The following is a 57,671-nucleotide window of genomic DNA, read 5'->3' on the forward strand; positions in this document are numbered from 1 at the left end:
TTCTTTAAATTTTTAAATCCCGGCTAAACCGATGATAACAGATTTCTTTCTTCCAGATTAGTCTTTCCGAAACCGGAAAACTTATTACTTATACAAATTCATTTTTTCTGTTAGTAGCCTTTAATTAATCGCTCTATCCTGAACGTTCCCGACATTGCATCCCCAACTATGATAATTGTAATATTATAAAAAACCATTTTCTGAATTCAGCATTACTTGATCGTACCAATTGTCCTGAATTACTTTTTGTCTCTGTAAACGCGTATAGTGCAGGGAGGTTTCATTATTTTATCGTTGACGATCCGGGCTTTTTTACAATGTATGATTTTAAATTTGTCAAAAACAAAATATCTGAAAAAGGATAAAAATGAAGGATAGACAACTACCCAATTTTTCAGTATTGATATTTTAATTGTTTTCTAAATAATGGATTTGCGTATACAAGGCAGAATCAATAAAATAATCCAAATTGTATTTCGATAAAGATCCTTTGATAGGATTATTTGTGGGTGGTATCTTGAATTTAATCATATTAGTATTTTTAAGTGTGAGTATTATCAAATTTATAGTACGATTTTGTAAATATACGCAGTGGCTCAAAAAAATGTTTACAGGGACTAATTATTTATAAATATTTATTATTTGTATGACTATTTGCATTAAAAATGTAATAAAATTAATAAATTATATACTTTACTAGAATCTTTATAGAAGAAATTGAAATAAATTTCTACAAAACGTCGATTTTGTTGAAATATAATACCTCATAATATTGTCATATTGGTAGTGCCAAACAAAAAGTATTCGAGAATCAATCTGGTTTTATCCATCGAATATTTGCCATTGAATAATAATTATCTATTCAAAAATTCTATAATTGCATCACCATGATTTTTTCTGTTCGTTTAACTATCCTCATTTGTACAGGGCCGGGTTTATCTTCAAAACCAAGTTTATAATACAACTTATGGGCTTCCGGCATTTGTATGGTAGTCTGGAGTAAGAGTTCTTTTGTATTGTTTTCATCACGCGTAATACATCGTTCAATTAGCTTAGTGGCAATTCCCAGGTTCCTGGCAACTTTGGCAATGATCAGTCTGGCAAATTCGAGTGTGTCTCCATCCAGTCTTTTTAAAGCGACACAGCCTACCAAATTTTGAATCTACTTCGCATAAAAAACGAATCCGCCTTCGGGCAAAAAGTACCGATCCGGGTTGGTTAATATATATGTGTTCTTTTTCCATGTTTCCGTTCAACACTTCATACAACCAGGTTTCTGCTATTTCATAAAAATGCATTTTATAGATAGTTTATAATCAAGTGCTTATACTTGTTATAATTCATGAACCACTTTTAGTTTTCATCAACCGAAGTTTTGGAAAGCCCTTTTTCAATTCGGTTTTGTAGGATCAAAACATCAGGATAATTATGTTCTAAAACCTGCTTTAACATTTCCCCAATTGGCATCCGGATTTTTATAATTTTATTACACGCTTCTATTATTGATTTGTAATGAATAGTCTGAAAGCGAATTTATTGAGTAGAGTGAACAGGCATAAATTCTATTCATTAAGGGAAATAACGATCAATATGAAGGAAAAACTGGCAATCGACGGAGGATCAAAAAGCATTACAAAGGCATTTCCATGGCCTGTATATGACGAGACTGAAATAGATTCTGTTGCGGAGATTGTCCGGGGCGGGAAGTGGGGAAATCCGGATTGCGGCGATGAAGTAGCAAAATTTGAAAAAGAATTTGCAGCTTATTGTGGAAGTAAATATGCGGTAAGCTGTGTTAACGGTTCAGTTTCTCTTCGTTTGGCGCTAATTGCCTGCGGCGTAAAGCCCGGAGATGAAGTGATCGTACCGCCTTATACGTTTATCGCTACGGCGTCTGTTGTGATAGAATGTAACTGTGTGCCTGTGTTTGTGGACATTCATCCAGACACTTATAACATTGATCCGAAAGCAATTGAAGCAGCCATTACCGAGCGTACAAAAGTAATTATTCCTGTACATTTCGGTGGTCTGGCTTGTGATATGGATGCGATTATGGACATTGCAAAACGGCACAACCTGCGGGTAATTGAGGATGCCGCACACGGGCATGGCGCTGAATATAATGGTAAGAAATTAGGCTCCATTGGTGATGCCGGAAGTTTTAGTTTCCAATCTTCTAAAAACCTTACTGCGGGGGAAGGCGGGATAGTGATCACCGATGATGATGAATTATATGCCATGATGAGTTCGCTGCGCAATGTTGGTCGTGTAGAGGGCGGACAATGGTATGATCATTATAATCCCGGTTGTAATTATCGTATCACACAAATGCAGTCAGTGCTTCTTTCCAGGCAATTGGAAAGGCTCGAAGAGCAAACGATCAAAAGGAATCAAAACGGTTTGTATCTAAACGAACTATTGAAAAATGTTAAGGGGATTACCCCTCTAACCAGAGGTGAAGCAATTACGATGCATTGCTATCATATTTATATTGTCAAGTATGACGCTTCAAAATTCGGAGATATACCCAAAGATAAATTTACAGAAATGCTGGCAGCAGAAGGCGTTCCGTGTTTTAAGGGATATCCGCATCCGTTGTACAAACAGCCTCTTTTCCAGAACAAAAATTTCATGTGTTATGCCATTCCGGAAACCGTGGATTACAGCGAGGTTTTTTGTCCGGTAGCCGAACAGGCTTGCAGCACCGATGCCGTGTGGATATTACAGCATGCGATGCTCGGAGAAAGAGAAGATATGGAAAGTTTTGCAGCAGCTATTTTGAAAATTCAGGCAGTAACCAGCAGTATTTAATAAGTTAAAAAATACAGTAATCTTACACTCCAAACTGTCCTAAATGGTGATCCAGATGTTTGTAAAACATCACATTCCATTCTGCTTCACTTAGTTTTCCGAATGAAAGCGACTCCTTTCCGTCAAAAAATTTGGCGCCTGATTCCTGTGTTTCTTTGATGTAGGCGATCAGGCGTTTTTTTTCTGTGTTAAAATCCCGTTCGTCTTTGATCAGGAATGCAGGTGCGGTCTGGGAATTCTTTTTATATGGTTTAGGGCCGACAACGGAATCTTTTATGAAAGTTTTAAGAATAAATTTCATGAACACATTCGGCGCTTTATGTTTGTTCTCGTAGGCCATTTCGTACGTTACACAACAATGTGCCATCATCTGGGCTGCATTCATTTTACCCCAAAGCGGTTGTGAATCCGGCTTAATATGATTAATCCTCTCAATGATTTCATTGGAGACTTCGGGAAGGAAAATGTTCTTCATAGGGTATAATTGATTAAAGGTGGTTTCAATTCTTTTTTAATTCGATTAGCCCCATTGTTTTAAAAATGGTGCTGTAAATGTCTAACCAGTTTTAAAATTTAAAATAGTTGCTTAATTTAATTAAATCCAAAGATATTGTTCAATAGCATCAAAAATAATATGATTTTCCTTATCTCTTATCAACAACTTTCACGCGGACACCTTCGCTGTGTGCAGTAAATTCAGGCGCATACATACACTGAATGCTTGTAATCCCGTTCCCGAAATCTCCGTCGTGGGTTACAAACATGGCATATTCAAATACGTAGGTTCCTTTGTTCAAACGGCTGAAAAAGAAATTGTTACTGGCATCTTTTGTAGTTTCGTAGTAACCCAGTCCACCCTGCCATTTGTATTCGCTGAGCACATTTACAGGTTCCAGAGCGGAAGCACGCAAATCTTTCATGTGTACATATTCCATATCCCTGTCAGCACGGAGTTCTATCCTGACTTTAATTTTATCTCCAATTTTTAAAACATCTCCTTCATTTACCTGAGTAAGCGCAGGTCCGTTGTCTGTATTCTTTTCTACGAACAGCTTTTTTGAAAGTTTCAAAGGCGTTTCAGCAAAAGTGATTTTATCCATGTCTTCAAAATATTGCCAGTAAACTGCACCCCAGCCAGGCAAACCGGATGGAGCGCTGCTTGTTACATCCACTTTGATATTTCCCATTTCCGGATTTATTTTGTCCCCTTCAATGGTTTTTTTGAAATAACCTGTTCCTGCTTCTTGTTTCTGTTCTGTTGATTTCAGGCTTTTCTCGCCCAAACTAATTGTTGTGACTGTTTCTTCTGAAAGCCATTCGGTACCCTGTAAAAGTAAGGCATAACAGGCTTCGGCGGTAGCTTTCGTACTTTCCCAGCTGTTGGTCTGCTTGTTTTTTAATAGCCAGGTTTTCATGTCATCCACCGTTTTGGCATCATTTTCAATTTCCTGAAAAGCTTCAATCAGCAACGCCTGTCTTTCAATCGGTGCTTCATGCCACCACCAGCCGCGTTGGGCATTTTTCCAGTACATACCCGTTTCTTCATTATTGACAGCTGTTTCTCTGAGCGATTTCAGGATAGCTTCTGGTACATTTTTATCATGAGTCCGATGAAGGGCCAGTGCCGTAAGTCCCTGTAAATATTTGGATTGCGAAACCCATGTCAGTTGGGCACGCTCCCTGAAATATTGATAAGCTTTTTGAGATGCATCGGGTATTCTTTGTTCAGGGAAAAAACTTCTCATGTATAAATACTGAATTATAATGGCGTCAGGGGTATAATTTTTCGAGACAGCTTTACCTTTTAAGAGCAAGTCATAATCTTCTTTTATTCTTTTGTCGAGATAAGGAATTGCCGTTTGCAGAATAGTATTGATCTTATCTTCCTGGCCGTTTTGCAACGCATTTATTTTTTTCAGATGCCCAATTCCGGTTACAATGTATTGTGTCATATACCGGTCATCCGGTCCGCCTTTAAACCAAACAAAACCGCCATTTGCACTTTGCATTTGTTTGAGTTTGTCAAAACTTGCATTTAATTCATTTCCCATACGAACCAGGTCGAAAAGCAAAGCTATGTTCTTTTTTTGCTGTGTTTCTGTTTTTGCAGCCAACACCCATGGCGTTTCTTCCAGCAACACCGATTTCAATTCCTGATTTTTTTGCAGGTTGCTTAGTAACGCTGTCGTATCTTCTGTCCGCCAGGTTTCAAAAACTTTGGCAATACGAGTCGAACGGTTACTTATATATGTGGCGATAGAATTGGCATAATAACGGTTCCAGGTTTGCTCCGCACAATCATATGGATATTCCATTAAATAAGGTAAAGCCTGCACGGCAAACCAGGCAGGATTACTCGTATACTCAACAGTTAGCGATTGACTGCTAAGCGTTTTTGAATTGCCCGAACTCACCAGTTTTTCAAACCTGAAGTTTTTACTTCCATTGCCGCGCATAGCCAATGGCAACGCTTCTGTTACTAAAATTCTGTTGCTAAGCACGGGCAAAATATTTTCTTCGCCATCCGACATGGTTCCGGATTTGGCAATAATCCGCCAGGTTAGCATTTTACTGAATTGAACCGGAACCTGAACCGGGAACTGAACAGATTTGCTCTCTTTTGCTTTTAAACTAAATGTTTGATTAGGAGTTACATTTTTAAAAATAACATCAACCGGTTCGTTGGTTTCCGTATCAAATAATTGAAACGTAACTGTTCCATTCAAATCTCTATCTGTGAGATTCACCACTTTCGCACTGAAGTACATTACATCTCCTTCGCGTAAAAAACGAGGTGGATTGGGTTGTACCATCAGATCCTTTTGGGTAACAATTTCCTTACTGCTGTAACCAAATGCCAAATCTTTAGTATGCGCCAATGCCTGAAATTTCCAGCGTGTTAAAGCTTCTGGCATGGTGAATGAAAATTCTATTTCTCCTTTTTCATTGGTATGTAAATCGGGAATAAAGAATGCAGTTTCGTTGAAGTTTTTCCGAACGGGAATTTCCGCTTTCTTTGAGTAACTTTTTTCTTCTTGTGCAACAGATAAAGACTGTGTTGGAACTAGCATATACTCCGGGGCAGTATTATCAAAAGCTTCTTCATCTTTCTTTTGCTCTCCATAACCAACTACGACAACTTCACTTAAAGCATTCTTATTTTGTTCAAGCATCATTGGGGAAGAAACAGCCATGCTTTTAGCCATTACTCCATTGACACGGCCACTTAGGTGAATAGTTATTCCATGTCTGTCATTAATTCCCACTAGTTCATCATAACTCTTTTCAAATGACTTGAAATCTACAATTTGGGTGTAACTAACGAGTGCCCGATAAAAAGCAAAGTTTTGGTAAAAATTCCAATTCTGCAATCCGGTTTGCGGCGACCAGATATTCGGTTCTGTCCATTGATGTTTGTAAAACTGATCCAGGGAAGCATCATACATACTTGCAAGCATTTCTGCGGTTACTTTTTCCTTTTTATAACCGGTAATTTTTACCTTCCATTTCTCCTGGCTGCCTGGCAATGTTTTATCCCGAAAAGTGGCGTATTCAATATGCAGGTCTTTATTTGTCCACGGAACCTGAATGGTTTCGCTGTAATTATAAATTCTGTTGTGTTTGACAAACAGATAATCTGTCTGATAACCGCCCCGATCTGCTTCGTCCGCAGAAAAATCGAAAATTCGTTTTTGGTTATTTAATGGAAAAAATGAAAAAGGCTTATTTTTATTAATTGATTTTTGGGTTGAACTATTGATCACAAATATATTATCTGCAGAACTGGCGATTTCTATTGTTGTTTTTTCGCCGGGTTCTATCGGTTTGCTTTCCTTTGTCCACAGATATTGCGGCCTGTTTGTTTTATTACTGTTTGGGTCGGTCAGTTCGATGTATTTGATATCTTTAATTTCTTCATTTGTTTCATCTTTGGTACTGATCTCAATTTTATAAAATCCCGGCTGAAATCTGGTTTCTGAAATTTCAAATTTCTGACCGGACGACAGTTTTTGTGTTTTTTCTAATATTAAACCGTTTTCCGCCCAGTTTTCCCATTCCGTTTCCTGGTCGTATTCATCATAAGGAAAATGGTTAATATATTCTGATTTGGACATGACAAACAGATCCGGGCGTTCCCAGTATCGCTTTCTGATCAGCCGGTTTTCAGGCAAAAGCCGTACAATTTTTACCTCCACTTCTGACGTGTTAAACTGTCCGTTCATGTTTTCTACACGAATATTCAGGTTTTTCAGACTATCAGCGGCTATCTTTTCAGGAATATTTACTTTTAGTAACAATGATTTATAACCAATAGAAACCAATGTTTCCCCACTTCTGGTTTCGCCGTTGCTATCGGTAACATCAGTGTAAATGGTATAATCAAAAACCGGTTCCAGTTTCCGGTCAATTTTGCGGTCAGGAATGGCTTCAAATGTTACTGAGAATTTGCCGGAAGCATCAGTAACAGTTTCGCCATGCGTAATTTCCATTGGCGTTGTGCGCGGAAACCACCAGCGTTTAGACAACCACGGATAAACAAAACGCGGATTACGAACGACACGATAAGTTACTTTGGCACCATCAATCACATTTCCGGCATAAGCCGTAGCAGATCCGGTGACTTTAATGGTATCATTGATTTTATAGGAATTTTTCAGCGTATCAAATTCAACAGAAAATTTCGGCCTTTTATATTCTTCAACATAAAAATCTACCGTAAACTCATCGTCGGCTTCAATGTGAAAATGTCCGTTCAATAGATTTTGAGGTAGTTTGAAAGAACCCGAAAAGCTTCCGTAATCATTCACCGTTTTGGTGGTTTTTTCTACCAATTCATTATTTTTATTAAACAGTACTACGTCTATTTCCTTTTTCTGGTCTGTTAAAATTTCATTGCCTTTTCTTGCAATTCCTTTATAATAAACCGTTTGTCCCGGCCTGTACAAACTCCGGTCCGTAAACAGATATATTGCTTCAACCGGCTCATCATCTTCCTGGTAATTGTAATAATTTGTATACAGAGGATCTTGTAAAAACAACCGATCTTTCTCGTATGTGATTTCGAGCAAGTCATTAGTTTGACGGTTCAAATCTGATTTAATCTCATGCTGTCTGTGAAAATATCCATGAGTATCAGTGACGAAAAGCGGCCCTTTTTGTTTTCTGCTGATTCGCGTTGAATAATCATAATTGCTATTCCAGATTCTGACATTTGCCTTTGCAAGAGGTTGTCCTGTATCGCGGTTTAGAATAAAAAAATCGTCCTCTTTCTGTACAAAACCGATGTTGGAAACATACAATAGCCGCGCCCCGATATTTGATTTTTTGCCATTAAATTCTGTCTCTGCGGAAGCAAGGACAATATATTCCCCAATTGGCAGTGCATCCACTTTTATTTCCGCACTGTGTTGCTGGTGATCTTTGGTATCCGGTAATGCCTGTTCCCAGCTTCTGACTGATGTTGCGCTTGTCAGTAATTGCAAAGTTTCAGTTGTAAGGCCTTTATTCAAAGTAGTCTTCAAATCGTTAGTAGCGCTGATAAGCTTTAAATGCAGCTTATCAAAATTCCTGTATGTAACCAGCATCCGAAACGGTTTTTCCGGGACATTTACGTTTTCAGTTGAAAATTGCAGGCTTTTCTGGCGAATGGTAGCTAATAGATTGTAAGCGTTTATTCCACCTTCAGTAGCCGGATTTTGGGCTATTATTTTTTCACAGATTTCAACCGCTTTTACTTTCTCAAAACGATTCGTTGTATCCTGGTTTGCATTAAACTGATTACCTCTTTCATGATACCAATTGGCCGTCAGATACCAAGCTTGTGCTGCCGAAGGTGTATTTTGATATTGATTTGCAATATGATTGATAGCCTGGAAATATAATTCACCGTTATCCGGATGTACAGATTTTTCCTTCACATATTGAAGCCGTTTTAGGTCAGTGTCAATCAATGCATCGGGTTGCATATCACTGATATGAAATGCAATGAGCTTCTGATACAAAATCAGCGTAAAATATTCAAGAGAGGCTGTGTCTTTGGTTTCAAACTTTCGGTGAATAAAATCTGCTGCCGGATCAAATGCCGAAGCACTGTTGATTTCAAATGCATAAGATGGCTTTTTGATATTCCTTTCGTCTGATGAAAAATACCGCAATGCTTCATGGGCCAGCAGGTCGTATAAAGTTGGGCGGAGTTTACGGGTGTTGCCTTTGGTGATGATCGCATCAAAAGATTCCAGTGAAGTCTGTTTTAATTTTTTCTCCTGATCAACCGATTGCAGATATAATTCGGAGATTTTGGTATGAAAGTCTTCTATAGTCCAGGTTTTAATATCAGTCTTTTTAAATCCAGCGGTCGCTGTCCGGTCATAAAGCTGCCAGCGAACGGTTTGATAATACTGATAATATTTTTTTGCAAGCAGACTGGTCAATATGGATTTAACCGGTTCCTGGTTTTCTGAAATTTCTTTTTCGAGCTCCTCAATTGATAAAACAGCTGCATTTTCCTGATTCTCGCTTTGCAGGTCTATCATGTATATAACTGCTTTGATCAATTGTGCTTCCTGTTTTTCTGTCTTTGCAAGTTCATATATTTTTTTTACTTCTTTTCGCGCTGACTCCGGAAGCCCTTTTTTTATGGCGTCTTCAGCAACTTTCCATCGACTATCATAAGTTTTAATCCGGGTTTGACCAGCAGCATCCATAGGTAAAAAGCTAAAAAAAAGGACAATGAAACAGAAAAAAATCAATGTGGAGAGTTTCATGAAAATGGAGGCGAAGAATGTGGGTATTGATAGTAAATCTGTAAATATTACAAAAAAACGCATAATAAACGCTATTGTAACTGATGAACCATATTTTGTAGTATATGGATTAACGTTTTTCTATTAACCTGCGAAACGGGAATCAGAGAATTGGAAAAGTAAAAAATTAACCCATTGCCGCTTTGTACAATATGAACTATCTTTAAATAGCTCTTTTAGAGAAATGTAATTAATACAAATAGAAATAGAACAGAATTTAGTTTTAAAATTTATGCGTACAGTATTGTTGATTGGGGTAGTAATAATTGCGATGGTAATTGGAAAACTTTTCATTTTTTCCAAGCCGGTTTCTGATAAACCAGAAGGTGGAAAAGGCGGAAACGGAAAAAATAAAAATGTGAAGTCCGGTACAGGAATTCCTGTGAACGTATTTATTGTTGGCAGAGAATCCATTGATAACCAGATTTTTGCGTCCGGAACTGTAATACCCAATGAAGAGGTAAATTTAATGGCAGAGATTTCAGGGCGTTTGATCAAACTGGATATCCAGGAAGGCGCCTATGTTCAGAAAGGACAGCTTATTGCCAAAATTAATGACCGGGAATTAAAAGCTCAGTTACAAAAAATAGACTACAATCAGGAGCTGGCCCAGAAGATAGAAGCGCGCCAAAAAAAGCTGTTGAATGTGGAAGCAATTAATCTGGAAGAATATGATGTTACCACCAATAACATCCGTGTGCTTGATGCTGACAAAGAGGTGATAAAATCACAGTTGGAAAAAACAGAGATCAGGGCGCCTTTCAGTGGGAAAATCGGGCTTAAAAACATTAGTGAAGGTGCCTATGTTGCACCCGGTACACCGATCGTGACGGTTGTACAAAGTAATCCGGTTAAAATAGATTTTGCAGTACCTGAAAAATACGCACCGAATATCAAAAATGGGAATGTAGTTAAATTCAGTCTGGATGGCGACCCGTCTACCTACCATGCAAAAGTCATTGCCATAGACCCGAAAGTAGATGAAAACCTGCGGACATTACGGGTAAGAGCTATTGCCAATAATCCTGCAGGACGTTTCGTGCCGGGTATGTTTGTAAAAATCATGGCGGATCTGGAAGCGAATAAAACGGCCATGATGATACCGACAGAAGCTATTGTACCGGTATTGAAGGGTAAAAAAGTATATGTGGTTAAAAACGGTAAAGCACAGGAAGTGATGGTTACAACCGGTGTAAGAACAGATACAAAAATACAGGTAATGGACGGACTCCAGCCAGGCGATTCTTTGATTACATCGGGTATTATAGCGCTTAAAGCAAATACAGCTGTAAAAGTGAATTAATACTGTTCACTTTTAACTCCTTAACTTTTGACCCAATAATTTCTTACTCATGAGTATTTCAACGCTCTCTATCAAACGTCCGGTCCTGGCAATTGTGATGAACCTTCTCATCATTCTGTTCGGATTTCTGGGATATAAATTTTTGGGAATGAGAGAATTCCCTTCTATTGATCCGCCTGTTGTATCCATTCGTACGAGTTACACTGGTGCCAATGCGGATATTATCGAATCCCAAATAACGGAACCGCTCGAAAAACAGCTTAACAGTATTGAGGGAATAAGATCCATTAATTCTACAAGCAGCCAGGGAACCAGCCAGATTACGGTTGAATTTGATATTGGTGTGGATATGGAACGTGCAGCAAATGATGTGCGTGACAAAGTAGGTGCTGCTTCCAGGACTTTGCCTTTGGATATTGACGGCCCTCCTGTTGTAAGTAAAGCGGATGCAAATTCAGAACCGATTATTGTATTGACTTTTAAAAGTGATACGCGGTCTCATCTCGAAGTAAGTGATTATGCAGAAAATGTAATCGCCCAGAGGTTACAAACGATTGAAGGCGTAAGTGAAATCCGGATATTCGGCCAGAAAAAATACGCGATGAGGATCTGGATGGACCCGATTAAAATGGCTTCGCTCGGTATTACGACACAAGATGTAAAAACTGCACTGGACAAAGAAAATGTAGAATTACCAAGCGGAAAACTGGCAGGCGATAATACCGAGCTTACTGTAAAAACAGTGGGAAGGTTCAGGACAGAAAATGATTTTAATGAACTGATCGTAAAAAATTCCATAACCCAGACCATACATTTAAAAGATATTGGTTTTGCGCAATTGGGTCCGGAAAACGAGGAAACTTTGCTCAGATTGGATAACGTACCAATGATCGGTTTAGCCATTTCTCCCATGCCGGGTGCCAATTATCTCAACATTGCGGAGGAAGTGAACAAGCGAATGGCGGAAATTAAAAAAGAACTGCCCAAAGATTACGAGCTGGACACGCTGATTGATAATACCATTTTTGTTGAGCGTTCAATTGAGGAAGTAGGGGAGACGTTACTGATTTCGATCGTACTGGTTGTATTGATCATTTATTTGTTTTTCCGCGACTGGCTGATTGCATTCCGTCCACTGATCGACATTCCCGTTTCCCTGATCGGGACTTTCTTCGTGATGTACATCATGGGTTTTTCTATCAATGTATTAACGCTGCTTGCCATTGTACTTGCAACTGGCTTGGTGGTGGATGATGGTATTGTGGTTACGGAGAATATTTTCAAAAAGATTGAGCAGGGAATGAAGCCGGTTGAAGCAGCTATCAAAGGTGCGAACGAAATTATTTTCGCAGTTATTTCGACTTCTATTACGCTTGCTTCGGTGTTTCTTCCTGTGATTTTTATGCAGGGATTTGTCGGGAAACTCTTCAGGGAATTTGGTATTGTGATATCAGCCGCGGTACTTATTTCTGCGTTTGTTTCTCTTACACTTACACCCATGCTGAACGCTTATCTGGTTCGCAAAAACCCTAAGAAAAGCTGGTTCTATGAAAAAACAGAACCTTTCTTTGAACGGATTACTGAGAATTATGGAACTGCGCTGGATAAATTCTTGAAAATGAGATGGGTTGCCATTCCATTGGTTGGTTTAACATTGGGAATGATTTATTTCTTTGGTAAAGATCTGCAATCCGAACTCGCACCTCTGGACGATCGGAACTGGTTTCGTATCAATATGACTGCTCCCGAGGGCTCTTCCTTTGAATTTACCGACAGATATGTACAAAATGTGGGGCAGATGCTGATGGATTCCATGCCTGGAAAAAAAGGTTTGATGCTCATTACCTCGCCGGGTAATTCGGGCTTGGGTGCTGCTAATACCGGCAGTGGCCGGATTGCTTTGGTGGATAAAAAAGATAGAAAAGAATCTCAACAGGAAATTGCTGATTATATCAATCAAAAGCTAAAACAAATGCCTGATGCCAAGTCTTTTGTGGTTCAGCAACAAACTATTTCAGTGGATTCACGCGGAGGATTGCCGATTCAGTATATTATCCAGGCACCCGATTTTGAAAAATTACGTGAATACCTTCCCCGGTTTATGGAAGAGGTTTCCAACGATCCGACTTTTGCTATCAATGATGTCAATTTAAAGTTCAGTAAACCGGAATTACAAATTACGATTGACCGGGAAAAAGCAAAATCGCTGGGTGTATCGGTACAGGATGTAGCACAAACCATGCAGCTCGCATTTGCAGGGCAGCGTTTTGGCTATTTTACAATGAACGGACGTCAATATCAGGTCATAGGGCAGTACGACCGAATCAACCGGGATGAACCACTGGATTTGAAAAGCATGTTCGTCCGGACAAGCAACGGAAGTCTGGTACAGCTTGATAATATTGTAAAAGCTGAGGAAGAAAGCAGTCCGCCGCAACTTTTCCACAACAACCGCTACATGAGCGCTACGGTTCAGGCTGCTTTGGCACCAGGCAAAACCATAGGAGACGGTATAGCGGCTATGGACAAAATCAGGGACAGATTAAAAGATGAATCCATTCAAACTGCTTTGGGCGGCTCGTCAAGGGATTTTGCAGAAAGTTCTTCTAACACGATGTTTTCATTTTTCCTCGCATTATTGCTGATTTACTTCATTCTGGCAGCACAGTTTGAAAGTTTTGTGGATCCGTTTATTATCATGATCACGGTTCCTTTGGCAATTGGTGGTGCTGTATTTTCATTATGGTTTTTTGATCAGACACTTAATATTTTCAGTCAGATCGGAATGATCATGCTGATTGGCCTTGTAACTAAAAACGGGATATTAATTGTAGAGTTTGCAAATCAGTTACGAGAGAAAGGATTAGGAATACAAGAAGCGGTCCTGGAAGCTGCGACTTTGCGGTTTCGCCCTATTTTAATGACCAGCCTTGCAACAATCCTTGGTGCATTACCAATTGCAATGGCATTAGGATCAGCAGGTAGAAGCCGTATGTCGATGGGAATTGTGATTATGGGTGGTTTGCTTTTCTCACTTGTTTTGACACTATATGTGATCCCTGCGATGTATACTTTTCTTTCACGTCCAAAGAATTTTGATAAAATGAAGATGATTGACAGGATTGCGCGGGAGAGTGAATTGGAGGAAGAAGCACACGTTTAAAAGTCAATTGCCATAAATATCAATAGCCCGAAGCTGAAACTCCGGGCTATTGATATTTATGGCAATTGACTTGTTTAAGCTTCTATCAAAATATTTTTATTCATTGCCAATGATTCCGTTCCCATACTTCTCAGCATTCTTACATGCGAACCTAATGCATTGATAAAGTCTGATTTGGCATTATAGTCCAGGCCAAATTCCTGTGCTGTTGCTTTCACAATTGGTGACAAAGCATGATAATGGATATGTGAAATTGATGGAAATAAATGATGTTCTATCTGGTAATCCAATCCGCCAATATACCAGGATAAAATACGATTCTTGCCTGCAAAATTTGAGGTGGTTTGTAATTGATGTACAGCCCATGCATTTTCAATACTCCCGGAATTATCCGGTTCAGGCTGATCAACTCCTTCTACTACATGCGCCATTTGAAAAACGGTACTCAATATAATTCCTGCGGTACAATGCATGGCCATAAATCCAAGAAACCACTGCCCGAATGTCAGGGAAGTGAAACAGAGCGGAACGACACAAATAAAAGCAACATAGGCAAGTTTACTAACAATCAATCTGATAAGTTCATTTCTTGGGAAAGGTTTGGTCAGCCCGGATTTTGACATTTTATTAAACAAAGAGATTTCCTTGAAGTCTTTCCAAAGAAAAGAAATAGTCATCAGGCTATACAGGAAAAAAGCATATATGTGCTGAAAGCGGTGGATGCTTTTCTTCTTTTCCTGAAATGATAAGCGAAGTAGAAATTTTCCTGTAATATCTTCATCTACCTCATGAATATTTGTGTAAGTATGATGAAGCCTGTTATGCTGTACTTCCCAATTGTAAGCATTACCGCCTAGAAGATAGATAGAAGCACCAAAAAATTTGTTTAAAGCATTGGAATTGGCCAAAGAACCATGAATAGCATCGTGCATTACCGACATGCCCACACCTGCCACACCAAGCCCCATAACAATTGCCAGACCTAGCATTGCCAGATTAGAAAAATAACCTGACATGATTAAAATATAAGGAACCATATACAGGCTAAGCATGAATAAAGCTTTGTATATAATTTTTGATCCGCCTGATTTACTGATGTTATTAACAGAGAAGTATTGGTCTACACGCTGTCGTAGAGTTGGGAAAAAAGAGCTTTTTCCCAGGTTTGTAAATTTAATCTTTTGGTATTGCATAAAGCAGAAATAGATGATGAAGCCATAAAGAAGATTCTCTTCCTTCAACTCCTATTGAACGGTGTTTAGTTAGATTTATTTGCTAAAAATAAATATAATTTTCTGTGTTTCAGGAAATTATTCCAAATAAATGATGTAACTCCCAATATTATTATGCAAAAATTAAATATAGATACAAAAAATTAGGCTGGCGTATAGCCAGCCCAATTGTATTCCCTAAAATATAACGACTTATTATAAAGTAAATTTAGACTTGATTTGATCAACAAAGTCAAGTTTTTCCCACGTAAACAATTCAACCTCAACGGTTTTCTCTTCGCCATTAGCAGCTTTGAAAGTCTTCGTAACAATTTCATTTTTCCGACCCATATGACCATACGCAGCAGTTTCAGAGTAAATCGGGTTGCGAAGCTTTAAACGCTGCTCGATTGCATACGGGCGCATGTCAAAAATCTCCCCAATTTTCAAAGCAATTTCTCCGTCATGAAGGCCGGTTTTTGAAGTGCCATACGTGTTGATATACAATCCGCAAGGTTCAGCCACACCAATAGCATAAGAGATCTGAACCAATACTTCATCGCAAAGGCCTGATGCAACCATATTTTTAGCAATGTGACGCGTTGCATATGCAGCCGAACGGTCTACTTTGGAAGGATCCTTTCCTGAAAATGCTCCACCACCATGTGCACCTTTACCACCATAAGTATCTACGATAATTTTACGGCCTGTAAGACCTGTATCACCATGAGGTCCACCAATTACAAATTTTCCTGTTGGATTGATATGGTGAGTAATTTCTCCTGTAAATAGTTTTTGCAACTCAGGCGTTAATTTAGCCTTTACACGTGGAAGTACAATGCTGATAATATCTGCTTTGATCTTAGCCAGCATGGTTTCTTCTGAATCGAAATCATCATGTTGTGTGGAAACTACGATAGTGTCTATTCGTAAAGGAACGTTTTCATCACTATATTCAATAGTAACCTGCGACTTTGCATCCGGACGAAGATAAGGAATCAGATTAGGTTCATTATTCCGAATGTAAGACATTTCCTGAAGGATTTTGTGTGCCAAATCCAAAGCAAGAGGCATGTAATTTTCAGTTTCGCGTGTGGCGTAACCAAACATCATTCCCTGATCTCCTGCTCCCTGCGCATTTGCTTTATCTTCAAAACTTTCAGAAACTACTGCACGGTCAACACCCTGGTTAATGTCCTCACTTTGATCATGGATCGCAGAAAGTATACCGCAGGAATTGGCTTCAAACATATATTCACTTTTCGTGTAACCAATTTTTCTGATTACTTCGCGGGTAATTTTTTGAACATCCAGATAGGTATTGGTTTTCACCTCTCCGGCCAAAACAACCTGGCCTGTAGTTACCAGCGTTTCACATGCAACTTTACTATTTGTATCCCAGGCTAAAAAATTGTCAATCAAAGCATCGGAAATCTGATCTGCTACTTTATCGGGATGTCCTTCAGAAACGGACTCCGAGGTGAATAAATATGGCATAAAACTTACTTATTTTGGATGTAGTACTTAGTGTGAATGTTTTTTGAAGTCTAAATATCAGATTGCAAAATTGAACTTTTTTAAGAGATTAACCAAATTTCAAGTTTGAAAAATTAGGTAGATCTTTTGACAATTAAGTGAAAGAAAAATCTACGAAAAACAAAAAGCCCCGTCTATTAATGTCAGACAAGGCTTTCTGTTATTTATAAAAAAGAAAAGATCATTTGATAGGGACATTTACATGACGTTCTGCATGATAGCTTGAGCGGACTAACGGGCCTGATTCAACATATTTTAGACCACGTTTCAAACCCTCTTCTCTATAGTTGTCAAACATTTCAGGAGTGATCCATTCAATTACTTCGTGATGCATTTTGGTTGGCTGTAAATATTGGCCAAGCGTAAGAATATGGAGCCCGTTTTCAGCAAGATCGTCCATTGCTGTGTATACTTCATCCTGAGTTTCTCCTAATCCAAGCATAATACCTGATTTGGTACGCTGCCCGAACTCGTTGGTCCTTTTAATCTGTTCCAGACTGCGGGCATATTTAGCCTGAGGACGAACCGAACGATATAAACGTTCAACCGTTTCCATGTTGTGCGAAACAACCTCCTGGCCAGCTTCGATCATATGGATCAATGCGTCCCAATTATTTTTTACATCCGGAATTAATGTTTCTATTGTCGTTTCGGGCGTATTTTCTTTTACCTGCCTTACTGTCTGATACCAGATTTCAGCACCTCTGTCTTTCAGTTCATCCCTGTTAACCGATGTAAGAACAGCATGTTTTACCTGCATTAGTTTAATAGCTTCTGCTACACGCCGCGGTTCATCAGTATCATATTCGTTAGGGCGGCCGGTTGCTACTGCACAAAAACTATAGCTTCTTGTACATACATTTCCTAGTATCATAAAGGTTGCTGTTCCTGCTCCCCAGCATTCACCCATATTAGGACAATTTCCACTCTCGCAAATAGTATGCAGTTTATAATTATCAACCAACTGACGCACTTTACGGAATTCTGGGCCTGCAGGAAGTTTTACTCTAAGCCAGTCGGGTCTTTTTTTGCGCTCTGATGTAATAACTGGTAATTCAATCATAATTTAATTTATATCGCTGACAGTCAACTTTATTTATTTTTGATTGTCGGTTAATAACTTTTGTGTTTATCTTTTTTTGCTTCCGAAATAAAGCGTGATGTAGCCGGATGAATAAAAACTACGGTTTTCAGAATAAGCCATGATCTGAACCTGTCGCGTAAATGCTTCTGCGATAAATCCAACCTCTACTCCGGTTACGTTATCCCGAAACGCACTTAGCTCAAAACTTACAGCAGTTTTTAAGTGAATGCCCGGTACGATCTTTGTCTGGCCAAAACCCTGGAAAAAGCTTCCCGCTCCAATAGCTCCGTCATAAGGATCTGATCCGCTGGAAGGATCAATTTTAAGTGCCCTTGTTACAACACGTCCATCTGATCCCTGAAACTGAACCATATAAGGTTTTTCAAGACCTAAAGAAGGACCAGCTGCTACAATACCACTAATAGAAATCCCTTCATCTTCATGCCTGTTAAATAAGGTAATTTCCCGCCCGTACTCCGGCCTGAGCACAAATAAATAATTTCTTTTACCATAAACAAACCGTGCACCGGTAACAAAATCCTGTTGGGAAATTTCTTTTGGATGTTTCACATTAACCAATTCAAGAGCCAGGTACTGATATTGGTTCTTGCCAAAGAGCTTGGAAGAAAGTGCAGAAGATCGTCTGAATACGGCGCCTCCTAAAATCCCTGAATTGGTATTTGTGGTAATTCCGCCAGAGGTGAAGGTTTTATAAGTATCTTCACTTTCCTCAAGGACCTTCGCACGTCGCTGGGCATACATATCTGTCGACATAACGACAAGAATAGAGGCGAAAAGTAAAAATTTTACACGGATCATAAAACAGGTATATCTCTCGGTGACAACGATCATAATGTGGTATCAACAGTGAATATACTAATTATTAGCTTATCCGTGTTGAGTCCGGTTTCAGTTTAACGGTTTTTTGTACATTTATGTTCTTTAACATTTAAAGAAAATATAAATACACATTGTTTCAATCATTCATTTACAAGTACATATATTTTTTAACGTATGGAACGATTTGAAAATTGAATCATTTTGTATATAAAGTTATCAAACAATTTACGTATTGAGCGAATTTTTGTATCAAATATTTATGGCTGTTTTTCAGGCAGCTATGTATGCAGGAGCCTGGTTTAGCCCCAAAATTAAGCAGGGTATTGAAGGTAGAAAAGAGTTGCTGAAAAAGCTGGAGTTATCCTTGCCAGCTTTGGTTAACGGACGCCAGGTAGCTTGGTTTCATGCAGCCTCCCTTGGTGAATTTGAACAGGGAAGGCCGGTCATGGAAAAATTCAGGATCAGATATCCGGATCATTTTATTCTTCTTACGTTTTTTTCACCATCCGGTTATGAGATCAGGAAAAATTATGGCGGGGCAGATCATATTTGTTATCTTCCAATTGATACGAAAAAAAATGCGATGAGGTTTGTTCAGCTGGTTAAGCCTCAGATCGTATTCTTTATCAAATATGAATTCTGGTTTAACTACCTCCGGGAGCTCAGAGAAAATAACGCATACATACTTTCCTTTTCAACGATTTTTCGGCCGGGACAAGCTTTTTTTAAATCTTACGGTGGATTTTACCGAAAATTGCTTACTTATTTTGATCACATTCTGGTTCAGAATCAAGAATCCCTGGATTTAATGCACCAGATTGGCATCAATAATTGCTCACTTGCGGGTGATTCCCGCTTCGACCGGGTTAGCACAATTGCAGATAATGTAATAGACCTTCCACTGATCGCCCGGTTTCTGGAAGGAAAACCTTGTCTGGTTGCAGGTTCGGTGTGGGAGGCGGACATGCAGGTACTCATTCCAGCTCTTAATGCATTGAAAGAACCCCTGAAAGTCATTATTGCTCCACATGAAATTAAACCGGAAGAAATTGCAACATGGCGGAAAAAGATATCCGGTTCATCTGTTCTCTATTCTGAATACAAGAAAAATACTGACAATCAGCCTTACAATTGTTTGATCATAGATAACATTGGTATGCTTTCTTCACTTTATCGTTATGGCACTGTGGCTTATATCGGTGGATCATTTGGTTCAGGTCTGCACAATATACTGGAAGCGGCTACATTTGGACTGCCAGTTATTTTTGGTAACAAAGGATATCATAAGTTCCAGGAAGCCAAAGATTTAATTCTGGAAGGCGGGGCAGTTGCAGTAGCGGATTCAAATGAAATTACGCAACTGTTAAGTAACTGGAATCACAATCCAGAAATACGCATGGCTATCGGTGATATTAGCAGGAATTATGTGGTTTCCAGAAAAGGTGCCACGGATAAAATTATGCAGGAAACGGAAAAATTATTAGACAGATAACCGAAACCAATAGATGATTTTCCTTTTGATTTCAGTTATCTGTCCATTTATATTTCAAGGGAATTCCTTAACAATCAAATTTTCAAACAGATATGCCTGAGTACCTAATAACCGGGCACTGGCTCCCAGTTTTGAAACATGAATTGATAATGAATTTTTAAAATCTGACAGGCAGTATTTATTAATTGCCTGCTCAATCGGATTGGAGATAAACGGACCTGCTTCCGCTAAAAGTCCTCCAACTATAATGACTTCGGGATTGAAAAGATGGACAGCCGTTGCAAGTCCTTTTCCCAATTCAATTCCTACATTGCTTAACAGATCTATTGAAAATTCATCACCTGCGTGTACTGCTTCAATAATATGTGATGTATCTAACAAATCCAGGTCATTGTTTACAATTTGTGACAGGATAGTTGCTCTTCCGCTTAAAATCTCATCTTTTGCCTGGCGAATTAATGCCATCGCAGAAGTGATCGTATCCAGGCAGCCGATTTTCCCACAATGGCATAATATACCGTCAGGTTTAACCTGAATATGCCCTAATTCACCTGCAAAGCCGGAAGCTCCGTTAAATAATTCTCCATTAATGATAATTCCCAATCCTACGCCCCAGTCAATATTAATAGTCAGGACATGAGATTTTTCCTTGGCATACCCAAAGCGGTGTTCTCCTATTGTGGTTGCTTTGGTATCGTTAAACAGATAGACCGGTAATTTGAAATGCTTACGCAAATGAGCTACCAGCGGCATGCCGTCCGTAGTGAGGTTGAGATAGGTAAGGTTAGTGCCCTGCGAAGAATTGATCAGTCCCGGCATGGTGACACCGATACCCCAAAGGCTGCTATAGTCAATGTTACCCGATTCCAGAAACTCACTGGTGGCTGTAAATAATTCGTTAAGGAAAGAAGAAGAATCGTCGAGCCGGATATTGATTTTACGCTTTACAACAAGCTGGTTATGCAAATCAAAAATGACCAGTTGTGTGTCATGGCGGTTAATATCCATGATCAGCGTTAAGTATTTCTTGGGGTTAAGTCCGTACAATACAGGTGGCCTTCCAGCTCTGGCCGGACCTGTGCCCGATTCGGTGATCCATCCTTCACGTATCAGCTCGTTTACAATACCAGTAGCAGACGGTATACTCGCATGGAACATACGCGCCATTTTATTTATTGACGTATCTCCGGATTGATATAAGTGGAGCAACAGGTTACTTCTGACCCGGTTTTTTTTTATATCTATAACAGAATTTGGCTCCTCAGCAACTAAGTTCATATGGGGGTAGGCAATACAATTAATAACTTATTTATTAATATTTATTAATAATTAGTTAAATGTATAAAAAAAGTTTCAAAAAGACTTTATTAACTAAAAACTTGTTTTCCGGTAAATTTCGGTTTAAAATTCGACAATGAGTAAAAAAATATAAGTGATATCTTAAATTGGGTTTAAGAGTTATGGCGGTGTATAGTTGGTTTCTCGTAAATACCGGTTTCTATACCTTTGTGAAAAACAGCCTTGGCCGAAAACTACTTAATCTGCCTGGATAGTTCAAGCGTTAAATATGATTGCAGCAACCTGCTGATAAACTTCTGTTATATTCGTTTATTGCATAAATATTGATTGAAATAGAGAATGGTATTAGAAAAAGGCCTGGTTCTGCGTTCCACAGGTTCCTGGTATGAAGTGAGGGATGTTCGTGATGGGCACATTTGGCAATGCAGACTAAAAGGTAAATTCAAGAATCTGGGTTTAAAAGTAACCAACCCGCTCGCTGTGGGTGATTATGTGCGTTTTGAAATTGAGAACGAGACGGAAAACTTTGGGATTATTCACGAAATAGTGCCAAGGACAAATTATGTGATCCGTAGCTCTGTCCATAAAACGGCACATGCACATCTTCTGGCTGCAAATGTTGATCAGGCTATACTGATTGCAACACTGGTATTTCCTCGTACTTCTTTAGGTTTTATGGATCGCTTTCTGGTAGCGATCGAATCTTTCCGGATTCCCGGGATCATTGTTTTTAATAAGCAGGATCTGCTGAATGATGCCATGAAAGAATTTCAGGATGAACTGATGGAAATGTATGAAGATATAGGATATCAGTGCCTGGCTATTACGGCTCTGGAGCAGGAAGGGCTGCAGGTTTTTGAAGAATTACTGAAAGGGAAAGTTTCCCTGCTTTCCGGCCATTCCGGTGTTGGTAAGTCCACTCTGGTAAATTCCATTGCTCCCGGCCTCACCATTAAAACCCAGGAAGTTTCCAGTTTTGCAAACAAAGGTGTTCATACGACTACTTTTGCCGAAATGTTTGAGCTGGGAAAAGATACTTTCATTATTGACTCTCCGGGTATAAAGGAATTGGGATTGGCTGATATGAAACCGGAGGAAATAAGTCATTATTTCCCGGAAATGAGAAAGTTGTTAAATCAATGCAGGTTTAATAATTGCCAGCATATTAATGAACCTGGCTGTGCCGTGAAAGACGGTATTAATGCGGGTGAGATTTCTATCAGCCGCTATGAAAGTTACCTGAGTATGGTAGGAGGAGGGGATAACAGGAAATAATGACACGGTCTGAACGGCAGAGCCGGGCTGAACGACATACCCACCAAACCAAAACGGCCAAAAGCATGCTCACAAACGTAGAACACATCGGAATTGCTGTAAAAGATCTTAATTCAGCCGAAGAACTCTACTCAAAACTATTCAATATCCTGCCTTACAAAAGAGAAACAATTCATTCCGAATCTGTTAATACTTCGTTTTTTAAGATCAATCAAACAAAGATAGAGCTACTGGAAGCAACTGATCCAAACAGCGTCATTGCAAAATTTATTGAAAAAAAGGAGAAGGCTTCCACCATATGGCATTTGAAGTCGATGATATAATTTCTGAAATGAGGAGATTAAAAGATGAAGGATTTATACTCTTAAGCGAAACACCTAAACCAGGAGCCGACAATAAGTTGGTATGTTTCCTTCATCCAAAAAGTACCAGTGGAATATTGATTGAATTATGTCAGGAAATAAAGAGCTGACAAAATTATTTATTTCAACAATTTTAAAACGGTAACCCAACCGCAATATTGAGGATCAGGTTCTGCTTTCTCCATGTTTTGTTGCCAAATGCAAATTCATTAAATACCCACGGATTTTTGTATTTCACCACGCCTTCGGAAGCATTTGGATCCAGTGTCTGCAGATAAGAAGGCTTACGGAAAGGAGTTGCAATATCGAGCCGGAAAATAAGAAAAGAGAAATCCAGACGCAGACCAATTCCACCACCTACAGCAACCTGCTTAATAAAATCTTTACTTATTAATGCATTTTTATCATAGCTAGATCTGGCACTGTCGGGTACAGACCATATATTTCCTGCGTCTACAAAAGCAGCAACATTAATAATGTTAGTTAATTTCACTCTTAATTCAGAGTTGGCTTCAAGCCTTATATCGCCGAAGGACTGATAACCAAACTGAGAAACAGACGATGAATCTGTTACATACGAGCCCGGGCCTAAAGAACGTGCCCGGAATGCACGTATACCCGTACTTCCACCAGCAAAATATTGTTTGAATTGTGGGACTATAGTGTTTTTAGAGTTTCCATAAGGAAGTACTAAACCTCCGATAAACCGGTTTGCCCACTTTATTTTAGGACTGAGCGTTCTGTAATATCTTATTTCCGCATCTACTTTGGCATATTGGAAAATAGGTATACCAAAAAATTCTTTGTTTAAGCTGTCTACCTTATTTTTCTTGGTTAACAGGCTTAATAAATTTCCACCATAATCAACTCCTCCGATAAATATGTATTGATTTTTACTGAACGGTTTTGGGTTGGGCCTGTATGATATGGTGTAATTTGATCCTAATATGAAATATTTATTTTCAAGAATGTTACTATATCTTAGAGCATCCAACGCATTGGTATTGGGATTAAAGATAATCTCAGTCAGACGTTCATTATTTACGTTGGTCGGCTGTATGAAGTTTACAGAAATTGGAGTAAGGGTATGTTCAATTTGTGAATTTTTTCTCCATACATAGGACCAGTCACCACGAAGAGAAGTCGTTGTATAGAAACCTTTTTGAACCCTGTTTTCGTAGTTTAAAGACAAAACAGTCTTAGGTAAAACCTCACTTTTCTCAGGACGGATTCGATGAAATGGTACAACAAACCTTGGAAAAGCAAGGTCCGCACTGGCTCCATACCGGTAATATTCATTTCCAACTCTATTCGGGTTATCCACTTTATTACCTCCCAGCTGCACGTCAAAACCTACATAAGCCTTAACGGTCAATATTTCTGCACCTCTGAAAAAATTCCTGTTTTTCCAGGTAACCTCTAACTGGGAACCTCCCAGGTTATTGGATTTTGTACTGGCACTCAATATTGTCTGAATTGATTTTTTCTTCAACGGGGCCAGGTCATAATATACATCCAGTAATGCAGAGTCAGAGCGCGGAACCAGATCAAAACGATTTTTCACAAACCGGAAGTTCTGAAAATTGACAAGTCGTGCCAATGAAGCATTATGAATGGTATTGGTGTACATATTGCCTTTACGGAAACCGATCGCATCATAAAAAATCCGTCGTTTATACAAATTTCCCGGATCTTTAATATTCAGCCCCCTTCTTACCGGCCCTCTTACTGAATTTGTATCCTCGCTTACAACCGTGCCTGTGTTTACATAAACTCCGTTGATAAAATATTGCTTCAAAGCAGTTTGAACAGTCTGCGGTTTTACTTCCAGATATAAATTTACCTGCTGAGGCTTCATTGTCGAATCTGCCCGTCCGATGGTAGAATCAACTTTTACATACAAATAATCCGGATTAAAAAAGTAGTAGCCTTTGCCTTTTAACTCACTATCAATCCGGTTACGTTCTGATGCTACTACGTCCAGCCTTATCGGATCACCTTTTCTAAAAAATGTGCCCTTTTTTGCTAATACCAAATCCTTATTAAAAACGGAACTATCAGGTACGACGTAGTGGATTTCATTGATTACGTACCGTGGCATTACATAAGCTGTATATTCAGCTTTGGCAGTTCTTTTTTTACTGATTTTTAAAACCCCTTTTGCAGATGAACGGTAATAACCTTCATTATCCATGTAGGAAACCATATTGGCCGCATTAATGTCCGTAACACGCTGTGATGCAAAAATAGGAGGCTCACCTAATTTATTCCTGAACCAGCTGCGAAGCCCGCCTTCATCTTTTGGCTCACCAATCCAGTAATAAAACCACACTTTCCATGGAAAACCCAACAGTGTTTTATTTGGTGCTGGTTTTATGATTACTTCCAGTTCTGCATCCAGGCCCTTTACTTTTGGTTTTGATGCCGTATCAGGAACCACTTTTACGCTGCTTCCAACGTAAAGGCTCTGGCCCTGGGGTACGTATTTATTTACCGAACAGCTGCTCAGTGCGACAATAACACAAATTACGAATATGCTGAGTATACTACTTTTCATTCTTTTGCTTTTGAAAAATTTCACGGAACAAATCATAATCCGCAGTAACAATAAAACTAACCCCGGTTTCTATAATAAAACCTTCCAATATAGACTGATATTGATTTTTTCTGTATCCCCTGAATAAATACCTGCCGTCTTTACTGATAGAATAATCAAGCGCAACGTTATCCAGAACCTGTGTTGAACTTGGTGTATTGCTTTGGCTTTCAAGCTCAAAGTTTTTACCTACCGATATTTTTAATCTGTCGCTCAGGAATGCTTTACTCAAGCCCACATTCAGGTCTGTACGAGCTCCGGTTGACTGATCGGCAGTAGAGTTAAGATTTACATTTAAATTAACCCCTTTCACCAGATCCGATGCCAGGTTATTCAGCTGATCGCTCAACAACTGACTCACACTTTGCCGTGCAATGGCTTCGGCACTGGAGTTAAGATTAAAGCCGGAAGATGACTGATCGGTAATAAATTTGCCTGTAATCAGCAAAGCGAACGCCTGCTTATTTCTTTCTGAAACATTACTTTTCATTTCCTGCCAGAAAGTCTGTGCTTCTATATCCTGGACAACCTGCTCTGAAACGTCCTGTCCCGGTGTAATCTGGAAGTTAATATTAGGTGTCAATAGGTTTCCTGTAATGACGATCTGTACTTCGATAGGAATTTTTCTGTCACCTTTATATTTCGGATCAATAGAACCCGGATCAACCATCACCGGATAGGCAGCAGTAATATTCAAATCCGCTTTCATAGGGTCGCCGGTCCAGATCAGCGTACTTCCTTTGAGTATTTCGAACTGGCGTTTCAGGATCTGTAATGTCAGATCGTATGAGCCTTCGGTTAAATCATAAGCTCCAATCAGATACAATTGTCCATTGGGAGCAATTCCTGTATTCAGCTGTGCATTTCCTTTTATCCGGATATTATCTCCGTTCAGCGGATCAATCACAACCTTAAATTCCGACTTGTCATCTACGGCAATATCGAGTGATATTTGTGAAGCAAAATCAACCACTACATTAGGATCGGCCAAAGAATCAACTTTTGCGACCTGATTTGGATCGCTCATATCCACAAATTCAATAATCCCTTTCGAAGCGTCACCGGCTTCAGTAGCATTACTAGGCATTGAAACTGTAATGTTACTACCCGAATCAACCGTAATATCTCCGTCCACAACAGACTGGCTTCCTTTTCCTTTTACGGTCAGATTTGCGTCAATGGCTGCTTTTCCATAAAACAGCTCATTTTGTTTTTGTGTAGAATTAAGAACTGTAAAGTTTTTAGCACCAATCGTCAGGTTATAAGCAACATCGGGCAGGGTGGCAATATTTACATTTCCATCAATTTTCATTTGCTGATTCAATGAATCTGCAATGATGAAATTTTTGAAGTTTATATCCTGTCCGTTAAATTGTATCTTTTGGTTAGCAAGAGAATACCGTGCTCCAAGCTGTGTAACGTTAAATGCTACATCGTCAAAATTAACACCACCATTGAGTCTAGGGCTTGTTGTTGATCCTGTGATTTTAGTTGAACCTGAAAGATTTCCGGTTGCGCGTTGCAATTGACCGAAGCTAAATGCTTCAATAGTCGATGCACCAAATTTTTTCAGATCCAGCGTAAAGTCCAGAGCATTATCAGCGTCCTTGGTATTGTAACCGCCACTCATTTGGATATCATTACTGGCACTTACCAACGATGCGTCTACTTTTATCAAATTCTCTGTTTCGTTGGTCGCTTTCAAGGCCAGGTTCCCAACCGGGATTTTGGTTACTGCAAGACTGTCAATACTCAGGTCGCCTGTAAATTCAGGAGAAACCATGTAATTGCTTAACAAGATTTTTCCTTTTAGTATACCGGTTGCCAGCGTTGAATCGCGTGTAGCTATGGCAATCATTGGGCCGATAGACACATTGTCAATCTGAATATCAAGCGGGCTGTTAGGCTCAGGAGCAGTAGAGTTAACCGTTAGCGACTGATCTCCGTCTTTTATTACAAAATTGTGTACAAGCAAAGTGCTGTCAGTACCATATTGAATATATCCTGATGTGTCGGTTTCCCAGTTCCGGTAATTCAATAGAAGAGCATCACGCAGATTTAAGCGATATTTATTGTCAGCCACCAATAAATCACCTTTTACAGAATGCTGGTCAACATTTACTGAATCTTTTACTGTAAAATCAAATTTGACATCATTATTAACAATTGTGCTGTTTAATGAAGCATTCTGCATTCTGAAACTTCCGGTATTGACATAACCTACACTTGCATCCAGTGCGGCGTTTTTCTCAACATTACTGAAATTAACAAATACTCTTTCAGTACGGATACTGTCATATTCAACAACAGGAATGCTCAGTTTTGCTACAATTGAAGAATCCTGCTGGTTATCCACTTTGGCTTGAAACCGGATCGGATCCATTTTTGTCAGCTGCGGGGCAAAAACTTTAAATACCGGGTCGTTGGTTATTGTAGCATCTAAGGTAAAATTAACCGGCTTGGTAATCTCGGTGTAAGTCAGATCAGGAGATTTGAAATTTTTGCCGATTTCGGTAAATACCGCATCGGCAATTTCAGTATAAACAAAATCGCCTTCCATTTTAGCTTTCAGAAAAGGAGCTTCGATTTTTGCCTGACGCTGGTTACTCGAATCGGTTAATTGTACATTAATATTGGAAAAAGAATATGGACGGCGGTGATGTGTTAATACAAGATCATTGATATTAACTGTCCCCAGCGGGTTTTCAGGATTTGTAGAAGAAAAATCTACTTTCATATCTCCCTGTACCTGTAAAGAGTCTGTGTAAAGATTCAGTGCTGTCAGATCCAGATGGCCAATGTTGATGTCTCCCTTTACAGTTGGATATTCTTTGGAAAGATCTGCCTGTCCATCAATACTTACTTTGATATTCCGGTCATTCATTTTGGCCGATACATCAGCCAGGCCATTATTTACATTCCCCGACAGCGTCAGATTATTGTAAATGTAACCCTTGATATCCACGCTTTGCACCGTTCCGTTAAGACTGGCAACCATCGTTTTTGGAGCATAACCAACACCGTTAAATTCAGTATTCAATGTTAATTTGCCTAATGTCGCCGGAGGCTGCTTCATCATTTTTCCCAGATCGAAATCCTGAAAACTGAGTGTTCCGTTGTATTTCGCTTTAAGGCTGTCAGTAATGTTTTGAAGATTTCCCGCAAATGTTCCGGTTCCAAACGAAGTATTAATAGTCGTGTTTAAAGTAAGGTTGGCCATTGAACCTTTTACTTTTCCGGAAATTTTTACATTTTCCGGTATTTCTATGGATGCCGGAACTGCGCTGTCAGGAAGCATTTTGAGCAAGTCCTGCCTGGTGGACGACACTTCATTGATCGTCATATCCAGTGACAACTTATCAGCATTTGGCAAACCCTTTACACGACCGTTGAGTTTCACTACAGTGCCGCTTAGTATACTGAGATTAGCTTTTGATATAAGCATATCATCTACTGATCCTGTAATCAGGCCGGTAGCTTTCAGCATTCCGTTTGGTTCCTTATTGAAAGGCGGCGTTGTGGCCAGATCAGGCGCAAGGAGCAGTAAATCAGCAAATGCAACACGACTGTCTTTTAGGTTTAATCTTATCTTTACTTTAGCAATATCATTTGTAAGCTGATCCAGATTGTCATAACGAAGTACAAGTTCGTCGCGCAGGGTCGTATTTGGTGTTTTTACAAACAGATTTTTCAGATAAGTTTCCTGATTCCCGTAAGCAAAATTGGTACGCAGCTCCTGTAATTTGAATCCGCTTTTTTCATTGAAAGAACCCGATTTAAGTGCACCGGCGATATTTTCGGGTGAAAAAATAAATTCCTGAAGATCAATATTAAGGTCCTTAACATTCAAATGTGCAAAGTCTAAACCTTTTGGAATAGCAGCTGAATTGAAATCGTCATAACGTAGACTATTATTAACGAGCGTAATTGCATTGACTTTGACATTCCATCCGGGTTCAGCTGATGTCGTTGCTTCTCCGGGAATTGTTGTTTTACTATCGATAGAATCTTTGATTACTTCCGGCTTAGCCCTTTTTGCAAATTCTGCATAAGCCGCCATATTTTCCAGTTTGACATTCTGGATATCTACCTGCTGGCTTTTCATGAAAATCTTATTGATCTTCCCTTCGAGTTTACCAACTGTAACGCCATTTTTCAAGCCTGAAATTTCATCAGTAAATTCCCAGTTAAACTGGCGGATGTCAATATCACCTAATTTAAGGTCAAGCGAATCGGCAGGATCAGATTCCGGGGTAGGTGTATTAGTGTCTAAAGCTGTATACATCCGCAATTTTGCACCGCTGTTAATCAGTGAAACTTTGGTAGGATGATATTGTGATTTGGACGGATTGAATTTATCGAAATGTACAGAAGCAGAATCAATGTTTGCATCAGCGTCGGTTCCAATTACTGCATCACGGTAAGAAAGCCGGACTGTTTTCATGTAAATGTTATCAAGCCGCATTTCCGTAGTTGATGCTGTGGTATCTACCGGAGCGGCAGGATCAGTCGGGCTTACAAATGCATCAACGATAAACTGGAAATTGAAAGTTGTATCCGGCAAAGTCCGGTAAATATTAGCCGTAATTCCTTCCAGTTCAATTTTATTGATCCCCACATTTCCTTTGATCAGGCTGTACATATCCATGTCTATATACAATCGTTTTCCTGAAATGAGCGTATCACCCTTTTGATCGGCAAAAAATACGCCTTCCAATAAAATCCAGTCAGGAACATCAAAGCGCACTTTTTCGATATTAACCTTTGTCTTTAGCTTTTTCCGTAAGTATGAATTAGCCTGGTCAGTCAGAAAATTTTGACCAACGGGTGTTTGAATACCCCATATCAGAACGCCTACCAATATCAATATTGTGAGGATAATTATTGCTAATACTTTTAGTGCTTTTTTCATTCCTTCCGGTTAAATTCCTGTTTGTATGCTAACAGACATACAATTATGTTTCACTTTTAGCTGTTAAAAAACCTGGATAATTACGTTTCAAAAACGGCTAACTATCCAGGATTCAGTGTCATTACAATTATTTGCCAAGAATTACCGCTTAAATAATTCTGGGCTTACAGTTGGGTTAATAGTTGCGGTTGATGTAATTGTAACCGGTTTTTTATCCACGCTGTTTACTTCTACCAGTTTAGAAGGAAGAAGAATCCCGTAAGCTGATTTGGTATAATTAGATAAATCAGTTGTTGTTTCTACACCCGCCAATGTTGATTTCTGGCGTACAAGTAATCCGGATTTAGCATCAAAATAAAGATTATATTTTATGCCTGTTCCTTGTAATTCAACCTGATTAACCTGAACTCCGTTTAATGTTTCAGTTCCAACTGTGGTTGCAATAAAGCCACGTTTTTTATAATCAATAAACGGCGCCAGATTGTCATAAATTTCGTACTTCATATTAGTCTGTTCTGCCTGGCTCAGGTCTTTTACATCCATTTTATTGCCAATCGGAACTTTGATCCAGCCTTCGCTGCCTTTTACAGTGTATACAAAACTCCGTTTCATGATAGTCTTGGACTTGTATATAGACTGGTCAGGAACTGATACAGCGATACTTGAAGTATAAGGAGCAGCAGAAGCTGCGGCATAACTACGCGCCAGATTGTATGATTTTATTCCGTTCCAAAGCGCTGCTCCGCCGGTTGCTTTATAATAATTTGAAAATATAGAATCGGCCGGTAATTTCTGGGCAAAAGTAAGCATGTGGATTGCCATTAAGGCGATGGTAATACTCAGGATCTTTTTCATGTCAATTGGTTTTTATTTGATTTGTACAATAATAATACAAAGAACTTAACGGTAAGTTATGCTTTTGTAATTTTTAGATTCTTATTAGTGTACAAGGTTTAAAGACTTAGGGTCAATATTAATTTTATAATTTTAATTACCTCCTAGCAAAAATTATTCCAATAGTCCTTTTGAGATGAAGAGTTTGGAAAAAATTAACGGTCAGGGGAAATCATCAAAAAATACAATATCATCTTATTTACCTATACAATAGGTTCTGCTTTTAATACGCATTGAAAGATTTACCTGTTGCAAATTTCCTCATTGGGGATATTTGTAAGCGTAAATTCGGTAATGAGAAAAATAGAAAAAGTAAAATTGTTAATCTTTTAAATGGCGAACACATTATCTTGCGTAGTTTTTAAATATTTTTAATAAGTTTTCTACCAGAATTATGAAGCGGATTCTTTTCACAATTTTATGTTCCTTATGGTTTTGTACTGCCTGGTCCCAGGTGAGTATTATTCCCAAGCCGACACAGGTTTTACTGGCCAAAGGAGAATGGACACTAAACAGCAAAGCAAAAATAGGTGCACCTGCTGATGAAAAATGGACGCACGTGGCTGATATGCTTAGTTCTCAATTGAGTAAAGCGACAGGAATGACATTGAAAACCGTGAAAGGCAAGGGTGATATTTCCTTTGTTGTTTCAGGAGATGCCAGTCTGGGTGAGGAAGGATACCGTTTGCTGGTAACGCCAAAAGGGATTACGATCCAGTCACAAACAGCTAGAGGCGCATTTTATGGTATGCAATCGTTATTGCAGCTTTTGCCAGCCGCGGTATTTAGCGATAAAGCAGTTGCAGATATCAAATGGGTGGTTCCATATGTAACGATCAAGGACGTTCCGCGTTACGGCTACCGCGGATTAATGCTGGATGTATGCCGTCATTTTATGCCTGTTGAAGCTGTTAAAAAGTATATTGACCTGATTGCCTTACACAAACAGAATCAGTTTCACTGGCATTTGACAGATGATCAGGGTTGGCGCATTGAGATTAAAAAATATCCTGAACTGACCAGTATCGGCTCAAAACGTGCTGAAACGATGAAGGGACATTACACAGAAGAGAAATACGACAAAACGCCTTATGGTGGTTTTTATACTCAGGAACAGATTAAGGAAGTAATCAAATATGCAGAAGACAGGTTTGTAAATGTAATTCCTGAAATTGAATTGCCCGGCCATGCACTTGCAGCTTTGGCAGCATATCCGCAATTAGGAAACAATCCGGACAGGATTTATAAAGTGGGAACGCGCTGGGGTGTTTATGATGAAGTATTCATGCCTCGGGAAGAAACTTTACAATTTCTGGAAAATGTGCTTTCCGAAGTAATTGAACTGTTTCCCAGTAAATATATCCACATTGGTGGCGACGAATGCCCTAAAACACAATGGGAAGAAAGCCGTTTTGCGCAGGATCTGATCAAAAAAGAGAACCTGAAAGATGCACATGGATTGCAGAGTTATGTGGTGAAACGCATTGATAAATTTATTACCGCAAAAGGCCGCCGGATGATTGGCTGGGATGAAATTCTGGAAGGCGGACTTTCACCGAATGCAACGGTCATGAGCTGGCGCGGTATAGATGGTGGAGTTACGGCTGCAAAGGAGAATCATGATGTGGTTATGACGCCAACAACCCACAACTATTTTGACTACTATCAGATTGATCCGAAAACACAGAAAGTTCCTCTGGCTATTGGAGGACTTGTTACTATTGAAAAAACGTATTCTTTCGATCCAACGCCTGATGTACTTACACCCGAACAAGGCAAACATATTTTGGGCGTTCAGGGAAATATCTGGACAGAATACATTTTGACGCCGCAATATCTGGAATACATGGTGTTTCCAAGAGGCGTTGCAGTAGCAGAAGTTGGCTGGACGACCAAAGAAAACAAGAATTTCGACGACTTCAGGAAAAGGCTGGAAGTGCATAAAAAACGCCTGGATTATCTGGGAGTGAATTATTATGGCGCTCCGATCAATGATAAATTTGAATATGTTTGGCCTACAAAAAAGTAGTTTTCCTAAAACCAATTAAAGAAAGGCGTTCCATGTGTGGGACGCCTTTTTTGTTATATTTACATGTTGTACTTGATTAAGGAAACAACTATGGAAAAGAAAAAAGAATTAAAATATTCCAAACTTTTGAAGCATTGGAGGAAGATAAATTGAGAGAAAATCTTGCAATGTCTCTGGAAGAACGCTGGGATGCTTTCTGGATAATGCAAAGGAATCATAAGCAGCTGTTTCCCAATGAAACGAAAAATAAAAATACTAAAAAGCGGATCGTTTTTTCAAAGCCGGAATGGATATAGAGGATAATGAATTTTTAAAGTTTGTTGAAGCTGCTGGTAAAAATGATCTCGAATATCTACTAATTGGTGGATTGGCGTTAGCGATGCATGGAATACAAAGATATACCAGCGACGCTGACGTATGGATTCAGCCAACAAATAATAATAAAGATAATCTGATTAATACACTCCTTGCATTAGGATACGAATCGGATGATATTCAATATATTAGAGAATTGGATTTTACAGAAGCCCAGATAGTCCGTTTGGAAGGGCCAATTGATATTTTGACCAGAATTCATTTTCGAATGGAATATGAGATATGCAGAGCAAGAGCCAGAGAATTTATTTCAGCTGTCGGATTTAAAATATTCTTTTTTCACATTAATGATTTAAGGGAAAGCAAAATATTAGCTCGGCGTCCCAAAGATTTAAATGATGTATTAATGATAGACGAATTGATTAAAAATTTTAAAAGCTCAGAAGATAATTGATTAGAATTTAATGGAAAAGAAGCGAAAAATCACATTTTACGAAGATATGAATGGCCCATATCTTGAATCACTTAGGCTAGGTTTAAAAGATACGCCGGAAGAGCGATATGTAAAGTTCTTCGAAGAGCAACGGAAGTTTAAAGAAATTATGGGGATTAAAAAAGATCCAAACGCCAAACGGGAAATTGTAATTAAAGAGGTTATGTGAGTTAAAAAACAAAATTTATTAGCGAAAGAATTTTTCGATTCTTTCAGCTACCTTTTTAGCTCGGTTTTCTCGCCAGCCCCCTGTAATATCTTGGGTAATCTGGCTCTTTACATAAATTTGAGTGTTATTATAATTGAACTTATAGTAAACACAAGTCAAAGTACTCCATTCATTCGCTCTTATTCCCCTTTCAGCGAGGAAGAAACGGTTTGCCAAATTCAAGTAGTTTTTTTGATATCCGTTGGAAGCAAATGACCCAAGAATAGCTTTGTAAAGTAATGAATCGGTTGTCTTGGGTAATTCCAGATAATATTCACTACTAGTTTTACTTGTCCAGAAAGGAGATGATTCTTCATTTATTTTGGATAAATTATCAAAATCAATTTCTGCAGCTGATTTTGGAAACTCTGAAATCTTAGCCACAGAACATCCTATTAAAACAAAAAGTGTTAGAACTTGTAAATATTTCATTCTAATTATTGATTCTGGAGGGTAAGTTTAGAAAATATATTAAAACTAGTTTGGGGATAAAATTATCAATTTTTATCAGGAATTTAAAAGAGTGATTTTAGCATTGAAACATTTTATTCACCCTCCTTATTTGAATCAAGTACTTCCCGGAAAATAAAAATCCCTCCCAAACCCATCCCTTCCCTCCAAACCTCCTATTTTTGCAGGATGTATAAACTTCTTATTTCCCGGATACTTTTCCTTTTTGATGCAGAGCAGGTGCATTACTTTGTTTGTGAGGTTCTGCATATTGCTTTTAAAATTCCTTTTGTTCCGGCCCTGTTCCGTTCTATGTACACATTTGAGCATCCTGATCTGGTGCAGGAGGTAGCTGGACTGCGGTTCCGTAATCCGGTTGGGCTGGCGGCAGGTTTTGACAAAAATGCTGAAATGGTTGACCAGCTGGAAGCAATGGGATTTGGTTTTATAGAAATTGGAACGGTAACGCCTAAGCCGCAGCCTGGTAATGATAAACCTCGCCTGTTTCGTTTAAAGGCGGATAGGGGTTTGATAAACCGTATGGGTTTTAACAATAAAGGTGCCGCCGTTGCAGCAGCAAAATTGCGGCAGAGAAAATCTAAAATACTGGTAGGAGGGAATATTGGTAAAAATAAGGATACACCCAACGATCAGGCATTGAGTGATTACCTGATCTGTTTCAGGGAACTGTTTGATGTCGTTGATTATTTTGTGGTCAATGTCAGTTCACCCAATACCCCGGGTTTGCGGGATTTGCAGGAAAAAGAACCGCTTACAGCGTTGTTGCGAGAGCTGCAAAAAAGAAATCTGGAAAAATTTACACCCAAGCCTATCTTTTTGAAAATAGCACCGGATCTGACTTTAAGCCAGCTTGACGATATTATTGATATTGTAAAAGAGACTGAAATTGCAGGCGTTATAGCAACAAATACTACGATTAGCCGCGAAGGACTGAGGGTATCGGAAGAAGAAATTAAAAAAATTGGGGCAGGAGGATTAAGCGGAGCGCCACTTACACATCGTGCGACGGAAGTTATTCGTTACATTTGCGAGAAATCCGGAAATGCTTTTCCGGTTATTGGTGTGGGAGGTATAATTTCTCCTCAGGACGCTTTGGACAAACGGAATGCAGGAGCAAGTTTGGTACAATTGTATACCGGATTTATCTATGAAGGTCCGGGACTTGCCAGTAGAATTTGTAAGGCATTATTATCCAAAGCATAATTCCTTATTTTTATGTTTACAACTTCATACATTTCGATCATTGCAATAGATGTCAGTCAACAAACCCCGGACAAATACACAAAATAAAACAACTGAACAAACAGCAGGATCCCGCTTCCGTTTTTCAATGGATTGGGAAAGCATATTTTCCAGTCCGAAAGGAACCCTGGCGTGGGGGATGTTTTTCATTGTCCTTGGCATTGTCATGGAGATTTCTTTTTTATCCTACATTCTTACCGGTCTTGCCGATCAGAGTATTGTAGACGGTTTAGGCCATGAATCCATTCGGGATGCGGGAAGACAAACACGAAATTCCCTGGGTGTGCTCGGAGCTACGATCTCACACATTTTTGTATATCGCTGGTTTGGGATCAGTGCGATCCTGATTCCGATTATTTCCTTTTTAGCCGGTTGGAAAATTGCATTCAAAAAGAATTGCTGCCGCTTACCAGAACAACCAAGGAAGTTATTTTCTTCCTTTTGTGGGGTAGTATCCTAATGGGTTACATTGTTTTAATGAGCAGTACGGAAAATAATCTGAGCTTTATTTCGGGTGGACTGGGATACATGGTCAATGTCTTTTTGTTTGACTGGCTCAAATGGGGCAGTATTTTGCCGATATTTTTTATTCTGTTTGTATTCTCAGTTTACTTCTACGATGTAAAAGATGCATACGATAACTGGCAGATTAGAAATGCAGAACGTAGAGCCGCATCTATGGCAACGGAAGCAGAAACAATGGATTTTGGCACGAGTAACGGACAGCAGGTACAGGAAAAAACAGCACCTGTGGAAAGTGATTATTTGTCGGTTATGAATGGATCGTATGACGAAGAAATTACGATTGATGAGACTGAAGAAGATCTTGAAGAAGAAGAAATTATAAAGTTGCCTGGAAAGCCGGAGCCGGTAATGGAGATTATCTCCCCGCCTGTTATTCATCCCGTTGTTCCGTCACCACCATCTGTACCAGCAGAATTGACACTGGAAGTGGAAGAAGTGATTCCTGCCAAAATGGAGGAATACGTCGAAGAGGATGAAAGTGTGAACGCATCTATTCTGCGCGAGTTCGGGCAGTATGACCCTATGCTTGATTTGCCTTCTTATCAGTTCCCTGGCGTTGACCTGATGAATAATGTGGTTGACAATACCCATGAAAAAGTTTCCCATGAAGAACTGGAAAGTAATAAAACAAAGATTGTTGAAACGCTCGGAAGTTATGGTATCAACATTTCCAAGATAAAAGCGACTATCGGGCCAACAGTAACATTGTATGAAATTATTCCCGAAGCCGGCGTGCGTATTTCCAAGATCAAAAACCTGGAAGGTGATATTGCGCTAAGTCTTGCTGCTTTGGGGATTCGGATTATTGCTCCAATGCCGGGACGCGGAACAATAGGAATTGAGGTTCCGAATAAAAACAGGGAAACCGTATTTATCCGCTCTGTACTGGCCAATGAGCGTTTTCAGAAGTCAACTTTTGACCTTCCCGTCATATTGGGGAAAACAATATCTAATGAAATCCATATTGCCGATCTTGCCAAAATGCCCCATTTACTTATGGCTGGTGCAACGGGACAAGGTAAGTCAGTAGGATTGAACGTAATTCTGGCGTCACTAATTTATAAAAAGCATCCTGCTGAGCTCAAATTTGTACTGGTCGATCCTAAGAAAGTAGAGCTTACCTTGTTTAATAAACTGGAAAGACACTTTTTGGCCAAATTGCCTAATGCCGGTGAAGCGATTATAACTGATACTAAAAAGGTGATTTTTACACTGAATTCTTTGTGTATCGAGATGGATTCTCGTTATGATCTGCTCAAAGAAGCTTCGGTAAGAAATCTGAAAGAATATAACTCCAAGTTTGCACAGAGACGGTTGAGCCCCGAAAAAGGCCACCGGTTTTTACCATACATTGTTTTGGTAATTGATGAGCTCGCGGATTTGATGATGACGGCCGGGAAAGAAGTTGAAACACCAATTGCCCGTTTGGCCCAGCTTGCTCGCGCCGTTGGAATTCACCTTGTTGTAGCTACGCAGCGCCCGTCGGTAAAAGTTATTACGGGTTTGATCAAAGCCAACTTTCCGGCGCGTTTGTCCTTCCGGGTAACATCCAGTATTGACTCACGTACCATTCTGGATATGGGTGGAGCTGAGCAATTGGTAGGGCAGGGAGATATGCTTCTGGCGATCAACTCGGAAGTGATCCGTTTGCAATGTCCTTTCATTGATACCAAAGAAATTGAAGATGTCTGTGATTTCATTGGCTCGCAAAGGGGCTACGATGATGCTTATCTGCTTCCTGAGTATGAAGGAGAAGATGCGGCGGAAGGCCGTAGTGAAGTAAATACGGATGATTTTGACCACTTGTTACCGGAAGCTGCCCGGCTTATTATCACACACCAGCAAGGCAGTACTTCACTCATCCAGCGAAAAATGAAACTGGGTTATAACCGCGCCGGACGAATTATGGATCAGTTGGAATCAATCGGTGTTGTAGGGCCATTTACCGGAAGTAAAGCCAGGGATGTGATGTTTCATGATTTGAATGGTTTGGAAGAACATCTGCGCATTATGGGCATTAGTTAAGCCTTCTCATTTTTACAATATCTAATAATTTTTCAACGTTAAACCATCACATATCCGGTTGGTCTAAATTTTGTAGTGTTATTAATCAGAGTGATTTATTCATTTAACCCACTAAAAGCCAATTATCTAAAATATTATGAAAAAAATAAAAATTGCGTTAAGTTTTCTTGTTTTCACAGCTCTTTCATTTACTGTTTCAAATACTGCTCAGGCACAAGGTGATAAAAAATCAACTGCAATTCTGGATGCTATGAGCAGCAAATACCAGAAAATCAAATCTTTCAAAGCATTGTTCACTTACACGCCCGACGGCGGCAAACCGCTTAAAGGAGACGTTACTGCAAAAGGTACAAAATTCCGTCTCAAAATGGCCGGACAGGAAATTTACAACGATGGTAAATTAATGGCGACTTATATCAAAGAAACCAACGAAGTTAATTTGCAGGATTTTGATCCGACCGCAACCGGCGATCTTGACCCGACCAAAATTTATTCCGCTTATAAGAAAGGATTTAAATATGCTTTCCTGGAAGAGAAAAAAGAAGGAAGCCAGGTTTTTGATGTAGTTGAATTAACACCGACGACTAAGAACAGCCAGGTTAGCAAAGTGCAGATCCAGGTTAACAAGAATGATAAATCTATCAGCAACTGGAAAATTTTCCAGAAAAATGGTGATAAAGTAACTTATAAAGTAGATCAGTTTCAGCCGGATGTTGCAGTTGCCGATAACTTTTTCACCTTTAACGCTAAGCAGTACCCGGGTGTAGAAGTAGTGGATCTGCGTTAGATATTGCTGAGAAATTAGTTATAGTGCGAGGCGATCCGCCACTTTTAACTACGGAAAATCGGGTAATTGCAAGTCTGTTAAAGCCTGCAATTATCCGATTTTTTTCTATTAAATGTAAAGTAAAAATAATCTGAAAATCTAAATACAAATGATTTTAGGTTTGTGAATTAATGGATGCGTTGAAATACAACCTATTAACTTGTATAATTTTTTTAATGTACGCTTACTATAGTTTTGTGCAGGTATAAGTCCGTATTTTTGCAGTGAATATTTTAATTCCGTACATCTAAATTTATGAAACCTGAAGCAGCTTCTTAACAGATTCATTTCAGAATTTTAATGCCTTTAAATACAAAAATAACCATCCTGTAATCTGACAGGAATTTAGTACTTTCTCTCAACGCCATTTGTTAAACTTCACTTTCGCCGGCTTTCAAAGTCGACGACAAAAATTGTTCTTTTTAAAAAATCATTTTACCCATTTTAATAACCTCTGGCTATACGGAGATCTGCGAATATTAGGTATCCGCAAAAACACTACAAATACATCAATCCAACACTAATGAGAAGAACTACTTAGCCTTATTTGCCTTTTTGTTTTATTGAATATCCCTGTACTTGCGCAAGATGAAACCCACAAACCTTTTCCTGAGGATACGACTACTATTAACCTGGTGAATTCGCAGCAATTCCAGGAGAACATTCCAAAAGCACCACAAACGATTCAAAGCCCAATTGCGGCTAGTTTGGGTTCTTATGGCGAAATACCTGTTTCACTTTACACCGGCAAACCGGAAATCAATGTCGATCTTCATACAGTTACCAGCGGAAATATCACCGTTCCGGTTTCACTGAATTATGATGCTTCCGGAGTCAGGCCAGATATGCATGCGGGTTGGACGGGTCTTAATTTCAATCTTTCAAATGTTTACTCGATCACACGAACTGTTAAAGACGGTCCGGATGAATTTAACCGTCCGAATAGTTCATTGGGAGAATTAGGTTACCTTTTCTCCGGATCTGGCCTTAACAATGGGGCGAATTGGGCGTTGCGGGACACGATCATAAAAACAGCAACGACTGTATCAATTGCCTCGGGTAGTACAAGTGGAACTATCCTCGTTGATACTGAACCCGATGAATATAGTTTTTCCATTCCAGGACTATCCGGCAAATTTTACTATGGCAGTGATCGCAAATGGAAAATTCAGTGCGACCGACCTGTTAAACTGGAATGGATCACTACTCAAAACACCCACCTTTATACTCCTTTTACACCTCCTTCACAAATCAAAGGAGGCAACCCATGGAGTACTAATCTTACTTCGTTTCATTATATGGAACATCTGGAAGGCTTTGTAATTATAGATGAATTCGGTACCCGGTATGTATTTGGTGGCAGTGACATGGCATTTATGGAATATAGTATTGATTTCTTCAATCAGGGTAAAAGTTCATGGATTTGTAACGCCTGGTACTTAAAATCAATAACTCCGGCAACGGGCCAGTCTGCGATCAATTTTACCTATGAAAGAGGCGACTTCGTAGCACAAATGTATTTTTCAGTATACAACAAAACTGCGAGGGTTAACGGTGGTTCATGGTTTGGCTGTGCGGACTGGTCGTCTACTATTGGTGCATTTGGGGCTTACAATGGAAAATTAATTTCTCCTATTTACCTGAAAGAAATAGCAGCCGACAACTTCAGGATCAAATACACGTCAACGGTCAGCAACGAACTGAAGTACTCAGAGGATATTTTTACAACCTATGTGGATAAAATGATTTTGGATGGATATTCCAAACTGGACTTCCTCACATTTCTGTACGATTGCTATTATCCGGTCTTTGCTTCCTATCCTGGCAGTTGTGGCAGCCCGACACTGACATCGCTGCTTGCAAAATTGAAATGGCGGAAACTCGACAAAATAGAAATTCAAAATGGCAACGGCGCCACTATTAAGGAATTTGCACTGAGTTACATAAACGATCCAACAAGCCGGTTGATGCTGGACAAAATTCAGGAGAAGTCGGGAACATCTGTAATTCCGCCATATCAATTCACTTATTTTAATGGTACCGGTCTTTCGCTGCCCGGATACAGTAAGTCACATACCGACCACTGGGGATTTAATAACGGATTGATCATTAATACACTGACTGACTTTAACGCTTACGCCAGTTATGGAACGACGTTTCGCAGTCCGGCAACGGACGTCCGGTATCTAAAATTAGGGATTATCGCTTCCATACAATTTCCGACAGGAGGAGTCACCAGGTTCGTTTTTGAACCCCACACCTATTCCAAAGAGGTTATGCTAAAAAGGTGGGACGGGGAAGATCCCTACGCTGCAAACCGGAGAGCCGGAGGGCTCAGGATTAAGGAAATTCACACCTATGATAATGTAAAGGATGCAGCTGGCGCATTGGTTGCACCAGTTGTGTCAAAGAGATATTATTATCAGTCTGCATTTAACCCGGCCGCACCGGATACAACTGCTACAAATTTGTCAAGCGGGATTCTGGGAGGAAAGGCACAGTATTACTGGCCTGATTATAAGCCGCTGCCTAGCAATGCGGGTATTACAGTAGAAGAGGAGATTTTTTCTACGCAGTCCGTTTTGCCTGTTTCTGAAAATACAATGGGCTCCCATATTGGCTATTCTCAGGTTATCGAACGTTCATCTACTCAAGGTTGGGTCGTACACAAGTTTTCAAATTTTGATAATGGATACCGTGATGATGTACCAAATGGCTTTTTGCAACTCAGTGTTACACCCTATCAGCCCTATAACAGTAAGGCTTTTCAGCGTGGAAAATTACTGGCAAGAGAAAATTACTTTCAAAACGGTAACGCTGCTTCTAAAACAACACTTATTTATGACCTTGTCGGCGCATTAAATGATTACTCTGCGCGTTCGGTGAAAACATCCGTTACTATATTGTGCAATACATCTAATGTAGCCTACGAAGGCACGGCTTATCTGAATGACTGCAGGAAATTTTTAATCACTCAGGAAAATAATTATTCTTATGACCAGGATAATGCTGCCTCAGCGGTCAATTCCAGGACTTACACCTATTGGCCGAACGGGCAGCTTTACATTAGTGCACAAAATGACAGCCGGAGCCGTACGATCAAGACATGGTATAAGTATCCGCCGAATTTAACGGTAGCACCATATTCGGCCATGACTTTGGCCAATATCATCGCTACACCCTATGAAGTATTTCAATACACCGGAACGGAAGCAGCACCGGCGGCCATTAAATTACAGACTGTCACATTCAATACCAGCAACCCCTATTTACCGCAAAAGGTCGAGACAAAGCTAGGTGCATCTGGTCCAACAACTACGGACATCGAGTTTACCTACGATGGTAGAGGAAATGTATCGACATATAAAGAAAAAAATGGATTGACGACGAAACTGGAATACTTTGGCACTGGAACTGGTAAGGTTGATTTATTGAATAAACGTATTTTGGCAAATGGCGCATCCCAGGCACAAACCACTGTTTTTGATCATCTTCCTGCTGTTGGGGTTTCAAGCATTACCGATCCAAACGCCAAAGCAATTGGGTATGACTATGACGCATTTAGCAGATTAATAACAGTCAAAAACATATCCGATTCCAAAGCACGTGCTTCCTACTGCTACAACTATGCCGGGCAATTGACCCCATGTACTCTTCTTGCACCGTCTGGGAGCATTGGCGCTTCGGGTTTGGTTTTGATTGCTGAAAGCGACAATCCTCTGCCAGTTACCTTGGCAGAGTTTGAAGCCGTCAAAAGAGAAAAAGTGGTTGAGCTTTCCTGGTCAACCACTGCGGAAACCAATAGTGAAAGCTTCGAAATCCAGAGGAGCAATGATGCAAAGCAATGGATTAGTTTGGGTGTTGTTGCTGCAAGAGGTGAAAGCAGCGAACTGCAAAACTATACTTTTACTGATACAAAACCACAGTCCGGCGAGAACCTATACCGTTTAAAAATGATCGACCGTGCGACCGGTACGCCGGAGCGGGACCGTAAAGACGGAACCTTTGCTTACAGCCGAATTAGAAGTGTTGTCTTTGATCAGAATGGTGAAGTCGTGCTATATCCAAATCCGATCACGATTGGGGAACGGCTCAACCTGTTGACTGATAATCTGGATAAAGTCAGTGCGATTAAAATATTCGATACAAATGGAAAGCTCGTTCTCGAATCTACCGCAACTTCGGAAATCAATACAAGTGGATTTGCAGCCGGACTTTATATGGTGCAGATCACGTATACGGACGGAAGCTTGAGCACGCACAGGGTTGTAAAACAATAATTATTCACTGACACTTTGAATATTTTTCAAATGAAATATATAGTCTTCGTTATTCTATTCATCGCGGTTCATACGGTTTCGGCACAGCAAACACAAACGCGCAATTATATCATTTCCCGCACATTCAAAAACGCCGGGGCAGATGTAAACGATGTCAGCAAAGTTGTGACACAGGTTCGATACATTGATGGACTTGGCAGGCCACTCCAAAACGTAATTGCTGGCCAAAGCCCGGACGGAACTGATATTGCCACGCCGGTAGCTTACGACGGAGCAGGAAGGAACCCGAGGCAATACCTGCCTTATGTGGCTACCGGAAACGGGTCTTATAAAAGCACGGCAACAGCAGACGTTGATAGCTGGTATCTGGCTAATTCTGCCGGTTTGCAGGCAACTGCCACCACGACTCAGGATTTATCACGACCTTATTCAGAAACTATTTTCGAGCCTTCGCCATTGAGCCGCCCTTCAACACAGCAGGCACCGGGAACCAGAAGCAGGTCAGGTTCAGTCAAATACAAGGTGAACACGGGTACGGAGGTGAAGCGATATGATTACAATCCGGCAACGAATACCATCACCTCGCCGGGAGACTATGCCGCCGGTGCTTTGATAAGGACTCAATACCTGGATGACCAGGACCAGGAAACCAACGAGTATACAGATATGCTTGGGTTGGTTGTTTGCAAAAGTATTACCGCTGTGAAACAAGCCGGTGCAACGGCAGCCGTAATTTTATATACTTACTATGTCTATGATGATCTGGGTTTATTGCGTGCCGTTTTACAGCCCAATTATCAGGATGACGGATCGTTGACCAATTCTGCTTTTCTGTATGATTATGACAGTCAGGGCCGGATTATCAAAAAACAAATTCCCGGAGCAGGGAGCACCGAATACGTTTATAGCAAATTTGACCAGCCTGTGCTGTCGCGGGATGCGAACCAAACTGCTCGAAATGTGTGGGCTTTCACCAAGTTCGATGAGCTAAACCGACCTGTGATGACGGGGGAAATCTCTTCCGGCAAAACCCGCGCTGAATGGCAGATCAAATACGACCTCGTGACGGTCCGCCACGAAAACAACCAGGCAACAACGGGACTTGGCTACACCTTGAACCTGACCTCGGTGGCAACCGCTGCCGGTTTCCCGCAGATCGCCGATACGGACGTACTGACTGTAACCTATTACGACAATTATAGTTTCCCTGGTGCGCAGGCTTTTTCGGGTGTAGCGGGATACCCTGCACCGACTGCGGGCACGGTGAAATCCCTGGTCACTGGCGGGCGGGTAAGGATGCTGCCGGGAACCAGCGTGACAGCTGGCAATTGGCTTGTGAACACCAGCTATTACGATGTGGAATACCGCCCGGTACAGACAATCCGCGAATTGTACGACTTGGGGGCCGGTCCTATTGAACGCGTTTCTACCAAATATTTATATGATCTGGCCGCAGTGGTGGCGGAACAGAAAACCGAACAACTGGTGGGAGGCGCAGCACATTCACATCTTGCTGTGAACAGTTACGATCATGCTGACAGGTTACTAAGTGTAAAAGAGACCGTTGCTGTAGGCGGTAAAACAAAAACAGCTTACACATTGGCTCAGCGGTATAATATTCTTGGTCAATTGCAAAGCAAATGGTTTCATGGGTATAGCACAAAAGCAAGTGATTACCGGCGTAGGACCGATTATACAAATAATATGCGTGGGTGGCTAACGGATGCCAAAACCTGGTATCAGCAAAACGCAGGTACAGACCTGCCTTTCTATGCGTTCAACCTAACCTACAACAACGTTTTGTATGCACAGCAATATTCAAACGGCAATATCAATTCTATGCAATGGCTTAACAAAGGTGAAACTGGATTTAGCGCTGGTCTAAGTTTCACTTATGACGGTGCAAACCGCTTGCTTGGAAGTGCGGGCCTGAACAGTTATGCAGATAAGGAAGACAATATCAAATACGATAAGAACGGAAATATCCTGACTTTGAAACGGTATGGAAATGTAGTGGATGACCTGACTTATAGTTACACAGGAACGGGAAATCGTTTGAAAACGATCAATGATGCGAGTACCAATAACACCGGTATTAAAACTGGAACCCTGGGTAACTACTTCTACGATCCGAACGGAAACATGACCTATGATATAAACCGGTTGGCGACGATTTCCTATAATTATTTGAATCTGCCAAAAACGGTAACCATTGGAACCAAAATACTGGCCTATGATTACGATGCAGGTGGGAACAAGCATAAGTATGTAGCGGACACATTGACTGTCAAATATGCTGGAATATTTGAATATGATGCGGCTAACACATTTAAACGAGTTACGACATCATCAGGTCAGGTGCAAATGGCCAAAGTATTGCCGTCCCCTGCTTCTGATACGCTCAAATTCAGTTACTTTTTGCAAGACCATTTGGGGAATGTCAGGGTTGTGTTTGACGAAGCTGGAAAGATTTTACAGCTTTCAGATTATTATCCCTTTGGTGGCGTAATCTCGAGAGATGGTACTTTGCCTGCTAATGCAAGGAATGGTGTGAACCGATATCAGTTTAACGGGAAAGAAACTCAAATTGGTTCAGGATATATTGATATTACCAAACGATTTTACGACCCTATGCTTGCCCGTTTTTTAAGTACAGACGTTTTGGCAGACAAGTATGCTCATAATGGAACATATAATTATGCTGAAAACAGGCCTATTGACGGAATAGATTTAGATGGACTTGAATTTTATAGAACAGTGGATAAAAGTGGAACAATCACAATTGGCGCAAATGTAAAATTTGAAAATTCGTCAAAGGCAAGTGAGCAGCGCGTTGTTGAGATAAAAAGAAATATTCAAAGTACTTTTAACGAAGTCATCGGTAGCGCTAATAATTCATATAGAGGCCAAGTTGATTATGATGATAATGCTACACTAACTGTTGGAGTAATAGATAAGGGAGAAGACAATGCGGCGGGAGTTGGAGGCAAAGGTGTGGCAATTACCACTAATAATGACTTTAAAAATGGAAATATAATTGATAAATCAGTTGGGACGGTAGCCAACGGTGCTGTTCACGAGTTATTACACAACGCAGGATTAGGGCATCCGACGGATGTATATAGAGATGGGAATGGTAAAACGGTGTCCAATAACAAAATTTTGGATACCGAATTAAAGACAACGGACAACGGAAATGGTACTTTTAGCCTAACAACTACAGGCAACACAGCAAAAAATATTTATTCAAACATAATGATTTATGGAACGGCAGTCATTAATGGATTACTTATGAAAGATGTACGAAAAAAGCCCGAAAATGCCAATACGATTACCGCTGGTCAATTACAAGTCATACTGAATAACATAAACGGCGGAAAAGTTAATGGCGAAGCCAGTGAAGAACAGTAAATAATATTTCAGATGAAAAAGATAGAAATGGTTTTATTTGCCGCAATACTTATAGGTTGCAGAAATGTCGTTCCTCTTATTAGAGATATTGATAAAGACAATAGCTCAAATATGCATAACAGGCAGTATCGATTCTATTTTGAGCAGTATTTCGCAGATTCAATCAAAATTACGTATGGGAATAAAGTAATTTTCGACAAATACGTTCAAACAGTTAAAAGATATGCAGTAGCAAGGGAATACTGCGTGATAGATTCAATCAAGAAGGGACAGTTGGTGTATTTGAAAATAGGCAGTAAGCATTTTCAATTAAAGCCAAAGCCTGATTTTAAATACTATTTTTTTCTTTCACTAATAACAAACTTGGTGCAACATATTCAAATATAGGGCGCGATTATTACTAAATAAAGTATAAAATTGAAGGATTTATCACTATGAAAATATACATGATTACGATAATGGTAATTCTTGCGCTAGGATGTGGTGAATTCATACGACTTTCACGAGATTCTGATGAAAGAAGTATAGTAAATCCAAAAAATCGTAAGTACTACTTATATTTTGAGCAAAGTTTTCAAGATACTGTTACCGTGAGTTATCAGGGAAAGATCATTTTCAGGAAGTATGTATCAACTCTTAAAAAGCTAGCGGCGGCTGAGGAAATTTGTAAAATAGATCCTTTAAAAAATGGGCAATTCATTCTTATCGAAATAGGTAAGAAAAAGTATACCATCAAACCGCTGAGTGGATACAGATATTATTATTTAACAAAATTCAATGATCGTATAGCTGCAACTTATTCTAATGTACTGAGAGACTATTATTGATTTTGGTGCATTTCAATTCTTTACACCTTGAAAAATTGGCAAATTTTCATGCAGGTTTATGAATTTTAAGACTCGGAATCGGGAAAAACCGGCTTCGTATACCCGCATTATACAGAGTCAAACAAAAATTATTTATAAAAATGCGATTTTTAAAACTCATGTTAATCTTCCAGTTGACCGCTTGTGTAGATAGCAAAATGAAAATACAGAAAAATATTTCTTTCGCTGTTGCATTTACCTCCTGTTTTAAACAAGACACAGTCACCCTCTCTATAAATAATGAAAAAGTTTTTGACAAGATCTCAATAACGTCAGATTTTGTAACAGGGTTGACATATGCAAGTACCTACCACTTTACAAAGTCGAATGAACTTGTGGTTATCGCGGACAAAAACGAGAAGAGGTTACCTTTTATTGGCAGTAAGAAGCTTCTTGTAAAAATAAATAGGAATCAAATTGAATCCATTTTTGAGATAAACCTTGCAGATGGAAGAAATATCATTATTGAAGGGTGCGAATTAAAACCAAAAATAAGGCAGTTTAAGAATAAGATAAGTGTTGAATAATCAGAAAAAGAGTAATCGACATGGTTCGGAGTTTAGATTTAAGCATCGAGCAAGTTGTAATGATACTGGCAGGTCTTATGACGAAATTTCTCATAGAAGAGACGCTAACAATGGCCTTCAGGATAGTCGAGATTTAATGTATTGAATAGAAACTGACGCGGCTAACACATTTAAACGAGTTGCAACGGCATCCGGCCAGGTGCAAATGGCCAAAGTATTGCCGTCCCCTGCTTCTGATACGCTTAAATTCAGTTACTTTTTGCAAGACCATTTGGGGAATGTGAGGCCGGGGTGGCGCTCCACTTGTATTTGACGAGGCTGGAAAGATTTTACAGCTTTCAGATTATTATCCCTTTGGTGGCGTAATCTCGAGAGATGGTACTTTACCAACAAATGCCAGGAATGGAATAAATCGTAAATTATACAACTCTAAGGAGTTGCAGGTTGGAAGCGGATTTGTTGATTATGGGGCTAGAATGTATATGCCAGAGATTGGTAGATGGGGTTCAGTCGATAGAAAAGCAGAAAAGTATATGTACTCTAGTCCGTATGTTTATTGCCTAAATAATCCACTAGTCTACACTGATCCTAAGGGAGATACTGTTAGAGTATATACAGAAACTTCTGTAGCTGGACATGCGTGGTTGAGTACAGGTGAGGGCAAAAATATGACTGTGTTCAGCTTTGGTAGATATGGAGGAATAGACGAAGAATGGCACGGTGTCAGTACGATTTCAAATGGGCCTGGCGTTTTACTAAAATTTAAAGGGAAGGACGCGGAAGAATTTAATAAGGAAAAATTGGATGCTACTGGTGGAACTATTTTTCAAATAATGGATGTCACTGACGAAGCAGTCCAACGAGAAATGGACGGTCAATTTAACTCCACTGATCAAAAACCTGATGAAGGGAGGTATAAAGGAGATCCAAGAGCTCATGTAGTAAGCGAATATCGGCTATTGAGTAATAATTGCACGACTTGTGTTAGTGATGCGCTAAACAGTTCTGGTTCCAGTGCAACTCGACAGCGCCCAAATAAAAGTGGCAAACAAGAGACCATTCGTTTCATTATCCCGGCGTCATTGCAAGCATTGCTAAATTGGCAAGCTAATTCGCCTTTCGGAAGTGGCACAGTAAGAGTTCAAGAAGTAGTTTCTCCCAAAGAACAAACAAAAAATTAATATAATGAAGACTATTTTCAAAATTTGGATTGCAATTTCAATTGTGTTTTTGGTGCTGTTAATATTGGGTTTAATTGATTCTTATGTTTCTCTCAAATACGAGATTGAGCCTTACGAGATGTCAAACAAGGTGACCGAAGCTATTGCGGACAAGCGTCATTTATTGAAGAATTTAATTTTTATTCTCAGGATCGCAGCAATTTACTTAGTGATAAATATTATAGTTCTATTCCGATGGACTTTTGGTAAGACATGAAATGTGCAAGGTTAATGAAAGCTGATCCCCATGAAATCATATAAAATTATTGCTTTCGGGCTTCTGTTATGCGGCTGCACAACCAAAAACATAATTATAGGGAAATACATGTCCAAGAATAACCCGAACTACCTACAATTGAAACAGGATTGTAGTTTTATTTTTGAATATAGATCTTTGCATTTATATCAGCAATCAGTTGGAAAATGGCTTAGAGCAAGCAAAAAAACACTTAGACTGAACAGTGATATAAAGAGTACTAGTATACCGATGAAGGTAACTACTCTAAGCAGTGGGTATAAGATGAAAAATATTATATCTCTCAAATTAACAATTGATGGCAGTAAAAGCCTGGCAAATTACAAATGCAGAGTTTTTATAAAAGACTCAAAATTGTGCACAATAAGTTGTGACAGTCTTTCGGATTTTTCGACAGATTTACCGGTAGAAAATTTATATTTTATTTTTATTAAAGAGCCTAAAATTGTAACAAACACTATGATCTCTCTTCCGTTAACAACAAATATACACGTACCCGAAAGAAAAAATGGAGTTAAATTTTTGATTGAAGTTGAGTTTAGCGATGTCTATTTCTATTATAAAGCAATTAATGACCAGTCATTAAAAATCACAAAAAGGGGAATAAAAATATATAATTCTCAACAGCGAAAATGGGAAAAGCTAAAAAGAGTATCAGATTCGACAAAGATATTTAGTCGGTATAACGACAAGAGCAAAGTATTAAATATATTTTGACAGTTTAATATCAGGGTTTAGAGGTGCCGGACAAAAGGGAGCTCTAGATTGTTTATGCCAGTGCCCGGAAGTATACCTAAATTCAAACCTCGTAAATAAAATGCAAGTATTTAGATCATTAATTATACTGTTATTATTTTGCTCCTGCATTGGTTTGAAAGAAAAGCCTGCGAGTGTGAAAGTTAAATGTATGTCTTTTTATACCACCACCAGCATACCCATTACTGAGGATGCTTTTGATCAGCATAAAGCAACATCCCGAAACTTTGTAAAAGAAAAGAAAATTATTGACAAGAACTCTGTAACTGAGTCTTTTGATATTTTAGAAGCAACTCGTAAAAGAAATGGGGTGAAATTGGAGGATTATGATAGACGTGTTTCAATCGATTTTAAGATGACGAGGAACAAATATTATATTAATTACGATAAAAAATACGTCGGGTATAATGGGCTTTTTTTCCTATCCCTAACACAGATATGGAGAGACTTATTCAATTGTTGGGATTATGCAAGTAGTCAGAAGGTCTAAATCAGATTTTTAGCTACGCAATCGCGGTTCATGTTCGACTGCAACTAAACTGCGTCTAAATATAGATGGTAAACAAGAGAATATTCGTTTCGTTAATGTATTTGACAGCTGTGGGATTTAAAGCACAAGTCAATACCATACCAACATGACGAATTAGAAAATCTATTCCGTTGATTGATACGTCCAGATTTTGAGTGCTTTATTGCAGCATAGGCTACACCTTTTTGTTTCGATAAACGGTAAAATAATACCATTGACCACCTTTGATATTGAAAAAATGATTCAGATTTGGTTGGACACCAATGTGAGGGCATTTAGCGAATAAGCGAATTAGTCCTATTGGGTAGTAGACGGGTTTAAGGCTGATTCAGTTCTTTCGAATTAGAATTTCTCCACAACTTAGACTTAATGGTGCACCTCTGCGAGCGACTTATAGTTGTTCAAATTGTTACCGTCCGCACTCATATGCGCAATTTTTCGCTCATTCAAATCAAATAGTTACACAACGGTAACATTTTACTGATTTTGTGGCCAGATAACCTAAAATGATACTGTATGGTTCACTTACGACGGTGCTAATCGCTTGCTTGGAAGCGCAGGCCTGAACAGTTATGCAGATAAGGAGGACAATATTAAATACGATAAGAACGGAAATATTCTAACCTTGAAACGGTATGGGAATGTCGTTGACAATCTGATATATTCTTACTTGGGTAATCGACTTAAGGCAGTCAACGATGGATCAACAAGTAACACAGGAGTAAAAATTGGTTCCAGTAGTTATCTATATGATACAGGCGGAAACATGATTTCAGATGGGAACCGGGGAGCTGCACTAACTTATAATTACCGAAGCGTCGGCCCGGCTAAATTTGCCTAAAACAGTAGCCATCAGTACAAAAGTACTGGCCTATGATTACGACGCAGTTGGGAACAAACATAAGTATGTGGCAGATACTTTGACGGTCAAATTTGCCGGAATATTTGAATATGATGCGGCTAATACATTCAAGAGAGCAGCAACCACGTCGGGCCAGGTACAAATGGCAAAAGTTCTACCTTCTGCTGCTTCTGATACACTCAAATTCAGTTATTTTCTGCAAGATCATTTGGGGAATGTGAGGCCGGGGTGGCGCTCCACTTGTATTTGATGTAGCGGGAAAGATTTTGCAGCTTTTGGATTACTATCCCTTTGGTAACGTTATTTCTAGGAACGGGGGATTCAGTTCATGCAGGTCAGTTACGATACTAATTAAAAGCAGTACCCCGGTGTAGAAGTAGTGGATCTGCGTTAGACATCAAAAATATTTTTAACTAAAACCTGAAACCCTTCAATCGATCTGGATTGGAGGGTTTCTGATTCTGTAAAAGGTTTCAGTCCAATGTACTGACCTGACTCATTGAGTATATAAACCAGTACAATTTTGTCATTGGGTTCAACCAGCCAATATTCAAGAACACCGTTTTCCTGGTAGATCTCAAACTTTTCGTTCATCTCCCGGGTCGTATTTCCGGGTGATAATACTTCTACTACCAGATCGGGTGCACCAATACAACCTTTGGAATCGATCTTTTCCGGATTGCATACCACACAAACATCTGGCTGTACAACAGTATGTATTTTGCTTGAATCTTCCTTTTTCAATGGGGTCAATCTTACATCGAAAGGGGAAACAAAAACTTTACAGGAACTTCGGTAAAGATGATTACTTAAACGACGATAAATTTCTCCAACATATAATTGGTGCCTGGTCGCCGAAGCCGGAGACATTCTGAATATCTTTCCTTTGATCAGCTCAACCCTTTCATCAAACTGCCATTTAAGATAATCTGCATAAGTATAAGTTGCGGAAAGATCAAGGTCGTCGAAATTCGTGATAATCATAGAAAAGCCCGGTTTTGAGAAACAAATGTACTCATAACCGGGCTTTCAAAACTTATTTCTTTTCCTTCGCCATTTTCAGTGCCGTAGTTGTTGTATAATACTTGGCAATCATATTTGGCACTTCCCATTCCGGCAATTTTCCGGCTTTCAGATACTCCATATATTTATTGGCAACTTGTGCAAAATGGGATTCGTGACCGGTGTCATATTTGGCTGGAATGCTAATTTCCCAGCCGGCCGGATTCTTCTTCAGCTCAATACCCGGATATTTTCCCTGTACCGATCTGAAACTGGCTGCAACTGCATCTTCATAAGTTTTGCTTTTATTCGTTGTTTCTATATATAAAACCGGCTTGTATTTCTGCTCTTTTCCCTGACGAACGATCAGATTGGCTTTGGATCCTTTCATAATCGAATAATGGGTATCACCGGTTCCTTCAGGGGCCTGAAAATTCCAGATAACAGATACCTTGGCGTGAACTCCTTTTAATGTGTAATTGAGCTCGCCATTGGAATAAACATTCAAAGTGCTGTCCTTTACATCTTTTTTCAGGAATTCAGGATAGGTTTCACTTTTTGTGACAAGCTTAAATTGCGACGGCGTAATTTTCGTTGCTGAACGTTTGGTAGACAATAGTTTAATATCATTATTATAATCAAGGGAAACATTAGGAAAACAGCTCCATTGCACCAGGTCAACCAAATGTGTGGTTACATCTACCATTCCTTCTCCCTGCTGGTTAACATCGAAAAACCAGGTTGGCCGTACCAGGGGTTCTCCCGATACATATTTGAAAAAATGGTGTACACTTTCTTTTACCACTGCTGGATTGGTTGGCGTTCCCTTTTGCAATTCCCCAAAAATGTCCGGTAATAAAGCCAGTTCACGCTGTAATGCGTTGGTAATCTCATAACGCTCCGTCATGATATCGTACAAAAGCACTTTGTTTTTCTCTGCACTTGCAAAAGCTTCCTTTAATTTATCAAAACCTTCAATGTCAATCGCCATTGGTTTATCAGCGAATACATTCAATCCCGCGTCTACTGATTTTTTAATAAAATCCGTTTTCTTTTGGTTGTTTCCAGCTAGTACAACTACATTCCCTTTCTTCTCTGAAATCATTTTGTCAAAGAAATCAGGCCCCATATACACATCTTCTTTCCAGTGTGTCGGATCTTCTGTGCGGGTATCGTATTTTTCTATTTTATCAAGATATGCCTTCACATCCGGGCCTTGGGTTGCATAGACATGTACAACAGAATCAACGTCGGCGTACATAGATTTTTGTACCAGAGCAGCATGAAAATGACCAGGTTCCACCACCACAAGACTCAATGGTTTATCCGATTTTTTCTCTTCTTCATTCTTTTGATTACATCCCTGATTCAAAGCAAGTACGCCCGTAAGAGCCATCATAAACAATTTTCCCTTCATTTGATTTGCGTTAAAAGTCGGCAGCAATATTTACTTTAATTATTGATTCATTTTTAATTTATTTTTTAGCTTGTTGAGTTGAAAGCTAAAATTATAAATCCATTGCTTTATTGTGCGACGATATTTTGCCTAATTTCCCTGAACTGTCACCGTCAATAAATAAAACAGCTTCGGGGTGATTTCTTAAAATCGTAGAAGGGAACTCTTCACTGACCGCTTCTGCTACCGTATGATAAATAGCCTGGGCTTTTTTCTCGCCAGGTACCATACAATAAGCATATTTTGCCTTTACAAGTGCCGGAACTGTTAGTGTAATAGCATATTGAGGAACTTCATTCAGCAAATCAAAACATTTGTCGTTTACCTGCTGCTGGCGGCTTGCAAGATCAAGTTCTACCTTTTTTACCAAAAGCGGATCATTGAAATTCGCAATAAATGGATCATTGAAAGCAATATGGGTATTTTCCCCAATTCCCATACAAATAATATCAGAAGGGTATTCTGTCAGTAATTGTGCATAACGGCTGCACTCGGCTTCAATTTCGGTAGCGTTCCCGTTGATATAGAAAATATTATTGAGCTGAATTTTGTCAAACAATTTTACTTTTAAAAAGTTGCCAAAATTTTGTGATGCGTCATCAGGAAGACCTACATATTCGTCCATGTGGAAAGCATTTACCTGCTTCCAGTAAATATTTTTTTCCAAACCCAATGCAGCCAGAAATTCATTCTGGGAAGGAGCAGAGGCAAATATGATATTTATATTTTTTTGTATTTCCTGCAATTCCCGGATTTTCTCAGCCACCATTCTGGCAGCGGCTTTTCCCATTTCCTGCCGGGTTTCAAAAATCTTTATTTTTAAGTTGTCAATTTTCATGTTTTGAGGATTTAAACGCGGAGTACACAAGGTTAAACACTGAGTTCTGTTGAGTTTTATTTTGTTGCTAATACTTACTCAGGACTCAAAGAATCATATACAACCCGTCCGCCGATGATGGTTTTTTCAATATTTATATTTTCGTCAAAAATCGCAATATCAGCATCTTTGCCAGCTATCAGAGATCCTTTCCGATTGTCGGCTCCCATAATTCTTGCCGGTGTAATGCTCATCATTCTTACAGCATCCAGGAGGGAAACATCCGCCATTTTAACCATATTTCTAACCAGCCGGTCAGCAGTAGAAACACTTCCTGCAAATGACGTACGGTCAGGTAACTTGGCAACGCCGTCTTCCACTATTACTTTTAATCCTGTTTTCAACGGGCCAAGTACACTTTCTCCTTCCGGCATTCCGGCTGCACGCATGGCATCAGTGATCAAAGCTATTCGGTCAGCGCCTTTAATTTTATAAATCAATTTCAATAATGGTGCTGGAAGATGAACACCATCAGCGATAATTTCTACATCCATATCCAGTAAAAAAGCACTTTCAATAGTTCCGGCAAAACGAAAAGCATTTTTCCGGGTCACACCTGACATGGCTGAATATAAATGCGTTGCCAGAGAATAGCCATTTTCATATGCTTCCAGTACTTCTTCATAAATTGCGTCTGTATGAGCAACCGCGGCCAATATTCCTTCTTCTCGTAAACGCTTTCCAAATGGTATAGCACCGGGAAGTTCAGGTGCTGCGCTCCATCGCACAATGGACGAAGAATATGCCAGTATCTCTTCGTATTCGTTCGGATCAGGATTACGGATATAACGGGGGTTCTGTGCACCGCGCTGACTTACAGCGAAGTACGGCCCTTCCAGATGCATTCCCAAAAACTGTGATCCTTTCAGATTCTTCTTTTTTACAGATTCGTAAATATCCAGGGTTTTTAGCAAATCTTCTTTTTCACTCGTAAGCGTGGTTGGAACCATAGCGGTTGTTCCGTATCTGGCATGTAATTCAGCAATTTTCAGAAAAGCTTCCTCAGTACCGTCCATAAAATCATAACCGCCGCCACCGTGAATATGTATATCAATAAAGCCCGGAGAAATATATTTTCCGCCGGCATCAATTACTACCGCGTCCGGAAAATCGGCATTACCTTCCTGTAGACCAACGATAATTCCATTTTCAACCAGTACAGTCCCGTTACGGATGTAACGATAAGGTGTAATGATGGTCCCGTTGATAATTTTCAGTTTCCCCATTTTCTTAATTTGTGTCCTTTTACAGCATAAAAAACCAGATACAGATAACAGGGAATGAGCACCCAATAAGCCTGTTTTACATTATACACATCTGCAAAATAGCCATAAAACAAAGGCATAATAGCATTTCCGCACAGTCCCATGATCATTATAGATGCGCCTAACTTAGTAAACCTTCCCAGGTCGTCCAGTGCAAGTGGCCAGATTCCGGCCCATACCAATGAATTGGCAAGTCCGAGCAGGACAACAAACCATATTGAAATGTCGGCCTGATGACCTAAAAAACTTATTTGCCCTTTTGTAAACAGGATCAGCAGCGTAAAAATGGTTCCCAGTATTGTGCAGAATCTCAGTGCATTGACCTGGCTGATAAACTTTGGTATAAGCGTAATTCCGATCAGATAACCACAAATTGTACAAAAGAGCGTATAAGACGGAAAAACCTTGGCTTCGAGCAGATCTATTCCCATCGAATTGGCATACCCTATGATAGTATCAATGGCAATGACTTGTGTACCAACGTGTAAAAAAATTGCCAGTGCACCCAGGATCAAATGTGGAAATTGCAAAATACTGGTTTTGCCGGCATTGGCAGTTGCCAGGTTTTCATTCTCGTGTTCAGTATCAATTTCGGGCAGGGGAGAATAGTAAACAAGAAAGCCAAGTACGAACAGAAAAATGCCTAGTC

Annotated in this window: 38 protein-coding genes and 2 pseudogenes (1 of these 40 running past the window's edge); 23 read left to right on the plus strand and 17 right to left on the minus strand. The window is 39.5% G+C overall.

The features are described 5' to 3' along the window. Positions 1–871: 871 nt before the first annotated feature. Positions 872–1,153, minus strand: a complete 282-nt coding sequence (locus KZC02_RS19260) for a GNAT family N-acetyltransferase (protein ID WP_221390183.1) — start codon at positions 1,151–1,153, stop codon at positions 872–874. Positions 1,154–1,590: 437 nt separating this feature from the next. Between KZC02_RS19260 and KZC02_RS19265 the strand changes: the two genes are divergently transcribed. Then, positions 1,591–2,811, plus strand: a complete 1,221-nt coding sequence (locus tag KZC02_RS19265) for a DegT/DnrJ/EryC1/StrS aminotransferase family protein (protein WP_221395112.1) — start codon at positions 1,591–1,593, stop codon at positions 2,809–2,811. Positions 2,812–2,833: 22 nt separating this feature from the next. On the opposite strand, the gene KZC02_RS19270 is transcribed toward KZC02_RS19265, so the two are convergent. Continuing rightward, the gene (locus tag KZC02_RS19270) at positions 2,834–3,286 is read right to left on the minus strand and encodes a DUF1569 domain-containing protein (protein WP_221390184.1); all 453 of its coding nucleotides are present in this window, start codon (positions 3,284–3,286) and stop codon (positions 2,834–2,836) included. A gap of 169 nt (positions 3,287–3,455) precedes the next feature. Further along, on the minus strand, positions 3,456–9,515 hold the full coding sequence (locus KZC02_RS19275) for an alpha-2-macroglobulin (protein WP_221390185.1): 6,060 nt from the start codon (positions 9,513–9,515) through the stop codon (positions 3,456–3,458). 331 nt (positions 9,516–9,846) lie between these two features. On the opposite strand from KZC02_RS19275, the gene KZC02_RS19280 reads away from it, so the two are divergent. After that, positions 9,847–10,917, plus strand: a complete 1,071-nt coding sequence (locus KZC02_RS19280) for an efflux RND transporter periplasmic adaptor subunit (RefSeq protein ID WP_221390186.1) — start codon at positions 9,847–9,849, stop codon at positions 10,915–10,917. Between the two features lie 49 nt (positions 10,918–10,966). Further along, a complete protein-coding gene (locus tag KZC02_RS19285; protein ID WP_221390187.1) occupies positions 10,967–14,080 on the plus strand; it encodes an efflux RND transporter permease subunit in 3,114 nt (1,037 codons plus the stop codon). Between the two features lie 74 nt (positions 14,081–14,154). Here the strand turns inward: KZC02_RS19285 and KZC02_RS19290 are convergent, their stop codons facing one another. The 4 genes from KZC02_RS19290 to KZC02_RS19305 all read right to left on the minus strand — a co-directional run bounded on the left by KZC02_RS19290 (position 14,155) and on the right by KZC02_RS19305 (position 18,763). Further along, on the minus strand, positions 14,155–15,273 hold the full coding sequence (locus KZC02_RS19290) for an acyl-CoA desaturase (RefSeq protein WP_221390188.1): 1,119 nt from the start codon (positions 15,271–15,273) through the stop codon (positions 14,155–14,157). 234 nt (positions 15,274–15,507) lie between these two features. Further along, positions 15,508–16,788: a methionine adenosyltransferase gene (gene metK, locus KZC02_RS19295; RefSeq protein WP_221390189.1), complete on the minus strand. Its 1,281-nt coding sequence runs from the start codon at positions 16,786–16,788 to the stop codon at positions 15,508–15,510. 220 nt (positions 16,789–17,008) lie between these two features. Further along, positions 17,009–17,890 (minus strand): lipoyl synthase, encoded by an 882-nt coding sequence (gene lipA, locus KZC02_RS19300; protein ID WP_221390190.1) that lies wholly within the window; start codon positions 17,888–17,890, stop codon positions 17,009–17,011. Between the two features lie 66 nt (positions 17,891–17,956). Continuing rightward, positions 17,957–18,763, minus strand: a complete 807-nt coding sequence (locus KZC02_RS19305) for a hypothetical protein (protein WP_229253680.1) — start codon at positions 18,761–18,763, stop codon at positions 17,957–17,959. 247 nt (positions 18,764–19,010) lie between these two features. On the opposite strand from KZC02_RS19305, the gene KZC02_RS19310 reads away from it, so the two are divergent. Then, complete coding sequence (locus KZC02_RS19310; RefSeq protein ID WP_221390191.1) at positions 19,011–20,243, plus strand: 3-deoxy-D-manno-octulosonic acid transferase; 1,233 nt, start codon at positions 19,011–19,013, stop codon at positions 20,241–20,243. Between the two features lie 54 nt (positions 20,244–20,297). Here the strand turns inward: KZC02_RS19310 and KZC02_RS19315 are convergent, their stop codons facing one another. Then, entirely contained in the window at positions 20,298–21,521 is a 1,224-nt protein-coding gene (locus KZC02_RS19315; RefSeq protein ID WP_221390192.1) for an ROK family transcriptional regulator, read from the minus strand. A gap of 360 nt (positions 21,522–21,881) precedes the next feature. On the opposite strand from KZC02_RS19315, the gene rsgA reads away from it, so the two are divergent. Then, a complete protein-coding gene (rsgA, locus tag KZC02_RS19320; RefSeq protein WP_221390193.1) occupies positions 21,882–22,817 on the plus strand; it encodes a ribosome small subunit-dependent GTPase A in 936 nt (311 codons plus the stop codon). 65 nt (positions 22,818–22,882) lie between these two features. Continuing rightward, positions 22,883–23,289: pseudogene (gene mce, locus KZC02_RS19325) on the plus strand (methylmalonyl-CoA epimerase). 23 nt (positions 23,290–23,312) lie between these two features. Here mce and KZC02_RS19330 read toward each other — a convergent pair. The 3 genes from KZC02_RS19330 to KZC02_RS19340 all read right to left on the minus strand — a co-directional run bounded on the left by KZC02_RS19330 (position 23,313) and on the right by KZC02_RS19340 (position 31,542). After that, the gene (locus tag KZC02_RS19330) at positions 23,313–25,736 is read right to left on the minus strand and encodes a BamA/TamA family outer membrane protein (protein ID WP_221390194.1); all 2,424 of its coding nucleotides are present in this window, start codon (positions 25,734–25,736) and stop codon (positions 23,313–23,315) included. After that, a complete protein-coding gene (locus KZC02_RS19335; protein WP_221390195.1) occupies positions 25,726–30,687 on the minus strand; it encodes a translocation/assembly module TamB in 4,962 nt (1,653 codons plus the stop codon). The genes KZC02_RS19330 and KZC02_RS19335 overlap by 11 nt, the downstream gene beginning before the upstream one ends. A 141-nt stretch (positions 30,688–30,828) precedes the next feature. Next, on the minus strand, positions 30,829–31,542 hold the full coding sequence (locus tag KZC02_RS19340) for a hypothetical protein (RefSeq protein ID WP_221390196.1): 714 nt from the start codon (positions 31,540–31,542) through the stop codon (positions 30,829–30,831). A gap of 433 nt (positions 31,543–31,975) precedes the next feature. Here KZC02_RS19340 and KZC02_RS19345 point away from each other — a divergent pair, with 433 nt between their 5' ends. From KZC02_RS19345 to KZC02_RS19360, 4 genes are all read left to right on the plus strand, one after another. Then, positions 31,976–33,610, plus strand: coding sequence for a beta-N-acetylhexosaminidase (locus KZC02_RS19345; RefSeq protein ID WP_221390197.1), 1,635 nt, complete (start codon positions 31,976–31,978; stop codon positions 33,608–33,610). Positions 33,611–33,744: 134 nt separating this feature from the next. Beyond that, positions 33,745–33,906, plus strand: a complete 162-nt coding sequence (locus KZC02_RS19350) for a hypothetical protein (RefSeq protein WP_221390198.1) — start codon at positions 33,745–33,747, stop codon at positions 33,904–33,906. Then, on the plus strand, positions 33,897–34,379 hold the full coding sequence (locus KZC02_RS19355) for a hypothetical protein (RefSeq protein WP_221390199.1): 483 nt from the start codon (positions 33,897–33,899) through the stop codon (positions 34,377–34,379). Before KZC02_RS19350 ends, KZC02_RS19355 begins: the two co-directional genes overlap by 10 nt. Positions 34,380–34,389: 10 nt before the next feature. After that, complete coding sequence (locus KZC02_RS19360) at positions 34,390–34,587, plus strand: hypothetical protein (RefSeq protein WP_221390200.1); 198 nt, start codon at positions 34,390–34,392, stop codon at positions 34,585–34,587. A gap of 18 nt (positions 34,588–34,605) precedes the next feature. Here the strand turns inward: KZC02_RS19360 and KZC02_RS19365 are convergent, their stop codons facing one another. Continuing rightward, positions 34,606–35,058, minus strand: a complete 453-nt coding sequence (locus tag KZC02_RS19365) for a hypothetical protein (protein WP_221390201.1) — start codon at positions 35,056–35,058, stop codon at positions 34,606–34,608. Positions 35,059–35,265: 207 nt separating this feature from the next. Here KZC02_RS19365 and KZC02_RS19370 point away from each other — a divergent pair, with 207 nt between their 5' ends. The 13 genes and pseudogenes from KZC02_RS19370 to KZC02_RS19430 all read left to right on the plus strand — a co-directional run bounded on the left by KZC02_RS19370 (position 35,266) and on the right by KZC02_RS19430 (position 52,672). Then, entirely contained in the window at positions 35,266–36,300 is a 1,035-nt protein-coding gene (locus KZC02_RS19370) for a quinone-dependent dihydroorotate dehydrogenase (RefSeq protein WP_221390202.1), read from the plus strand. A 49-nt stretch (positions 36,301–36,349) separates the two neighbouring features. Next, positions 36,350–38,889, plus strand: a pseudogene (locus KZC02_RS19375) (DNA translocase FtsK 4TM domain-containing protein). Positions 38,890–39,025: 136 nt separating this feature from the next. After that, on the plus strand, positions 39,026–39,676 hold the full coding sequence (locus KZC02_RS19380) for an outer membrane lipoprotein carrier protein LolA (RefSeq protein WP_221390203.1): 651 nt from the start codon (positions 39,026–39,028) through the stop codon (positions 39,674–39,676). 602 nt (positions 39,677–40,278) lie between these two features. Next, a complete protein-coding gene (locus KZC02_RS19385) occupies positions 40,279–43,995 on the plus strand; it encodes a T9SS type A sorting domain-containing protein (protein WP_221390204.1) in 3,717 nt (1,238 codons plus the stop codon). A gap of 30 nt (positions 43,996–44,025) precedes the next feature. After that, positions 44,026–47,406, plus strand: a complete 3,381-nt coding sequence (locus KZC02_RS19390; RefSeq protein WP_221390205.1) for a DUF6443 domain-containing protein — start codon at positions 44,026–44,028, stop codon at positions 47,404–47,406. A gap of 12 nt (positions 47,407–47,418) precedes the next feature. Further along, positions 47,419–47,793 carry a hypothetical protein gene (locus KZC02_RS19395; RefSeq protein ID WP_221390206.1) on the plus strand — a complete coding sequence of 125 codons (375 nt, stop codon included), beginning with the start codon at positions 47,419–47,421 and terminating at the stop codon, positions 47,791–47,793. A gap of 47 nt (positions 47,794–47,840) precedes the next feature. After that, the gene (locus tag KZC02_RS19400; protein ID WP_221390207.1) at positions 47,841–48,233 is read left to right on the plus strand and encodes a hypothetical protein; all 393 of its coding nucleotides are present in this window, start codon (positions 47,841–47,843) and stop codon (positions 48,231–48,233) included. 197 nt (positions 48,234–48,430) lie between these two features. Beyond that, positions 48,431–48,799, plus strand: a complete 369-nt coding sequence (locus tag KZC02_RS19405) for a hypothetical protein (RefSeq protein ID WP_221390208.1) — start codon at positions 48,431–48,433, stop codon at positions 48,797–48,799. 326 nt (positions 48,800–49,125) lie between these two features. Continuing rightward, positions 49,126–49,980, plus strand: a complete 855-nt coding sequence (locus KZC02_RS19410; RefSeq protein ID WP_221395114.1) for an RHS repeat-associated core domain-containing protein — start codon at positions 49,126–49,128, stop codon at positions 49,978–49,980. Between the two features lie 394 nt (positions 49,981–50,374). Continuing rightward, positions 50,375–50,992: a hypothetical protein gene (locus tag KZC02_RS19415; protein ID WP_221390209.1), complete on the plus strand. Its 618-nt coding sequence runs from the start codon at positions 50,375–50,377 to the stop codon at positions 50,990–50,992. Between the two features lie 154 nt (positions 50,993–51,146). Next, entirely contained in the window at positions 51,147–51,521 is a 375-nt protein-coding gene (locus KZC02_RS19420; RefSeq protein ID WP_221390210.1) for a hypothetical protein, read from the plus strand. A 583-nt stretch (positions 51,522–52,104) separates the two neighbouring features. Next, complete coding sequence (locus KZC02_RS19425) at positions 52,105–52,401, plus strand: hypothetical protein (RefSeq protein ID WP_221390211.1); 297 nt, start codon at positions 52,105–52,107, stop codon at positions 52,399–52,401. Beyond that, complete coding sequence (locus KZC02_RS19430; RefSeq protein ID WP_221390212.1) at positions 52,394–52,672, plus strand: hypothetical protein; 279 nt, start codon at positions 52,394–52,396, stop codon at positions 52,670–52,672. Before KZC02_RS19425 ends, KZC02_RS19430 begins: the two co-directional genes overlap by 8 nt. Before the next feature lie 140 nt (positions 52,673–52,812). On the opposite strand, the gene KZC02_RS19435 is transcribed toward KZC02_RS19430, so the two are convergent. The 5 genes from KZC02_RS19435 to KZC02_RS19455 all read right to left on the minus strand — a co-directional run. Next, the gene (locus tag KZC02_RS19435) at positions 52,813–53,406 is read right to left on the minus strand and encodes a Uma2 family endonuclease (RefSeq protein ID WP_221390213.1); all 594 of its coding nucleotides are present in this window, start codon (positions 53,404–53,406) and stop codon (positions 52,813–52,815) included. Positions 53,407–53,458: 52 nt separating this feature from the next. Next, positions 53,459–54,841: a putative oxidoreductase C-terminal domain-containing protein gene (locus tag KZC02_RS19440; RefSeq protein ID WP_221390214.1), complete on the minus strand. Its 1,383-nt coding sequence runs from the start codon at positions 54,839–54,841 to the stop codon at positions 53,459–53,461. Between the two features lie 91 nt (positions 54,842–54,932). Continuing rightward, the gene (locus tag KZC02_RS19445) at positions 54,933–55,718 is read right to left on the minus strand and encodes a glucosamine-6-phosphate deaminase (RefSeq protein WP_221390215.1); all 786 of its coding nucleotides are present in this window, start codon (positions 55,716–55,718) and stop codon (positions 54,933–54,935) included. A 74-nt stretch (positions 55,719–55,792) separates the two neighbouring features. Beyond that, the gene (gene nagA / locus KZC02_RS19450; RefSeq protein WP_221390216.1) at positions 55,793–56,983 is read right to left on the minus strand and encodes an N-acetylglucosamine-6-phosphate deacetylase; all 1,191 of its coding nucleotides are present in this window, start codon (positions 56,981–56,983) and stop codon (positions 55,793–55,795) included. Next, on the minus strand, positions 56,971–57,671 hold the 3' portion of the coding sequence (locus tag KZC02_RS19455) for a sugar MFS transporter (RefSeq protein ID WP_221390217.1). It continues 622 nt past the right edge of the window; the window shows 701 of its 1,323 coding nt (coding positions 623–1,323); its start codon lies beyond the right edge, outside the window — the gene reads right to left on this strand; its stop codon occupies positions 56,971–56,973. Before KZC02_RS19455 ends, nagA begins: the two co-directional genes overlap by 13 nt.

Origin of the sequence: Dyadobacter sp. NIV53, from assembly GCF_019711195.1 — a bacterium.
Lineage (GTDB): Bacteria > Bacteroidota > Bacteroidia > Cytophagales > Spirosomataceae > Dyadobacter.

Excerpts from the sequence above, each read along its gene's own strand:
- KZC02_RS19265 (WP_221395112.1), top strand. The coding sequence starts at position 1,591 with ATGAAGGAAAAACTGGCAATCGACGGAGGATCAAAAAGCATTACAAAG.
- KZC02_RS19270 (WP_221390184.1), bottom strand. The coding sequence starts at position 3,286 with ATGAAGAACATTTTCCTTCCCGAAGTCTCCAATGAAATCATTGAGAGG.
- KZC02_RS19275 (WP_221390185.1), bottom strand. The coding sequence starts at position 9,515 with ATGGATGCTGCTGGTCAAACCCGGATTAAAACTTATGATAGTCGATGG.
- KZC02_RS19280 (WP_221390186.1), top strand. The coding sequence starts at position 9,847 with ATGCGTACAGTATTGTTGATTGGGGTAGTAATAATTGCGATGGTAATT.
- KZC02_RS19285 (WP_221390187.1), top strand. The coding sequence starts at position 10,967 with ATGAGTATTTCAACGCTCTCTATCAAACGTCCGGTCCTGGCAATTGTG.
- KZC02_RS19290 (WP_221390188.1), bottom strand. The coding sequence starts at position 15,273 with ATGCAATACCAAAAGATTAAATTTACAAACCTGGGAAAAAGCTCTTTT.
- metK (WP_221390189.1), bottom strand. The coding sequence starts at position 16,788 with ATGCCATATTTATTCACCTCGGAGTCCGTTTCTGAAGGACATCCCGAT.
- lipA (WP_221390190.1), bottom strand. The coding sequence starts at position 17,890 with ATGATTGAATTACCAGTTATTACATCAGAGCGCAAAAAAAGACCCGAC.
- KZC02_RS19305 (WP_229253680.1), bottom strand. The coding sequence starts at position 18,763 with ATGATCGTTGTCACCGAGAGATATACCTGTTTTATGATCCGTGTAAAA.
- KZC02_RS19310 (WP_221390191.1), top strand. The coding sequence starts at position 19,011 with ATGGCTGTTTTTCAGGCAGCTATGTATGCAGGAGCCTGGTTTAGCCCC.
- KZC02_RS19315 (WP_221390192.1), bottom strand. The coding sequence starts at position 21,521 with ATGAACTTAGTTGCTGAGGAGCCAAATTCTGTTATAGATATAAAAAAA.
- rsgA (WP_221390193.1), top strand. The coding sequence starts at position 21,882 with ATGGTATTAGAAAAAGGCCTGGTTCTGCGTTCCACAGGTTCCTGGTAT.
- KZC02_RS19330 (WP_221390194.1), bottom strand. The coding sequence starts at position 25,736 with ATGAAAAGTAGTATACTCAGCATATTCGTAATTTGTGTTATTGTCGCA.
- KZC02_RS19335 (WP_221390195.1), bottom strand. The coding sequence starts at position 30,687 with ATGAAAAAAGCACTAAAAGTATTAGCAATAATTATCCTCACAATATTG.
- KZC02_RS19340 (WP_221390196.1), bottom strand. The coding sequence starts at position 31,542 with ATGAAAAAGATCCTGAGTATTACCATCGCCTTAATGGCAATCCACATG.
- KZC02_RS19345 (WP_221390197.1), top strand. The coding sequence starts at position 31,976 with ATGAAGCGGATTCTTTTCACAATTTTATGTTCCTTATGGTTTTGTACT.
- KZC02_RS19355 (WP_221390199.1), top strand. The coding sequence starts at position 33,897 with ATGGATATAGAGGATAATGAATTTTTAAAGTTTGTTGAAGCTGCTGGT.
- KZC02_RS19360 (WP_221390200.1), top strand. The coding sequence starts at position 34,390 with ATGGAAAAGAAGCGAAAAATCACATTTTACGAAGATATGAATGGCCCA.
- KZC02_RS19365 (WP_221390201.1), bottom strand. The coding sequence starts at position 35,058 with ATGAAATATTTACAAGTTCTAACACTTTTTGTTTTAATAGGATGTTCT.
- KZC02_RS19370 (WP_221390202.1), top strand. The coding sequence starts at position 35,266 with ATGTATAAACTTCTTATTTCCCGGATACTTTTCCTTTTTGATGCAGAG.
- KZC02_RS19380 (WP_221390203.1), top strand. The coding sequence starts at position 39,026 with ATGAAAAAAATAAAAATTGCGTTAAGTTTTCTTGTTTTCACAGCTCTT.
- KZC02_RS19390 (WP_221390205.1), top strand. The coding sequence starts at position 44,026 with ATGAAATATATAGTCTTCGTTATTCTATTCATCGCGGTTCATACGGTT.
- KZC02_RS19395 (WP_221390206.1), top strand. The coding sequence starts at position 47,419 with ATGAAAAAGATAGAAATGGTTTTATTTGCCGCAATACTTATAGGTTGC.
- KZC02_RS19400 (WP_221390207.1), top strand. The coding sequence starts at position 47,841 with ATGAAAATATACATGATTACGATAATGGTAATTCTTGCGCTAGGATGT.
- KZC02_RS19405 (WP_221390208.1), top strand. The coding sequence starts at position 48,431 with ATGAAAATACAGAAAAATATTTCTTTCGCTGTTGCATTTACCTCCTGT.
- KZC02_RS19435 (WP_221390213.1), bottom strand. The coding sequence starts at position 53,406 with ATGATTATCACGAATTTCGACGACCTTGATCTTTCCGCAACTTATACT.
- KZC02_RS19440 (WP_221390214.1), bottom strand. The coding sequence starts at position 54,841 with ATGAAGGGAAAATTGTTTATGATGGCTCTTACGGGCGTACTTGCTTTG.
- KZC02_RS19445 (WP_221390215.1), bottom strand. The coding sequence starts at position 55,718 with ATGAAAATTGACAACTTAAAAATAAAGATTTTTGAAACCCGGCAGGAA.
- nagA (WP_221390216.1), bottom strand. The coding sequence starts at position 56,983 with ATGGGGAAACTGAAAATTATCAACGGGACCATCATTACACCTTATCGT.